This window comes from Caloranaerobacter ferrireducens (assembly GCF_001730685.1).
GTDB classification, from domain to species: Bacteria; Bacillota; Clostridia; order Tissierellales; family Thermohalobacteraceae; genus Caloranaerobacter; species Caloranaerobacter ferrireducens.
Window position 1 is genome coordinate 634385 of the sequence record NZ_MDJR01000001.1, and the last position, 57671, is coordinate 692055.

The following is a 57671-nucleotide window of genomic DNA, read 5'->3' on the forward strand; positions in this document are numbered from 1 at the left end:
TTAGTTGGAGCAGGAAGTATTGTAACACCAGGTAAGAAAATTCCATCAGGAACTTTAGTGTTAGGTTCACCAGCAAAGGTTATAAGAAAATTAACTGATGAAGAGATAAAGCATTTAAAACAGTCAGCTATAGATTATGTTGAATATGCAAAGAAACACAAAAAATAATTTGAATAAAGCTAAAATATAAATGAAGGTATAATATTACAAAGTTATATATTATTGACTCATTTTTACAGTAGTTATATAATAAATATAATGATGATTTGAAGGGGGCATAACAAATGAACTTCAAAAGTATTACTATTTTTCTATTGATTGTTGCATTAGTCGGATTTATTAGTTATTCAGCAATTTTTGGGGTCAATTTAGGCAAGTATGAAATTACACCTGCAAAAGAAAACATGAAACTTGGTTTGGATTTAGAAGGTGGAGTGTTTGTTGTATTGGAAGCTCAAACAGATGCACAAGGTGTAGAATTAGAGAAGAAAATGGAACAGGCAAAAGCGATTATAAGACAAAGAGTAGATGGATTGGGTGTAGCAGAACCTAATATAGTATTAGAAGGTAAAAAAAGAATTAGGGTTGAGTTGCCAGGTGTAAAAAATGCACAGGATGCTATTGATATTATTGGTAAAACGGCACAATTACAGTTTATTGATCCTAAAGGTAATGTTGTTGTAACAGGTAAAAATATAAAGAGATCAGAAGTTACTTATCAGTTAAATAGAGAAAAAGGAAGAGAAGAGCCTGTTGTTGCATTAGAGTTTGATAAGGAAGGTACACAAAAGTTTGCAGAAGCAACTCGTGAACTAATTAAGAATGCTGCTGCTAAGGATAGAATCATATATATAGTTTTAGATGACGAAGTGATTTCAAGTCCTGTAGTTAGTAGTGCCATTACAGATGGAAAAGCTGTAATAACTGGTAGTTTTGCAGTTGAAAAAGCGAGTAAATTAGCAACCTTAATAAGAGCAGGTGCACTACCTGTTGAAATGAAAGAAATACAAACTTCGGTTATTGGACCGACATTGGGATTAGCATCATTGGACAAGAGTATTTATGCTGCGAAAATAGGACTAATTTTGATATTTTTATTTATGTTAATTTACTATAGAATACCGGGATTAATTGCTGACTTAGGTCTTACTATATATATATTATTAGTTTTAGGTGCTATGATTTATTTAGACGCTACTTTAACTTTACCAGGTATTGCAGGTTTAATTTTATCAATTGGTATGGCTGTAGATGCTAATGTTGTAATTTTTGAAAGGATTAAAGAAGAAATCAGAGCAGGTAAGACTTTAAGAGCTGCTGTTGATTCAGGGTTCAAAAGAGCTTTACGTACTGTTATAGATGCTAATGTAACTACTTTCATAGCAGGAATTGTATTATTTAAGTTTGGGACAGGTCCTATTAAAGGATTTGCAGTAACATTATTAATTGGTCTTGTTGCTTCAATGATTACAGCAGTATTTATTACAAAGTATTTACTAAAACTTACTATTAAAATGAACATAACTAAAAACACAAAACTTTATGGAGCATAAAAGAGGGGGATTTGACGTGAATATTATAAGAAATAGAAACAAATTTTTCCTTATTTCTTTAGCTATAATTGTGGTAGGTTTAGTAATGGCAATTGTAAGTGGTTTGAACTTTGGTATTGATTTTACTGGAGGAACTTTACTACAGATTGATTTTGGTAAAAAAATACCAGTTAATGAAATAAGAGAAATTACAGATGAATTTGATAAGAATGCAAGCATTCTTCATGCTGGAGATAATAAAGAGCAAGTTATAATAAAGACAACTTTAGACTTAGATAATAAAGATAGATTAGAAATATTTAATAAGTTTAAAGAAAAATATAATCTTAATGACGAAGCTTTTATTCAGTCACAAAAATTTGGACCTTCTATAGGAGGGGAAATAAGAACTAAAGCATTATTATCAGTAATAATAGCTACTATTGGTATGCTTATATATATCACATTTAGATTTGAGTTTAAGTTTGGTATTTCAGCTATTATTGCTTTAATTCATGATGTTTTAATTGCTCTTAGTGTATATGCAATTTTTAAAGTGCCTGTTAATAGTTCTTTTGTTGCAGCTATGTTAACTATAGTAGGTTATTCAATAAATGATACAATTGTAGTTTTTGATAGAATTAGAGAAAATATAAAGATTATGAAAAAGGATAAATATGAAGATATTGTAAACAAAAGTATCTCTCAAACTATTGTAAGATCTATTAATACTTCATTTACAACATTATTAGCTATAGTAGTTTTATATATTTTCGGTGTTGAGGCTATAAAAGATTTTGCATTGCCACTAATTGTTGGTATAATAGCTGGTACTTATTCATCAATATTTATAGCTAGTCCTATATGGTATCTATTAAAAACAAGAGTTACAGATAGAAATAATTATAATCCTAATAGAGTATAAAATATTAAACTGCCGCAAGGCAGTTTTTTTTCTAAAAAGAAGACTTTCTGTAATATATATTTAACTTAAGACAATAATAATGGATATATATACCACTAATAAAGGAGTGGTAAGATTGAAATTATTTTTTTCTAAAAAGAGGAATAAATTAAAAAGATATAGAGAAATAGCTAAAATTCTAACAAAATATGGATTTGGTATGATTGCAGAAAAAATTGATAACAGAAGTATTATTTCAAAAGTATTTATAAAGAAAAGTAAAAAATATAGTCAAAAATATACTAGAGGCGAAAGAATTAGATTTACATTAGAAGAATTAGGACCGACTTTCATTAAGTTTGGACAAATTCTTAGTACAAGATATGATATTTTACCTAATGATATAGTAGATGAGTTATCAAAATTACAGGATGAAATTACTCCTTTTGATTTAGATACTGCAAAAAATATTATTAAAAGTGAGTTAGGTAAAGAGTTAGAAGATATTTTTATAGAGTTTCAAGAAAAACCTGTAGCAACTGCATCTATTGGTCAAGTTTATCGTGGTGTTTTAAAAAATGGCAATAAAGTTGTGATTAAGATACAGAGACCTAATATAAATGAAGTAATAAAACAAGACATAGATATCCTATATACTTTAGCTAAAATGTTTGATGAACTTTTAAAGAAAAAAATAGTTATTAGTGCAAGGGATATTGTAGAAGAGTTTTCTTATTTTATAAAAAAGGAGTTAGACTATACTTATGAAGCTCAAAATTGTGAAAGATTTAGAATGTATTTCAAAAATGATAAAAGAGTAGTAATTCCTAAAATATATTGGGAATATACAACAAAAAAAGTATTAGTAATGGAAGAAATAAAAGGAACTAAAGTAAGTAATATTGATGAGATAGATAAAATAGGATTTAATAAGGAAAAATTATCAGAACTAGGTGCGAAAATTTTTTTAGAGCAGATATTTATACATGGATTTTTTCATGGTGATCCACATCCAGGTAACATTTTAATATTATCAGAAAATAAAATAAGTTTTATAGATTTTGGAGTTGTTGGATATTTAGATAATTTAACATTTGAATTTATAACTACTTTGCTAAAAGCGAGTCTTAGTAGAGATATAGATAAGATAGTAGAAAGTCTTAATAAAATGAATGCAATATCTGATGAAACTGATGAAATTGGTTTAAAGAAAGAATTATTTTTTATTGTAAATCATTATTTTAATTTACCAATTAATAAAATTAACTTTGGAGAAGTTCTTAATGAAATTATGGCAATAGCATATAAATATAAGCTAAGAATGCCTTCACAATTGATATTACTAATTAAATCAATTATAACGATTGAAGGTACAGGAAAAAAATTAAATCCTCAGTTTAATTTATCAAAAGTTTCTAAGGAGATTGTAAAAGAAATAACAAAAAGAAAATTGAATCCTAAATCTATAACAAAAAAAATTATAGATACTACAACCGAAAACATAGAGAATATTCTTGAAATTACTAATAAAGTTAATAATATACTATATAAAATAGATAAAGATAAACTAAAAATTAAAATGGAAATAGAAGGATTAAATAGGTTGGAAAAAGAAATATATATATTAACCAATAAGTTATCTTTAAGTTTAATAATCTCATCAATTATTGTAGGATCATCTATAATAATACAAGCTAATACAGGTCCTCAAATATTAGGGATGTCAGCTTTTGGTTTAATAGGTTTTGTAGCAGCTGGGATTTTAGGAGTAACATTAATTATTTCTATCTTATTAAATAAGAGGAATTATAAATAACTAGGGGGTATTATAATGGAAATAGGTTTTATATTTTCACTTATTTTTGCAATACTAGTAGCAGTGTTTGCCTTAAAAAATGCAGACAGTGTTATGATTGATTTCTTTTTTGCTAAGGTTCAAGTTTCTCAGGCTATAGTTATATTTGTGTCAGCAGCATTGGGGGCAGTAATAGTTACTATATTAGGACTTGTAAGGCAGTTAAAATTAACTTTGAAAATAAAAGAACAGGTAAGAAAAATTAAGAAATTAGAAGAAGAAAAAACTCTATTAGAAAGTAGAATTGAAGAGATTATTTCGGAAAAAGATTTAAAATTAGAAACTGATTCTGAAGTGAGTAATAAAGAAAATGAAATAGAAAAGATAAATTCAGAAGAAAATAATGATAAAAATGAAATAATCGATAATGAATAATAAGATATTATGAATACATATTCTATAGGTTTTAGCATATATAGACTTTGATGTAGTAGGTGAATTGTATGATTAGGTATGATAAATTTGTGAAACTATACAATGAAGATTACAGTAGTATAAGTGAAATTACCAATGCTTTTGATATATCTAGTATAACTGCGAAAGTTCTTATAAATAGAGGTATTAAAACTGTAGAAGAATGTGAAAACTTTATTAATGTAAGTCTGAAAAATTTATACAATCCTTTCTTGCTTAAAGATATGGAGATAGCAGTTGAAAGAATAATTAAGGCAATTCATAGAAAAGAACAGATATGGATTTATGGAGATTATGATGTAGATGGAATTACTAGCACAACAATTTTAAAGCTGTATTTAGAAAAGGTAGGTTGTAATGTTAAATATTATATACCTGATAGAATAACAGAAGGATATGGCATTAATAAAGAGGCTATTGACTATATAGCCTATAAAGGTGGACAACTTATTATTACTGTTGATTGTGGTATTACGGCAATTGATGAAGTTGAATATTGCAATGAAAAAGGTATTGAGATTATAATTACAGATCATCACTTGTGTGAAGGCGAAATCCCTAATGCTCTTGCAGTAATAAATCCTAATAGAAAAGATAGTGATTATCCTTTTAAGAAACTTGCTGGAGTAGGCGTTGCCTTTAAGTTGATTCAAGCAATATCGACTAAGTTGAATTTTGAAATACCTTTAGAAGAAATATTACCTATTGTTGCAATAGGAACGGTAGCAGATGTTGTTTCACTAACAAGTGAAAATAGAATTTTAGTAAAAGAAGGTTTAGCATTAATTAATCAAACTGAAAATATAGGAGTTCAGGCATTATTAGAAGTAACTGGACTGAAAGATAAGGAGATAACAGTTGGACATGTAGGTTTTGTAATAGGTCCAAGAATTAATGCAGCTGGAAGATTGGGTTCTGCTAAAACAGGTGTTAAGCTTTTGACATCTAAATCAATGGAAGAAGCTTTATTGTTAGCTAAAGAGTTAGATAAAGTAAATAAAGAACGTCAAGAAATTGAAATGAAGATACTGAAAGAGGCAGAAGAAATTATTAAAAACGACGATAGATATGAAAAAGAAAAAGTACTTGTAATCGCAAGTGAAAATTGGCATCATGGTGTAATTGGTATTGTAGCATCACGAATATGTGAAAAGTACTTTAAACCATGCATTTTAATAGCAATTGAAGGTAATGAAGGAAGAGGGTCAGCTAGAAGTATACCAACTTTTGATATATATGAAGGATTAAGTAAAGTAAGTAAGTTTTTTAATAAGTTTGGTGGACATAAACAAGCTGCAGGTTTATCAATCGATAGAGAAAAAATTGATAGTTTTAGAAAAGAAATAAATAAAATTGCTGAAAATTTACTTATGGAAGAAGATATGATTGACGAGATAAAAGTTGATGACATATTAAAAATGAAAGATATAGATTATAAAATTATAGAAGAATTAAAGTTGTTAAAACCATATGGAATTGGCAATCCATCTCCATTATTTGTTAGTAAAGATGTGAAGGTTATTAATATTAAAGCAGTCGGCTCTGACGGAAAGCATTTAAAACTTAGTATTGAAGACGATGAATATGTTATGGATTGCATAGGCTTTAATTTAGGTCACAAAGCGCAATATATTAATGAAGGTGATAGAGTAGATATTATATTTGTTCCTGATGTGAATATGTATATGAATGAAAAAAAACTTCAATTAAATATTAAAGAGATATTTATTAAAAATAATATTAGTATTGATATTGAAGAAGAGTATTATTTAAACTTTATTTGTAATTTAAGAAAGAAAAAAGATAATACTATTTCTGATTTAAGTAACAAAATAATTATTAAAAAAGTTGATGATAGGATAGGATATTTAATTGAATTTTTATATAATAACGATAATGTTCTAGTTATAATAAATAATTTGTTAAATGCGAAAAGAATAATTGATGAGTTATATTTTCAAGGAAGAGAGTTTAATAAAAGAATATCCATTAATGTTGGAGATAAATTTAATATTAGGACAAATACGTTATTAATCAATCCATTATATCAAGAATATGATTTAAGTATGTTTAATAAAATAATTTTTTTTGATATTTGTTTTGATGAAAACAATTTTTTTGATATAATAAAAAGGTTGATAGATAAGGAAGTATATTTATTATTTAATGAAAAAGATTTTAAAATGAATCAAGTTTTTCTAGATAACTTTGTTCCCAAATTAAATGAACTAAGAGTTGTTTATAAAACATTTATTTTAAATAAGCAAGATATATTTAAAATCGATATTGTGAGTTACTTTAATTACTTAAGTAAAAGTTATAAAATTAAAATTAATAAAAGTAAATTTATCTTTTTACTTGAAATACTAAAAGATTGTAATTTGATTGATTATAAAGTTAATCAGAATAATTACTATATAAAATTAAAGCAAAAGCCAAGAGATAGCATCGAAATATTAGAAATACCTATATATAAGAGTGCTAATCTGCTATTAAATAATCAAAGTAAAATGAAGAATACATTTCTAAATTTATTTGAAATAAAAAAGGAGGAAATGGTATGGATTTAAAAAGCAAAATCAGAAACATTAAGGACTTTCCAAAGGAAGGAATAAATTTCAAAGACATAACAACTGTTTTGAAAGACAAGGAAGCTTTCCGCTACTTAATAAATCAAATGGCTGAGAAATTAAGAGATAAGGATATAGACATAATTGTTGGACCTGAAGCAAGAGGCTTTTTGATAGGCGCTCCTCTAGCTTATGAATTAGGCGCTGGATTTGTACCAGTACGTAAACCTGGCAAATTACCAGCAGAGACAGTAAGCGTAGAATATGAATTGGAATATGGTACAGATAAATTAGAAATGCATAAAGATGCAATTAAACCAGGACAAAAAGTTGTTGTAGTTGATGATTTATTAGCAACAGGTGGAACAGTACATTCTACAGTAAAATTAATTGAAGAACTTGGTGGAGAGGTAGTTGCAATTAGTTTCTTTATAGAATTAGAATTCCTAAATGGTAGAGAATTACTTAAAGATTATGAAGTTAATTCATTAATTAAGTTCTAAAAGACTCAAATTATATTAATTCAAAAAATCCCACTTCTGTGGGGTTTTTTTAACATAAGTGGTTTAGTTAATAATATTATTATGTTATACTATATCTATATAATTTATTGGAATCACTAGAGTTTACATAATAGAGTTATGAAAACTAAAAAACAAGTAAGAGGGTGAATAGATTTGTTAAACAGTCTTATAGATAAAATAAAGCAGTATAACCCTCATGGTGATATAGATATTGTAAAAAAAGCTTATTACTTTGCAGAAACTTCACATGAAGGGCAGTATAGAGTATCGGGAGAAGAATATTTTATACATCCTTATAATGTTGCTTTAATATTAGCAGAACTTAATATGGATACAACTACTATAGCTGCAGGCTTATTACATGATGTGGTTGAAGATACAGAAGTAACATTTGATGATATTGAAAGAGAGTTTGGTTTAGAAATTAGAAACCTGGTTGATGGAGTTACAAAACTAAGAAAATTGAAATTCAGTTCAAAACAGGAAAGACAAGCAGAAAATTTAAGAAAAATGATTATTGCAATGTCTAAAGATATCAGGGTTATTATAATTAAGTTAGCAGATAGACTTCATAATATGAGAACTCTAAATTATATGTCTGAGACAAAAAAGAAAGAAAAAGCTTTAGAAACCCTTGAAATATATGCTCCTATTGCTCATAGGTTAGGTATTTCAAAAATTAAATGGGAGTTAGAAGATTTAGCATTAAGGTATCTTGACCCTGAAGGATATTATGACTTAGTTGAAAAAGTATCCATGAAGAGAAGAGAAAGAGAAAAGTATATTAATACTGTTATAGAAATATTATCTGAAAAATTAGAAGAAATGGGTATTAAGAGTGAAATTAATGGTAGACCAAAGCATTTTTACAGTATTTATAGGAAAATGGTTTACCAGAATAAGACTTTTGAACAAATATACGATTTAACTGCTATTAGGGTTATAGTAGATACTGTCAAAGATTGTTATGGTGTATTAGGTATAGTGCATACAATGTGGAAGCCAATACCTGGTAGATTTAAAGATTATATTGCTATGCCGAAACCCAATATGTATCAATCTCTACACACTACAGTTATTGGACCACAAGGAGAACCTTTAGAGATACAGATTAGAACATGGGAAATGCATAGAACAGCAGAATATGGTATAGCAGCACATTGGAAATATAAAGAAGGTGTAAGTAAGAGTGATGATTTTGACAAAAAATTAAGTTGGTTAAGGCAGTTACTAGAATGGCAGAAAGAACTAAAAGATCCAAAAGAATTTATGGAGTCATTAAAAATAGATTTATTTACAAATGAAGTTTTTGTTTTTACACCAAAAGGTGATGTAATTAGTCTGCCAGCTGACTCAACTCCGATTGACTTCGCATATAGAGTTCATACTGCAGTTGGGAATAATTGTATAGGAGCTAAAGTAGATGGTAGAATAGTACCTCTTGATTACAAATTAAAAAATGGTAATATTGTAGAAATACTTACTTCTGCGAATAGTAATGGTCCAAGCAGGGACTGGTTAAAAATTGTAAAAAGTAGCCACGCAAAGAGTAAGATTAGGCAATGGTTTAAGAAAGAAGAAAGAACACAAAATATTAATAGAGGTAAAGAACAAATTGAAAAGGAAGTAAAAAGACAGGGCTTCAAATTGACTGAAATTTTGAAAGAAGATTGGTTAGAAGAAGTAGCTTCTAAATTAAGTTTAAGTAGTGTCGATGATTTATATGCTGCAGTTGGTTATGGGAGTATTACATTATCACAGGTAGTTCATAAATTAAAAGAACTTTATAAAGAGTATTATAAAGAAGATAAGAGAGATGAAGAAATAGTAAAACAAACAAGAAATAATAAAGAGTACAGACCAGCTCAAGGAGTAAAGATTAAAGGTATAGATAATATTATGGTCAGATTTTCAAAATGTTGCAATCCAGTACCGGGAGATGAAATAATAGGTTATATTACTAGAGGAAGAGGGGTCTCAATTCATAGAAAGGATTGCCCCAATATAGCTGATTTAAGTATACAAGATAGATTTATAGAAGTAGAATGGGATGATGCTAAAAAAGTTTCTTATTTAGCAGAGATACAAATTAAAGCTACTGATAGATCAGGATTGTTGTCTGAAATTACTCAATTATTAACAGAGAAGAATTTAACAGTTACTTCATTAAATGCTAGAACAAATAGAGAAAAAATAGCTCTTATAAATTTAGTTCTAGAAATTAAAAGTGTTGAACAATTAAACGAGCTAATGAGAAGGATAAGAAGCATTAATGGAGTTATTGATGTATATAGAGTTATAACTTAGAAAGGATGAGAAAATGCGAGCTGTTGTACAGAGAGTTTCTAAGGCTAGTGTTAGTGTGGAAGGTACTGTAGTGGGTAGTATAAACAGAGGGTTACTTGTACTTTTAGGAGTAGGACAAGATGACGATGAAAAAGATTTAGATTATTTATGCGATAAAATTGCAAATTTGAGAATATTTGAAGATGAAAATGGTAAAATGAATAAATCATTAGTTGATATTAAGGGAGAATTATTGGTTGTATCACAGTTTACACTATATGGGGATGTAAGGAAAGGTAGAAGACCGAATTTCATGAATGCAGCTGAGCCAGAAAAAGCAGAGAGTATGTATTTAGAATTTGTTAATAAAATTAGAAAAACAGGTATTAAAGTTGAAACTGGCAAGTTTGGGGAACATATGCATGTAGAATTAATAAATGATGGACCTGTTACTATTTTGCTAGATAGTAAAAAGATATTCTAGGAGGGAGAATAATGATTTTTGAAAGACTACCTGTTGGAGTATATTCTGCAAATTGCTATATTATTGGATGTGAGAAAACGGGCGAAGCTGTAGTTGTTGATCCAGGTGGAGATGTTGATGTTATATTAGAAAAAATAGAAGAGTTGGGATTAAAAGTCAAATATATAGTATTAACTCATGGACATGGTGATCATATAGGTGGAATAATTGAATTAAAAGAAAAAACAAATGCTAAAATATTGATACATGCTGATGATGAATATATGTTAAAAGATAGTGATATTAATTTATCAAGTAAAATGAGTATAAAAAACGTTGAAGTAAATCCAGATGATGTACTTCAAGACAAAGATGTGATTAAAATTGGAAAATATGATGCTTATATTATTCATACTCCTGGTCATACAAAGGGGAGTATTTGTATAAAATTAGAGAATAATATATTAACAGGAGATACATTGTTTGCTGGTTCAATAGGTAGAACAGATCTACCAGGTGGTTCACATGATAGTATTATAAAATCAATAAAAGAAAAATTACTAATTTATGATGATGATGTTAAAATTTTCCCAGGACATGGTCCTGCAACAACTATAGGAATTGAAAAGATAACAAATCCGTTTATAGTATAGAAAAATACTTAAAAAGTATACTCTCAAAGATAGGTGGAAAACTAATAATAAACTATCTTTTGGGGGGTGTTTTATTGAAAATATCTGAATATATTTACGGAAAGAAAAATCTATATGATGATATTAGTTTAAATGATATAATTGAATTTAGTTTATTAAATGTGAGTAAGAATGACATAGTTGATAAGTTTTATTTATCAAATAAATCATTAAATAAATTATTAACAGAAATAGAAAAGGATTATTAAGGAGAATCGGAATGATTAGTGTAATTTTAAAAGGGCATGATTTTGTTTATGAAGTGTTTGAATTACTAAGAATATTTTTTGTTAATGATGAAATAAGATTTATAGATGAAAAGGCTTTGGTTGATGACCAAAGCCTTTTGATAGAAAGTATATTATATAAAAATAATCATTCTTATGTTGTTGAGACTAATATCAAAAAAGGTGATAAACTTTTAAGCTCATCAGTTATTAATGAAGCAGAAAAAATTGGAGTAAAAGATTTTAGTGAAAAGAAGAAATTGAAAATTGCAGTTAAAATGTCGATTTATGAAGCAGTTACAAAAGTTGTTGAAATGAAAGCGCCTTGGGGAATATTAACAGGAGTAAGGCCTACAAAAGTAGTACATGAATTGATTGATAAAGGGTACAATGATGAATCTATTTTAGAAATACTATTAAATAATTATAAAATATTTAAAGAAAAAGCTAAATTAATTTTGAATATCGCTAAACTGCAGAGAAAGTATATATATCCTGTTTTAAAGACAAATTTTAGTTTGTATGTTAGTATTCCATTTTGTCCGACAAGGTGTGTATATTGTTCTTTTCCTTCTAATCCTTTAGATAAATCTAAAAATTATGTAAGCGAGTATGTTGAGAAGCTAATATATGAAATAGATAAAGTTGGAGAGTTAACAGAAAATATGAAGATAAATACCGTTTATATTGGTGGTGGTACGCCTACATCAATTTCTATTTCATATTTAGAAAAAATAATTGACAGAATCCAAAACGTATTTGGGACAGATAATATAGCAGAATTTACTGTTGAAGCAGGGCGTCCAGATACGATATCAAGAGATGTACTTATAAAACTAAAAAAACTAGGAATTGATAGAATAAGTATAAATCCACAGACTATGAATGAAAACACATTAAAACTGATTGGTAGAAAACATAGCTCTAAAGATATTTTAGAAGCTTTCAGTTTAGCTAGAGAAATAGGTTTTAGGAATATAAATATGGATTTAATTGTTGGCTTACCTAATGAAGGTGTTGAAGATATTATAAAGACAATGGAATTTATAGAAAAATTAAAACCTGATAATTTAACTGTTCATACTATGGCAATTAAAAGAGCTTCAAAACTGAATGAGAGTTTGAATGATTTTAAGCTATCAAAGCAAAAAGAAATTGAGAAAATGATTGATATTACGAGAAAATTTGCATATGAAATGGGTATGTATCCATACTATTTATATAGACAAAAGCAGATTTTGGGTAATATGGAGAACGTAGGCTATACAGTACAAGATAAAGAATGTTTATATAATATTTTAATTATGGAGGAAAAGCAAACAATTTTGGCCGTTGGAGCAGGAGGAGTATCGAAAATTTTCTTTCCAGACGAAAATAGGATTGAACGTGTTCCAAATGTAAAAAATCTTAATGAATATTTAAAACGTGTTGATGAAATGATTGAAAGAAAGAAAAAGTTCATTAAATTATTGACATAAAATAATATTTTAATTATAATGATTTAAAATATTATAAATACTATGAAGGAGAGGAGTAGTTAGATCACTGAGCTAAAGAGAGCCGGTGATGGTGGGAATCCGGTGCTTACATCTAACGAAGACACTCTGGAGTAGATAGCTTGAAAGTTAGTAGAGCTATTCGTAGACCAGCGTTAATGGTAGTAAAGTGGGGTATTATTTACCCAATAAGGGTGGCACCGCGGGATTAACCTCTCGTCCCTGTCATATAGTTTAGACAGTGATGAGAGGTTTTTTTCTAACACATTATAACATATTCTAAGGAGGGGTAACGATGACTATGAAAGCACCAAGAGGTACAAAAGATGTATTGCCTGTAGACTCATATAAATGGCAGTATTTAGAAAATTTATTCAGAGAAACATGTAAGGAGTTTGGATATAAAGAAATTAGAACACCAATTTTTGAGCATACAGAGCTATTTGAAAGAGGTGTTGGAGAAACAACTGACGTAGTTCAAAAGGAAATGTATACTTTTGAAGATAGAGGTGGTAGAAGTATAACATTAAAACCTGAAGGGACAGCTTCTGTTGTACGAGCGTATGTAGAAAATAAGTTATTTGCAGAACCACAACCTATTAAGGTTTTTTACATAACTCCAGTTTTGAGATATGAAAGACCACAAAAGGGAAGATTAAGAGAACATCACCAATTTGGAGTAGAAGTTTTTGGGTCAAATAGTGCATCTGTAGATGCAGAAGTTATAAGTTTAGTATGGACAGTTTACAGAAAATTAGGAGTTGAGGATATAGAACTTAATATAAATAGTGTAGGCTGTCCAAAATGTAGAAAAGAATATAATGAAATACTTAAAAACTATTTATCAAATAAGTTGGAAAACTTATGTCAAACATGTCAAGTGAGATATGAAAAAAACCCAATGAGAATTATTGACTGTAAAAATGAAAAATGTCAATCTGAACTAAAAGATGTACCATTGATGATTGATTATTTATGTGATGAGTGCAAAAGTCATTTTGAACAGGTTAAAGATTATTTATCTACTCTTAATATTAACTTTATTGTAAATCCAAAAATAGTGAGAGGATTAGATTACTATACGAAAACAGCTTTTGAATTTATTTCGACTGAAATAGGGGCAAAATCGACCGTTTGTGGTGGCGGAAGATATGATGGACTAGTTGAAGAAATCGGAGGTCCATCAACACCAGGTGTTGGGTTTGGTATGGGTATTGAAAGATTACTATTAACTCTTGAAAATAAAGGCATTGAAATTCCTAAGCCTGAGAGGTTAGAGGTTTTTCTTGTTACAATAGGTGAAAATGTGGAAAAAGAAGCTTTCAAGATACTTTATAATTTAAGGAAAGAAGGAATATCAGCAGAGAAAGATCATTTAGGAAGAAGTATAAAAGCACAATTTAAATATGCAAATAAACTAGATGCTAAATTTACATTAGTGTTAGGAGAAGATGAACTAAATAAAGGATTAGTAAAAATTAAGAATATGGATACTGGTCAGCAAATTGATATTAAGATAGAAGAGATATCTAAATTTATTAAAGAGCAAGGAGGTAATAGATAATGGGAGAGACAATGGGCAAACTAAGACGTACTACTATGTGTGGTAATTTAAGAGTTGAAGATATTGGTAAAGAAGTTGTGCTAATGGGTTGGGTTCAAAAAAGAAGAAATTTAGGTGGTCTAATTTTTGTGGATTTAAGAGATACAACAGGAATTGTTCAAATAGTTTTTGATAAAGATGTATCAGAAAAGGCTTTTACAAAAGCAGATCAGATTAGAAGTGAATATGTAATCGCAGTAAAAGGAAAGGTCTATAAAAGACAATCTATAAATGAGAATTTACCAACAGGGGAGATAGAAGTATTTGCAGAGGAACTAAAAATATTAGATGAAGCAGAGACTCCACCTATTTATATAAAAGATAATGATGATGTTTCAGAAGCTATGAGATTAAAGTATAGATATCTTGATTTAAGAAAACCATCAATGCAGCAAAAGTTAAAAATTAGGCATAAAACAGCAAAAATTGTAAGAGATTTTTTAGATGAAAATAATTTTACTGAAGTTGAAACTCCTATGCTTACAAAAACAACACCAGAAGGTGCGAGAGATTACCTTGTACCTAGTAGGGTTAATCCGGGCAAATTTTATGCTTTACCTCAGTCACCACAGTTATTTAAACAATTATTAATGGTATCAGGTATGGATAGATATTATCAAATAGTAAAATGTTTTAGAGATGAAGATTTAAGAGCTAATAGGCAGCCTGAATTTACACAAATAGATATTGAAATGTCATTTGTAGATGTAGATGATGTGATTAGTATTAATGAAAAGTTACTATACAGGATTTTTAAAGAAATAAAAGGAATTGAAATAGAATTACCTATAAAAAGAATGAGCTATAACGAAGCAATGGAGAGATATGGTTCTGATAAACCTGATTTAAGATTTGGATTTGAATTAAAAAATATATCTGACATTGTTGAGAATTCAAATTTTAAGGTGTTTTCAGGAACTATCAGTAATGGGGGCAATGTTAGAGGAATTAATTTTAATGGATGTGCTGAAAAATTTAGTAGAAAAGAAATTTCTAAACTAGAAGATTTTGTAAAAACATATGGTGCTAAAGGTCTTGCTTGGATAAAAGTGACTGAAGATGGTGTAACATCTCCAATAAGTAAGTTTTTAAGTGAAGATGAAATTGAAGCTATTTTAGAAAGAATGGAAGCAAAGACAGGCGACTTACTTATGTTCGTTGCAGATAAACCTTCAGTAGTATTTGATGCATTAGGACATTTAAGAGTAGAAGTTGCTAAAAGATTAGATATAATAGATAAAAATGAGTTTAAATTAGTATGGATAACTGATTTCCCACTTTTTGAATATGATGAGGAAGAGGGTAGATATGTAGCTAAACACCATCCATTTACACATCCAGTAGATGAAGATATAGAATTTTTGGAAACTGCACCTGAAAAAGTAAGAGCAAAGGCTTATGATATTGTTATTAATGGAGATGAAATTGGTGGTGGAAGTATAAGAATCAATAATTCTCAGTTACAAGAAAGAATGTTTAAAGCATTAGGTTTTACTTTAGAAGAAGCATGGAATAAATTTGGATTTTTACTTGAAGCATTTAAATATGGTACTCCTCCTCATGGAGGTATTGCATATGGATTTGATAGATTAATAATGTTGCTTACAGATAGTGACAACATAAGGGATGTAATTGCATTCCCTAAAACACAAAATGCAACTTGTTTATTAACAAATGCACCATCTGAAGCTTCAAATGAACAGTTAAAAGAACTACACATAAATGTTGAACCTGATAATGAAAAATAAGCTGGGAAAATACCCCAGCTTATTTTAGCTTAATTCAATTATTTTCTTCTCTGTATTTGGAGTGTTAGCATGTTCAACAAGTAATGAAACTAAATAAGACATACATAAAATTGAAATTATAGTTAGAATCCATCTTAAAAACATAAATTTAATTCCTAAAAACTTTGCTTCGTTTAACAACATAGGAACTTTGATAACAGCCCATGAGCTTAGTATTATTACTATGTTTGAAATACTAGCTCCTTTTTTAATTAAAGTTTTGCATATAGGAAATGCAGCATATATAGGTCCTGCTGAAAAACTCCCAAGAATAAATGAGAGTACAATACCTTTAATTCCTGAATTTTTTCCTAGATTATTTAATATAACATTTTTAGGAACATTTTTTTCGATTAGAGCTGTTATAACAAAAATTGCAGGCATTATTTCTAACATTTCTTTTACATAGTACATACTATTTTTTACTGATAAGATAGCTTTATCTGTATTTACTAAAAATAGTACTAAATAGGTTAAGCTGACAAGAGTTAATAGTTTATTTTTTTTGATTTTTACTAAAATGTTATTCATATTAGTACCCCCATTAAGAAAGAAATAAATAGAGCAAATATAAAGCTTAAAGTATTTCTTATTACTGCAAATTTTGTACCAAAGTTTTTCTTTTCTAAAGGAAACGTAACGATTCCAACCATTGTTAAAGTAGTTAAAAAAGATGCTATAGGAATTATACTTGCGCCTCTGTCAACTAAAGAGCCAACTAGAGGAAAAGCAACAAAAGCTGGAATTAATGTTATACTACCTATTAAAGCAGAAACAATAGTAGATAATACTACTTTTGAACTTCCCATAAAGTCTTTTATAATATGTGGGGGAATAAATGTTAAAATTAACCCAATTAGAAATAGAACTGCTATGATTTCACCTATCATATTTTTCATTAGCTTTTTAGCCATTTTTACTGAACTAATAGTTTTTTTCTTATCTTTACCTAAAAAAACTATAAAAAGTACAATAGTAATGATCCATAAAAGTATAGTAAAAAGATCCATTTTTTATCTCTCCATATCTTTTGGATTTGGTGCCTTTACTACAAAAAATTCAAGAATTTCATCATTAAAGTTGTTTACATTCATTTTAGTTTTAAAAGGGATATTTAATATACTACCTTTACTATATTCTTGAGGTGGACTATCATTTAGACTAATAGACATTGTACCTCTCACAATTATCATGTAAACATTAGAATTTGAATAATGTTCAGGTAACCCTGTGTTTTTAGGAAGTATCATGTGATTTAACACAACATTATCGTCATCAATTATTTTTTCAATTAGCCTTTCATTAGTATCATTATAGTTAAAGACTTTTTCTATCATAGCAAATCCTCCTTTCATTATTTTTACTTATATATTATAATTTCAGTATAAATATAATTCTGTAACTTATGTTACGAATCTAATTGTAAGAGGGGTAATATATGAAATTGCTAAAGTACATTCCAGTATTAAGGAAGACAAAATTCTTTAGGAATTTTTCAGATAAAGATATTATTACTTTATTTAATGAAAATAATTACAAAATTAAAGATTATCCAAAAAGAACAATAATATATTTACAGAATCAAAAGTGTAAAAGTTTTGATATGATTCTTAAGGGAATTGTGACTATAAAAACGATAGATGAAAATGGAAAAGTATTGACTGTCTCAGAGTTTAAAACTGGAGATACTATAGGTGGAAATCTACTGTTTGCTGATTGTAATAACTACCCAATGATGGTTGAAGCAAAAACAGAAACAACATTATTACATATGGATAAAGAATTAGTATTAAGATTTTGTCATACGGATATGAATTTTTCAAATGAGTTATTAAGGTCAATATCTAATAAAATCTTAATAATTGGAACAAAATTAAAATCTGTAACTATGAAGACTATAAGGCAGCAAATAATAGAGTTTTTGGTTAATCAGTATTATATACAGAATACGCTTGAAATCAAATTGAATATGAGTAAGAAAGAATGGGCTGAAAAACTAGGAGTTCAAAGACCATCACTTTCTAGAGAGTTGTCTAAAATGAAAAAAGAAGGGTTGATAGATTATAATAGGAAAATAATATATATTAAGAACTTGGATATAATTAAGAATTATTTAAACGATTAATATATACATTTTAAGAAAGTATAAGAGATAAAGAATCGAAGATTCTTTTATTGATGAAGATATTGAACTATGCTATTATTTAATAAGATAAATTTAATTAATGCAATTATTTATTTTAGGGTTTAGTGCTTATTAAATTAACATTAATAATTTAAAATTTAGAATTATTTTAAAGAGGTGTTACAAGATATGTTGCATGCATTTTCAAGAACAGAGATGTTAATAGGTACAGAAGGGTTAGAAAAACTTAAAAAAAGTACTGTTGCAGTTTTTGGTATTGGAGGAGTTGGTACCTTTGTAGTCGAAGGTTTAGTTAGAGCTGGTGTAGGTAAATTTGTATTGGTAGATGATGATGATATATGTTTGACTAATATAAATAGACAGATTCATGCTACAAGAAAAACTATAGGAAAACCTAAGGTAGAAGTAATGAGGAATAGGGTGTTAGAGATAAATCCTGATGCAGAAGTTATAACTTTCAAGGAATTATATAATGCTGAGAGTGCCAAAATGTTACTTTCAGACTCATATTCTTATGTTGTTGATGCTATAGATATGGTTTCTTCTAAATTAGATTTAATAGAGAGATGTAAAAAAAGAGGAATACCTATAATAAGTAGTATGGGAGCAGGGAATAAGCTAAATCCTACCATGCTAGAGGTTGATGATATATACAATACGTCTGTTTGCCCGTTGGCTAAGGTAATGAGAAGAGAATTGAGAAGAAGAGGTATAAAAAGTTTAAAGGTAGTATACTCGAAAGAAAAACCTATAAAACCAAAATTAGTTGGTGGCAACTGTAAGACAGATTGTATTTGTCCAAATAAAGATAGAACTTGTGCAGAAAGGAGACAAATACCAGGAAGTATTTCTTTTGTTCCATCAGTTGCAGGTTTGATTATTGCTTCTGAGGTTGTGAAAGATTTAATAGGATATAAAGAGTAATGAAACTAAAATAAAATATTTAGGAGGTTTAATAAGTGGATCAAATAGGTTTAGTAAGTAGGGTTGATGGGGATAAAGCTGAAGTTATAGTAAGAAGAGTTTCTTCTTGTGGTGATAAATGTACTAGTTGTAAAGGTGGATGTAGTGTACCTGGAATAAAGATGACCATTAAGAATACATTAGGGGCAAAACCAGGGGATTATGTAGAAATTAGAATGAATACGAATATAGTATTAAAGTCTGCATTTTTGGTGTATGTATTACCACTTGTTTTAATGGTGTTGGGAATAAGTTTAAGTATATATTTATTTAAAAATTTAGGGTATAGTAATTATGAGAACTTAGGTTTTATAACAGGATTATTACTTTTAGGTTTTTCGTTTATAATTTTAAAATTGTATGATAAAAAAATTAAGAAGAATGAAAATTATAAATTTGAGATGGTAAAAATTCTAAAGTAATAGAAATACAAATAAGGAGGTAAAAATGGAAGTTATAAAGAATACTAATGATATTATAGTTAGGTTAAGAAGAATAGAAGGCCAGATAAAAGGTATTCAGCGTATGGTTAATGAAGATAAATGTTGTGGCGATATTTTGATACAAATAGCAGCAGCTAGATCTGCACTTAATAAAGTTGGAGGATTAATTTTAGAGAATTATATGAAGGATTGTATTAAAGGTTATCTAGATAAAAATAAAGGTGATGAAGTAATAGAAGAATTAATTGATACTATGCTTAAGTATACAAAGTAGATTATATTTAAAAAAACTGCTAAAAAATTAGCAGTTTTTTTTCAAACTAAATATAGTTTTATTTAAAGTAGTAGAAATAATAATTCCACTTGATATAGATGCTGCTATAAATAGTGTTTCACTACCAAAATTAGCAGCTTCGATAAAATTTTTCTCTATAATTGATAGCATCGTATAATACATACCTGCTCCTGGTACAAGTGGGACTATTCCAGGTATTATATATACAGTTGCAGGTTTCTTGAATAATCTAGCCATTATTTCTCCTATCATACCAACAGCTATAGCTCCTAAGAATGCACCTGCAACTTTTGAGGAGTAGTTGATGTTTATAAAAAGATAGATTACCCAGCCTAATGCACCAGTTAATCCTGATTTTATAATAGAATCTTTTGGTATATTAAAAATAATTGAAAAACCCAATGTTGATAAGAAAGCGTAAATGAATTCTTTTATATATATCAATTTACATACCTCCAAACAATATAAAAAATAATTTTAAAGTAGCACCAACGCCAAAGGCTATTGCTGATGCAACTATTATAGCTTCTAAACCTCTTGAAACACCAGAAAGAAAGTCTCCACCAATTGAGTCTCTGATTGCATTAGTTATTGCAACACCTGGCACTAAAGTCATTATAGAACCGATAATAATTTTATCCATATTTGTACCAAAACCTGAAGTAACAGATATAATAGATAGTATTGTTGCTATACAACCACCTATAATATTAGAAAGAAAGAAAGTAAAATTTTTTTTGTTTAAGTACTCCATAACTAAAACTACAGTAGAACTTATAACAAAAGCTGAAATAAAATCTGTAAAACTTCCTTTAAATAATAAAGTGAAAAAGCTACCTGCAAATCCACCGAATACAAGTCTTATACTTTTACGATAGGTTTTAATGTTATCAATATCATTTAGTATTTCAAAACCTTTATCGATAGACATATTAGAATTAACAAATTGTCTTGAAAATTCGTTAACTAGTGCGATTTTATTAAGATCAAATTTAATATTTTTAATTCTTTTTATATAAGTTAATACTTCTCCTTTATATTCTACAGACAGAAATATACCAGTAGGAGTAACAAAAGCTTCTGCAAAATCTATATTTCGTGATTTACAGATTCTTTTTATAGTATCTTCAACTCTGTAAGTTTCTGCACCATTTTTGAGCATGACTTTGCCGGCTAGAATAGCCATAACTAGTAGTTTTTTGATATCGTTTAATGATTCCATAATAACACTTACCTTTCTTTCAGTTTATTTTATAATTCATAGGGAATTATATATCTTATTAAATTTTGGATAATTAAAATATAATTTCTGTAATGGATTTCATCAAAATCTTCCTTAGTTTATTTAAATCAAAGATTTTGTTCAAAGTTAAAAATTTGTTGAAAAATTTCCTATTTTGAAAATATTTTAGTATAATATATTTGTTAGACTTTTTAAATAACATACTGCACTATATATTTACAAAGGTATATTATATAAGAAAAAATAAAAATATCAATACTTTATTTAAATTTATTATAGAAAGGGGAAGTAATATGGATTTTAGTAATTTAAGAAATTTTGATCCTGAAGTGATGCAAGCTATTGAACAGGAAATTGGCAGACAACGTAGCAAAATAGAACTAATAGCTTCAGAAAATTTTGTTTCTCCACAAGTTATGGAGGCTATGGGCAGCCAACTAACAAATAAGTATGCAGAAGGTTATCCTGGCAAAAGATATTATGGAGGGTGCGAGTTTGTAGATATCGTTGAGGATTTGGCAAGAGAAAGATTAAAGAAGCTATTTGGTGCTGAACATGCTAATGTACAGCCTCATTCTGGAGCAAATGCAAATTTAGGAGTTTATTTTGCAGTACTAGAACCTGGCGATAAAGTTTTAGGTATGAGTTTATCTCATGGTGGCCACTTAACTCATGGAAGTCCTGTTAATATATCAGGTACATATTTTAACTTTATTTCCTATGGAGTAAATAAAGATACAGAAATGATAGATTATGATGAAGTAATGGAAATTGCTAAAAGAGAAAGACCAAAACTAATTGTTGCAGGTGCTAGTGCATATCCAAGAGTAATAGATTTTAAAAAGTTTAGAGAAATAGCAGATGCAGTTGGAGCTTATCTAATGGTAGATATGGCTCATATTGCAGGTTTAGTAGCAGCTGGATTACATCCAAATCCAGTTCCTTATGCTGATTTTGTAACAACTACTACACATAAGACCTTAAGAGGTCCAAGAGGTGGGGTAATACTTTGCAAAAAAGAGTATGCAAAGAAAATTGATAAGGCTATATTCCCAGGACTACAAGGTGGTCCGTTAATGCATGTAATTGCAGCAAAAGCAGTGAGTTTCAAGGAAGCTCTTGAAGATGATTTCAAAGAATATCAAAAACAGATAATTAAAAATGCAAGTGTATTAGCTGAAAGTTTAAAAGAAAGAGATTTCAGATTAGTTTCTGGTGGTACAGATAATCACTTAATTTTAATAGATTTAAGAAACAAAGGGTTAACTGGTAAAAAAGCTGAAGCGTTGTTAGATGAAGTAGGAGTAACTACTAATAAGAATACTATACCTTTTGATCCAGAAAGTCCTTTTGTTACTAGTGGTTTAAGAATAGGTACACCTGCGGTTACTACAAGAGGAATGAAAGAGGAGCAAATGGTAGAAATTGCTGAAATAATCAATTTAACATTAGATGAATCAAATTCTAGAGACATGATTAAAGAAAGAGTTAAAAAGTTATGTGATAGTTTTCCATTATATTAGGGAATATTAGCAAAAAGATACTGCATATTATAATGCAGTATCTTTTTGCTAATTCATAGAAAATTATGAACCTTATTGAATTGTGTATAATTTAAATATAATTTTCGAAATGAATTTCAATAAAATCTTCCTCAATTTATTTTAATTGAAGATTTTATTCTTAATCTTATGAAGGGTTGATAGTATGATAAGAGAAAAAATATTACAATTAGTACTGCAAAATATTTTGCACTATATAGATGAAGGTATCCATGTTATAGATAATCAGGGTAATACAATCTTATATAATGATGCAATGGCTAGATTAGAAGGTTTGGACAAAGAATCAGTATTAGATAAAAATATACTAGATATATTTCCTAGTCTTGATGAAAATTCAAGTACTTTACTTACAGTTATGAATACAGGAAGGCCAATAGTTAATAGAAATCAGACATATTTAAATTATAAAGGGAATAAGATTACAACAATGAATACTACTATTCCACTATTTATTAATGACGAAAAGGTCGGCGCTTTAGAAATAGCTAAAGATATCACTAAAATTAAGGCATTGTCTGAACAGGTAATCGATCTGCAGCAGGAATTATTTAAGAAAGATAGAGAAAATGTGAAGCCAAGCATAAAAAGATATACTTTTGAAAATATTATAGGCAACAGTAGTGAAATAAAGAAGGCAATTGATATAGCTAGAAAAGCTTCAATGTCAGATTCAACAGTGTTAATATATGGAGAAACAGGAACAGGTAAGGAACTATTTTCTCAAAGTATACATTATTGTGGGAAAAGAAAAAATAAGCCTTTTATAGCGCAGAATTGTGCAGCGTTACCAGAATCTTTACTTGAAAGTATTTTATTTGGTACTGTAAAAGGTAGCTTTACAGGAGCACTTGACAGACCAGGTCTATTTGAACAAGCTAATGGAGGAACTTTATTATTAGATGAGATCAATTCAATGGGCTTGACATTGCAATCTAAACTATTAAGAGTATTACAAGAAGGGTACATTAGAAGGGTAGGTGGTCTTAAAGATATTCCGATAGATGTAAGGATAATTGCGACTACTAATGAAGATCCGATAATTGCTATAGAGAAAGGTACTTTAAGAAAGGATTTATACTATCGTTTGAATGTTATATCAATAAAAGTTCCATCCTTAAGAGAACGAAAAGAAGATCTAAAATTACTATGCGATTATTTTATTAGAAAATATAATAAGAAACTTAATAAAGATGTTTGGATGATATCAGAGCACGTTTACGAACATTTTTTAAATTATACATGGCCTGGGAATGTAAGAGAACTAGAAAATCTAATCGAAGGAGCTATAAATTTTATATCTAAGGACGAACATGTACTTAAGAAAGAACATTTTCCTTCATATATTATTGAAGAAAGTACAGAAATTATTGATATTAAAGATAAAATAAATTTAGAAAATTCATTACCAGAAATTATCTCAGAAATTGAAAAAAAACTAATAATATTCGCATTAAAATCAGCTGGTAATAACATTACTAAAGCAGCAAACAAATTGAATATTAAACGACAGACCCTGCAGCATAAAATTAAAAAATATAAGATAAAATTATAAACGCAAATAAATTTGCATCTAGATGCAAATTTATTTGCGTTTTTTGTTATTTATAGTTTTATAATATGAAGAAAATTTTGATTTAACAAAAAAATATGTTGAAAAATAGCGAAAATAAAATTTCTTTAAAATAAAAGAAAATTGGCAGGTTAATTGCATAATACTAATGTTGATAAATTAAAAATAAAATTCGGAGGTGTTTTTATGGAAAATGTAAAAGTTATAATTTGGGGTTTTGGTGCTATGGGAAGTGGAATGGCTGAAATGTTACTTAAGAAGAAAGGTGTTGAGATAGTAGGAGTTTGTGATAGAAATGAAGCAAGAGTAAATAAGAGTATGTATGAAGTTTTAGGAGTAGAAAGAGGAGATAGACCAGAAGTTATTATTAAAGAAAATATAGAAGATGTAATTACTGAAAAATGTGCTGATGTAGTTCTTCTAGCGACAGATTCATTTACGAAAAATGCTTTTGATAAAATAAAATTCTGTTTAGAGAAGAAGATTAACGTGATTTCAACAGCAGAAGAAATGGCGTATCCAATGGCACAGTCACCAGAATTATCCAAAGAGATGGATAAAATTGCAAAGGAAAACGGTGTCACAGTTTTAGGTACAGGAATAAATCCTGGATTTATTATGGATTTATTAGTTATAGCATTAACAGGTGCATGTGAAGAAGTTAAACATATAAAGGCATCAAGAATTAATGATTTATCACCTTTTGGTCCAGCAGTTATGACAGAGCAAGGGGTTGGAACTACAGTAGACGAATTTAATAAGGGTGTTGAAGATGGTACATTAGCTGGTCATGTTGGTTTCCCAGAATCCATAAATATGATAGCTGATGCTATAGGTTGGGAAGTTAGCAAAATTGAACAAACTAAAGAACCAATAATTTCAAATGTATATAGAAAAACTAAATATGCAGAAGTACAGCCTGGAAACGTAGCAGGATGTAGACAAATGGGATATGGCTATATAGGTGATGAATTGAAGATTGAGATGGAACATCCACAGCAAATATTACCAGAAAAAGAAGGGGTAGAAACTGGCGATTATATTTGGATAAAAGGTACACCTAACATTAGTATGCAAATCAAACCTGAAATTCCAGGAGGTATTGGTACAATAGCTATGTGTGTTAATATGATACCTCATGTTATTAATGCTGATCCTGGATTGAAAACTATGTTAGATTTACCAGTTCCAAGAGCAATTATGGGAGATATGAGAGAACTTATAAAAAGGTAGGGATGTTATATGAATAAGGCTAAAAAAGGAGATTGGGTAAGAATTTATAATGTAGTTCTTAAGCCTGAAGAAAGAGCTCCACAAGTTCCTGACGATACTAAGAAAGTTCCTTTAGAAATGTGGGTTAAAGGTTTTTTATTAAATGAGGAAGCTAAAATTGGTGATGAAGTAGAAATAGAAACTTATATTGGCAGAAAAATTAAAGGTAAGTTAGTAGAAATAAATCCATACTATAACCACGATTATGGAAAATGTATACCTGAATTAATGTTTATCGGTAGACAATTGCGTGGTATCCTTGAGGACGGTGAAGATAATGAATAGAGATATGAGTTATCAAGGTGTTATGTCTAGAAAAAATGAAATAATGAAAAAAGCTGTTGGTATTGATTATGAACGTTTCGAAAGCAAAGGCATAGCGTTCGATTATGAAAGAATGATGAGAGAAACTGGTTATAGTCTACAAGAAATACAAAGAATACAAAGTGAAACAGGAGTAGGAAATACCCCTATATATGAATTGAAAAATTTAACAGCATTAGCTAGAAAATTAGCACCTAAGGGTAAGGGAGCTAGAATATTTATTAAAGATGAAGCATGTAATCCTTCTGGTAGTTTCAAAGCTAGAAGAGCTGCAACAAGTATTTATCATGCTAAAAGGAAAGGCTATAAAGGTGTTATAGCAGCTACAAGTGGTAATTACGGTGCAGCAGTTGCGAGTCAAGCAGCAATGAAGGGCCTTAAATGTATAATAGTTCAGGAGTGCTATGATTCAAGAGGTATTGGTCAACCTGAAATAATAGAAAAAGCAAGAAAATGTGAAGCATATGGTGCTGAAGTAGTACAGTTGACAGTAGGACCAGAATTATTCTACACATTTTTAAAATTACTAGAGGAAACAGGTTATTTTAATGCATCATTGTATACACCTTTTGGGATTGCAGGAGTAGAAACTTTAGGTTATGAATTAGCAATGCAATTTAGAGAGTTAGTGGGTAGAGATCCAGATGTTGTTGTTGCAACAAATGCAGGAGGCGGTAACTTAACAGGTACTGCTAGAGGACTTATAAAAGCTGGAGCTTATGATGTAAAAATAGTAGGAGCAAGCGTAAACTTAAAAGGACTTCATATGGCTAGTGATACACAATTTAATAGAAAATCATTTACTACTGGACATACAGGATTTGGTATACCTTTTGCTACATGGCCTGATAGGTCAGATGTACCTAGATCTGCAGCGAGACCTTTAAGATATATGGATAGATATGTGACTGTAAATCAAGGAGAAGTGTTTTATATTACTGAAGCATTGGCACAATTGGAAGGATTAGAAAGGGGTCCTGCTGGGAACACATCTTTAGCTGCTGCTTTTGCATTAGCTCAAGAGTTAGATGAAGACCAAATTATAGTTGCACAAGAAACTGAATATACAGGCGCTGGAAAACATATTCAGCCTCAATTGACATTTGCCAAGGAGAATGGTGTAGATATTATTATTGGCAATCCAGATGAGGAAGTACCTGGAAAAAATATTATTTTACCAAGTCATCCAAGTCAAATAAAGGCTAGGGATTTAGATCTTGATAAAATTAAGAAATCGTATATTAAAAATTGTATTGAAACAACAAAAATTGATTATCTAACTAAAGAAGATATAGATTTTCTTGTAGAAGATACAAAATCAAATGAGGAATTTGTAAAACAAATTTTAGATGAATTGGGAGTTAAATACTAATTATTGGAGGTGCATTTATGAAAAGACCAGATGATTTTGAAACTAGAAGACAGCATTTAAAAGATTTAACAGAAGAAGAATTAGAAAAAAGATTTTGGGAATTAGCAGAGAAAATAGTTGATCCTTTAATAGAGTTAGCATACAAGCATACTTCTCCTTCAATTGAAAGATCTGTACTATTAAGAATGGGCTTTTCAAGTTTAGAAGCTAAAGCTATTGTTGAAGGAGCGGTTGATAGAGGATTATTAGGTAAAGGTGCAGGACACTTAGTATATAGACTTGCTAAAGAAAAAGGTATGGATATCCGTGAAGCTGGTTTGAAACTTGCTGAAGGAGAAATGTGGGATGAAGTTGTTAGCATTTTTAGAGGAGGTGAGTGTTAATGCAGTTAAAACCAAATGAAAAATTAAATATTGAAAATATCTTAAAAGATTTAGATAAATATAGACCTAAGAGAAGAGGTTGGACTTGGAGAAAGGGAACAGGACAAAAAAGAAAAATAGGTGAATTTGAGTATTATGATACTTCAGAACCTTTAAAGCAGAGTCAACCACTGCCTGCTGCAAAAAGTTTTGATGACATAGATCCACAGCCTGATAGTATTATAACAACAGAAATTGCATCTGGAAGATTTGAAGATGATATTAGACGTATGAGAATGGCAGCTTGGCATGGTGCTGATCATATAATGGTAATAAGGACTGCAGGACAGAGTCACTTTGATGGTCTTATTGAGGGTACTCCACAAGGTATTGGTGGTATACCTGTTACAAGAAAACAGGTTAGAGCGCAAAGGAAAGCTCTTGATATAATCGAAGAAGAAGTAGGAAGACCTATAAATTACCATTCATATGTAAGTGGAGTAGCAGGGCCTGAAATAGCTGTTATGTTTGCTGAAGAAGGAGTAAATGGTGCACATCAAGACCCTCAGTATAATGTCCTTTACAGAAATATTAATATGATTAGATCTTTTGTTGATGCAGCAGTTGCAAAACGAGTAATGGTTTGGGCAGATATGGCACAGATAGATGGTGCACATAATGCTAATGCAACAGCTATTAAAGCTTGGAAAGTTATGCCAGAACTTATGGTTCAACATGCTATTAACTCAATGTTTTCAGTAAAAGTAGGAATGAAAAAAGAAAATATTTGTCTTTCAACAGTACCACCAACAGCACCACCAGCTCCTTGTATGAGATTGGATTTACCTTATGCAGTTGCTTTAAGAGAGTTATTTAAAGAGTATAAAATGAGAGCACAAATGAATACAAAATATATGGAATCATCAACTAGAGAGGCAACTGTAACACATGTTCTAAACTTACTTATTTCTAAATTAACAAGAGCTGATATACAATCAACTATTACACCTGATGAAGGTAGAAATGTGCCATGGCATATTTATAATATGGAAGCTTGTGATACAGCTAAACAAGCTCTTATTGGTATGGATGGTCTTAAGGAAATGGTACAGCTTAGAAGACATGAAGGAGAGCTAGCTCGTAAGGTTAGAGAATTAAAAGAGAGAGCAGTATTATTTATGGAAGAGATTTTAGAAGTTGGTGGATATTTTAAAGCTGTTGAATTAGGTTTCTTTGTAGATTCAGGATATTATCCAGAAAGAAACGGTGATGGTATAGTAAGAAAAATTGATGGAGGTATAGGTGCTGGTACAGTAGTTGAAAGAGAAGAAGATTATATGGCACCTGTAACAGCACATTTTGGATATAATAATATAGCTCAATATGATGAAAGTGCTGTAGATAATCCTTCAAAACTTATTGGTGGATGTACATTTGAAAATCCAGACAAAATCATTTTTATAGATGAGTTGGATGAAAATGATAATGTATATAAGAGACTAGAAGAAACAAGAGAACTTAGAGAAACTAGTAAAATAAAACCTGAAATGGAATGGCAAGGTGATGGAATTATACAGATTACTCTATTCTTGCCAACTGAGGAGAGGGTTGCAGAAGTTGCTGCTGTCGAAATAGGAAAACGAATGGGACTAGAAGATGTTGAAGTTATTCATAAAGAAATCATGCAGTTAGCGGAAGGTACAAGAATAGAATTAAAAGGTAGAGTTCCATTTACAATCGATACTAGCAAATTAGTTATTCCACCAAAACCAGAAGTAATGTCTGATGAAGAAATAAGAGCTGAAATTGAAGCAAAGCCAATGAGAATTGTTGCAGCTACAGTAGGCCAAGATGAACATTCAGTAGGATTAAGAGAAATAATAGATATTAAGCATGGTGGAATTGAAAAGTATGGTATTGAGTGTCATTACTTAGGAACATCTGTGCCTGTTGAGAAATTAGTAGATGCTGCTATAGAATTAGATGCAGATGCAATTTTAGCTTCAACAATTATCAGTCATGATGACGTGCATTATAAAAATATGAAAAAATTACATGAACTTTGTATTGAAAAAGGTATTAGAGATAAAGTTATAATAGCTTGTGGTGGAACTCAGGTTTCAAATGAACTAGCAGTAGAACAAGGTGTTGATGCAGGATTTGGTAGAGGAACTAAAGGTGTACATGTAGCTACTTTCTTAGTAAAGAAACGTAGGGAAATGAAGGAGAAATTGAGAAATGAGAATTAATGTTTTAGTAGCAGAAATTGGTAGTACTACAACTGTAGTAAATGCATTTGATGGAATATATAGCTCCTGTCCAACTTTTGTTGGGCAGGGGCAAGCTCCAACAACTGTGCTTGAAGGTGATGTTAACATTGGTTTAAAAGGAGCTATTGAAAGTTTAAGAAAAAATATTGGGGCTAGTAAAATTGAATATGATGAATTGCTTGCTACAAGTAGTGCTGCAGGCGGTTTGAGAATGACTGTGCATGGACTTGTTTATGACATGACAGTTAGAGCAGCTAAGGAAGCAGCTTTAGGAGCAGGTGCTAATATTCATCAGATTACAGCTGGTAAATTAAGAAAAAGTGATTTAAAGAAGTTAGTTGCTATAAGACCTAATATTATTCTTATAGCAGGTGGAGTAGATTATGGAGAGAGAGATACAGCTTTATATAATGCAGAGTTGATTGCAGAATTAGGCTTGAAAATACCTATTATTTATGCAGGTAATATAGAAAACCATGACGATATTAGAGATATTTTCGAAGATACAAACACAAGACTATATATTGTTGAAAATGTATACCCCAAAATTGACCAACTGAATATAGAGCCGACTAGAAGAGTTATTCAGGAAGTGTTTGAAGAACATATAACTAACGCTCCAGGAATGAAAAAAGTACGTGAAATGGTAACAGGTAATATTATACCAACACCAGGCGCAGTGATGGTAGCTTCAAAGTTACTATATAATGAGATAGGAGATTTAATAACTATTGATGTGGGTGGTGCTACAACTGATGTACATTCAGTAACAGAAGGTAGTGATGAAATAAATAGGATGTTAATAAGCCCAGAACCTTTAGCTAAGAGAACAGTTGAAGGAGATTTAGGTGTATATGTAAATATGAATAATGTTGTAGAAAGATTAGGTATCGATAAACTGTGTGAAAAGCTTAAGGTAGATGAAGAAACTATTACAGATTTGATGAGGAATTATAAGCCTATACCAGAAAGTGAATTAGAAAAGAGACTAGTTGAAGAACTTACATTAGAGGCTGTTATAACAGCTGTAAAGAGACATTGTGGGCGTTTTAGACATTTATATGGCCCGAATGGTAAAAAAACTATTGCTGAAGGAAAAGATTTAACAAATGTGAAATACATTATTGGTACTGGAGGAGCATTAACGAGGCTACCAAATAGAGTTGAGATTTTAAGAAAGATTGCACTTAGCAATAAAGGTAATGAATTATTACCTACAAAAGAGGCTAAGATTTTAATAGATAATAATTATATTATGGCTTCACTTGGTGTACTGTCTAAAAAATACCCTGATGCTGCAATTAAGTTATTAAAAGAAAGTCTAAAAATAAACTAGAGGGCTATTGCCCTCGTTTTATAATCCATAGGAAATTATATTCCATATAAAATTTTGGATAATTTCAAATATAATTTTCATTTACGGATTTCAACAAAATCTACCTTGATTTATCCAAACGAAGATTTTGTTTATTTGAAAGGAGGATTAAAATGCGATATCCATGTGTAGAGATTTCATTAGATAAAATCAAGCACAATACTGAAAAGCTTGTTGAATTATGTAAAAAAAATAAGATAAATGTGGCTGGTGTGACAAAAGTATTTTGTGGTGAACCAAAAATAGCTAAAACAATGGTAGATGGTGGAGTACAAATATTAGCTGATTCAAGAATAGAAAATTTGATTAAATTAAGAGAAATTGAAATTCCTAAGATGCTACTTAGACTTCCTATGATAAGTCAAGTAGATGATGTTGTAAGATATTCTGATATATCTTTGAACTCTGAGCTAAAAACAATAAAAGAACTATCTAAAAAAGCTGTAGAGTTAAATAAAAAGCATAAAATAATTTTAATGGTTGATTTAGGAGATTTAAGAGAAGGGATATTTGATGAAGAAGAAATTTTTTTAGTAGTATCGGAGATATTAAAATTAGATGGTATAGAACTAATAGGTATTGGTACAAATCTTACTTGTTATGGAGGAGTAATACCAAAATATGAGAATTTAAGTAGGTTAGTTAAAATAAAAATGAATATTGAAAAGAAGTTTAATATAAAACTAGATATTATTTCAGGCGGGAATTCAAGTAGTTTATATTTGTTAGAAAATGGTGAAATACCAGAAGAGATAAATCAGTTAAGGTTAGGAGAATCAATAGTTTTGGGTAGAGAAACAGCATATGGCAAAAATATTGAAGATACATATGATGATTGTTTCAAACTCATTGTGGAAATTATTGAGGTTAAAGAAAAACCTTCAGTTCCAATAGGAGAAATAGGTATGGATGCTTTTGGCAATACACCTACATTTGTTGATAAAGGTATTGTGAAAAGAGCTATTTGTGCTATAGGGAAGCAAGATATTGATTTAGGTGATATTATACCTTATGACAAAGATATTGAAATATTAGGCGCAAGTAGTGATCATTTGATTTTAGATATTACGAAATGTAAGAATGATTATGGGATTGGAGATAATATAGAGTTTAAGTTAACTTATGGTGGCATATTAAAAGTTATGACATCTGAATATGTAGAGAAAAATTTTAGATACTAAATATAGTATATGATATATAACTTATAGTTGAACTTCTTAATGTATTGTGATAAATTAGTAATGTGATAGGAAACTATGGTTTTTTGTAATATTTTAATGATGTTAGTAGGCTGCTGTTAATAAGTAGCCTTTTATTATTCCTGATTTTATTTATTTATTGAGGGAATACTTTGAATAGAACTCATTTAGTTAAACACTAATTTGCATAATGTAATAATTGATATGAAAGGAGAAATCTGATGAATAGAACAATAGATATAACAAAAATATTTACTTTTGATAGTGCACATAAATTAGAAGATTATGATGGAGAATGTAAATTTTTACATGGGCATACTTATAAACTTGAAATTACAATAAGAGGAGAAATTGATAACAGAGGTATTGTAATTGATTTTAATGAATTAAAGGAAATAGTCAAAGAGAAAGTTATTGATGTTCTAGATCACAAATATTTAAATGAAGTATTTGATTTCAATCCAACTTGCGAAAACATTTTGCTATGGATATTTAATGAAATCGATAATGCAATAAAAAAAGATAAATGTTGGCTTAAAAAAGTTGTTCTTTGGGAGACGCCAACAAGTTACGCAACTTTAGAAAGGTAGTTGTATATGTTAAGAGTAAATGAGATATTTTTAAGTATACAAGGGGAAGGTATTTCAACTGGGTTGCCTACCATTTTTATAAGATTAACTGGATGCAACTTAAGATGTAGTTACTGTGATACAACTTATTCTTATAATTATGGTAATCTGATGACTATTGAGCAAATAATTGATAAAGTCAAAATTTTTGGTTACAAAAGAATATGTATAACTGGCGGAGAACCTCTTTTACAAAACGATATCATGAAGTTGCTAGACAAATTGACAGATTATGAAGTAAATATAGAAACAAATGGTTCAGTAGATATAAGTAAATACAAGCTTACTAAAAAACATAGATTTACTATGGATATTAAAACTCCTACTTCAAATGAACATAAGAAAATGAGATTAAGCAATTTTAACTATCTAAGAGATAATGACGAGATAAAGTTTGTAATAGGGACTCGAGAGGATTATAATTGGTCTAAAGAAATTATAAAAAAATACTATAATAAAGGTATTATTACCTTTTCGCCAATTTATAATATGATTGAACCAAAAGAAATTGTTAGTTGGATATTGAAAGACAAATTAGATGTTAGGTTTCAACTTCAATTGCACAAAATTATATGGAATCCAGATGAAAGAGGAGTATAGAAATAAGGAGGATGTGAATATGAAAAAAGCAGTTATCTTGCTTTCAGGAGGTTTAGACAGTACTACTTGTATGGGTATTGCTCAAAATGAAGGGTATGAATTGTATCCTATTTCTTTTGATTATGGACAAAGACATAGAAGAGAATTAGAAGCTGCAAAAAAAATAGCAGAGTATTATAAAGTGAAAGAACACAAGATTATTTCATTAGATAATGTAGGTGGTAGTGCTCTTACAGATAAAAATATAGATGTACCTGAATATAAAGGTGATGGAGAAATTCCAGTTACTTATGTACCAGCTAGAAATATTTTATTTTTAAGTTATGCTTTAGGTTATGCTGAAGTAATTGGGGCAGAAGCGATTTTCATAGGCGTGAGTTCTGTTGATTACAGTGGATATCCTGATTGTAGGCCAGAATTTATAAAGGCATTTCAAAAAGTAGTTGATGTGGGAACAGCTGCAGGGGTTAAAGGTAAATCTATAAAGATAATTGCTCCTCTTATTAATTTATCGAAAGCAGAAACAATAAAACTTGGTACTAAGTATGGTGTTCCATATCATCTTACAACTAGTTGTTATAATGGAAAAGAAAAAGCTTGTGGAGTATGTGATAGCTGCACATTAAGATTAAAAGGATTTGCAGAAGCTGGAATAGAAGATCCAATAGAATATATTTAGCATGTATAAAATGCAATTCATAAATGTTGCTATAGATAAAAACATATTATAACAACTGTACCCCTTTTATCATATATTGAATTATATAATGATGAAAGGGGTTTTTTACATGATTTTAGTTACTGGTGCAGCGGGCTTTATAGGTAGTAATTTATGCGAATTACTATTAAATAAAGGATATAAGGTAATAGGCATCGACAATTTTTATAATAATTATGAAAGATGGATTAAAGAATATCATTTAAAATATTGCCTAGGAAATCCAAATTTTATTTTTTTAGAGTATAATATTTTAGAACCAAATATAATTAAGCTAATCGAAGGGTTAAAAATTGACTGTATTATTCATCTTGCTGATATACCAGGTGTAACTGCATGTAGTGAAGTTAATTTTGATGAATATATAAAATATAATATTACTGCAACACAAAGAATGTTAGATGCAATTAAAAATAAAGGAGTTAAAAAATTGATTTATGCTTCTTCTTCAACAGTATACGGAGATAATGATAGCTTGCCAATGTCAGAATTGCAAAACCCAAAACCTATTTCCTTGTATGGTGTTACTAAGTTAGCTGGTGAGACTTTATGTCATTATTATGGTAAGGTATATGATATTGATGTATCTATATTAAGATTTTTTACAGTTTATGGACCTAGACAAAGACCCGATATGGCATTTCATAATTTTATAAAAAAAATTATAAAAGAAGAAGAAATTTGTATATATGGAGATGGTGAACAGAGGCGTGACTTTATTTATGTAGAGGATATTTGTGAAATAATATTAAATTTATTAGATTTAGATCTAAAAAATGAGGTAATAAATGTTGGTGGTGGTATTACTTTAAGCGTAAATGAATCTATTAAAATTATTGAAAAGCTACTTAATAAAAAGGCTATAGTTAAATATATTGAGCCTATAATAGAAGAGCAAATTATTACTTATGCTTCAGTTGAAAAACTACAAGATATTATTACGCTAGATAAAAGAACGGATATATATGAGGGTTTGAAAAAGGAAATAAGTTATATTAGAAGTTTATATAACTTAAAAAAATAAAGATTATGTTATATACTATTATTAAATGGCTTTATTTAGATAAAGTTTATTAAAATACCGATAGAAGACGATTTTGGGGGGAATATATATGAAAATAATTGACTTTAGAAGTGACACAATTACAAAACCTACAGAAGAAATGAGAAAAGCAATGTATTTAGCCGAAGTTGGAGATGATGTATATGAAGAAGACCCAACTGTTAAGAAATTAGAGGAATTGGGAGCTAACTTAGTAGGGAAAGAAGATGCATTATTTGTGCCATCAGGAACAATGGGAAATCAGTTAGCTTTATTAGCACATACGGAAAGAGGACAAGAAATTATACTTGAAGAAGAGTCTCATATTTTTATGTTTGAAGTTGGAGCGTTAGCTTTTATTTCAGGGTTGCAATCAAAAACTATTAAAGGGTACAAAGGTATTATGTGTACTTCAGATATAGAAAGAGCTATTAGAGTTAATAATATACATTTTCCGCAGACTGGCTTGATTTGCTTAGAAAATACTCATAATATGGCAGGAGGAGTTATAACACCAATAGAATTGATGAAAGAGGTTTATGAAATCGGACTTAATTATAAAATACCAATTCATTTAGATGGTGCAAGAGTTTTTAATGCAGCTGTCGGTTTGGGTGTTAATGTTAAAGAAATAACTAAATACAGTAATAGTGTTATGTTTTGTTTATCTAAGGGGTTATGTGCTCCTGTAGGCTCTCTATTAGCAGGCGATAAGAAGTTTATTGAAAAAGCGAGAAAGTATAGAAAAATGCTAGGTGGAGGTATGAGGCAGGTAGGTATTATAGCTGCAGCAGGTATTATAGCATTAGAGAAGATGATAGATAGACTTGAGGAAGATCATTACAACAATAGATTATTAGCTGAAAAACTTGCTAATATAAAAGGGATTGGAATTGACATAGATACAGTACAGACTAATATACTTATGGTTAATATCGAAAATAAAAATTACAAGGCGGATATTGTAATCAATTTATTAAGAGAAAATGGTATTTTTGTTACGAAAATTTCAGATTATAGAATACGTTTTGTGACTCATATGTATATTTCAAAAGAAGATGTTCTTTATACAGCTAAAATAATGAAAGATATTTTTGAATAAGAGGTGATAAATTGGATTTATTCACTTTAAATGCAGAGAACTCGTTGAAAAAGCAAAGTCCTCTTGCAGAGAGAATGAGGCCAAAAACTTTAGAAGAATTTGTTGGACAAGAACATATTGTTGGAAAAGGAAGATTATTGTATAGAGCTATTCAGGCTGACAAGTTAACTTCTTTAATTTTATACGGACCACCAGGTACTGGTAAAACAACACTTGCAAAAATCATAGCAAATACAACTAAATTATATTTTGAGCAGCTTAATGCAGTAACTTCAGGTATTAAGGAAATAAGAGAAATAATTGAAATTTCAAAAGAAAGATTAGGTTTCTATAATAAAAGGACAATTTTATTTATTGATGAGATACATAGATTTAATAAATCACAACAAGATGCATTATTACCGTATGTTGAAAATGGGACAATCATTTTAATAGGTGCTACTACAGAAAATCCATATTTTGAAGTTAATAAAGCTTTAATATCTAGATCAATGGTATTTAAACTAGAACCTTTAACTAAGGAACAAATAAAAACTATTTTATTAAGGGCATTAAAAGATAAAGAAAGAGGATTAGGAAATTTTAATGTTGAAATAAAAAAGGATGCATTAAATCATATAGTAAATGTAGCTAATGGTGATTCAAGAATTGCACTTAATGCACTGGAATTAGCAGTTTTAACTACTCCTCCAGAAAAAGATGGAATAATACATATTACATTAGATATAGTTGAAGATTGTATTCAAAAAAAAGCTGTTAAGTATGATAAAAATGGTGATGAACATTATGATACAATATCAGCTTTTATTAAAAGTATGAGAGGGTCAGATCCAGATGCAGCACTTTACTGGCTAGCTAAGATGTTATATGCTGGGGAAGATCCAAAATTTATTGCGAGAAGAATTATAATTTGTGCTTCAGAGGATGTAGGAAATGCTGATCCAAATGCGTTAAGTGTAGCTGTAGCTGCTTTTAAGGCATTAGATTTCATAGGAATGCCAGAAGGTAGGATACCTTTAGCACAAGCTGTAACTTATATAGCTACAGCTCCAAAAAGCAATGCAAGCTATGTTGGAATTAAAAAAGCTATAGAAGATGTAGAAATGATAGAAGGACAAGTTCCATATCATCTAAGAGACTCTACATCTAAAAATCTAGAAAACGAAAAGATTAATAAAAATAATCAATACAAATATCCTCATGATTATAAAAACTCATATGTAAAACAACAGTATTTACCAAGCAATTTAACAGGTAAAAAATATTATAATCCTACTAAAAATGGATATGAAAAAGTAATTAAAGAAAGATTAGAACTTCTTCAAAGGAATAAATAATTTAAACGAGTATTATTATGGGGTGTGTGCAGAATATGGAATATACAGCAATTACAAATAAAAGAAAGTTGACTGTACTTTTAATAGTTTTGCTTGTATTTTTTATAATTATACCTATTTTTTTAAATATTTTTATTGTTTATAAACATACGTTAAATGTAATTAAGAAAGAAAAATTAAAATCCATGGAACAGCTAATTATAAAGACATTTGAATCTTTACAATTGACTATAGATGATATTGAAAATAGTGTAGCTGAATTTGCTAATTCTATGGGATTAAGGAAATCATTGCAGGAATATTATAAGTTAAAACCAAAATATCAGCATAGTATTGACATGTTTATTGAGAGAAAACTTAATGAAATTTTAGATAATAATCCCTATATTAGTAGAATTATCTGTATTACAGAGAACGGTAGAATATATACAAATGGCATCAGTAGATTAGATATAAGCAATTTTAAATCAAGTCAAGTTTATTCTGAAATAAATTTAAATATAGATGATATATTATGGGGTTATGATTTTACAGGTGAAAAACTTAATTCTAATCTGCAAAATATTTTTTATGTTGTACATAAAATAAAAGATATAGATAACGAATTAGTATTAGGATATTTGATAGCATATATTGATTTAGATAAATTTAAAAATAAGTATAGGAACATAAAGATAGCAGAGTCAGGTGAAGTTTATATAATAAATAGTGATTTAAAGCCTATTATCAGTAAATCTAATTATGAAATACCTAAAGAAAATTTGAAAAATATAAAAACAACTGAAACATTAATAATGAATACTATAAAGATAAAAAATGAAGATTTTGTAATTAGTTTGATGCCAATAAAAGAGTTTAGAGGATATTTAGTTGGAATTGTACCCTTAGAAGAATTATATTATTCGACTAAAAAAGCATTAAGAAGAAATAATATATTTTTGAGTGTTATAGGAATTGTAGTATCTGTATGGATACTTATTGTTATTTATATTATATCTAAATTAGTTTCAGAAAAAGAAATGACAAAATATCGACTTTATTTAACAGAAGAAATGAATGAAAAATTGAGAATGTATAAACATGATTTTACGAATCACTTACAAATTATTCAGGGGCTATTAGAATTAAAAAAACCTGATAGAGCTTATAAATATTTAAATAATGTAGCAAAGGAAGGTAAACTTATTAAACAAAATTATACAATTGGGATTCCAGAGTTAGAGGCAGCTATATTTACAACAATTTCAAAAGCAAGAGAATATAATATAGATGTAAAAGTCGAATCTGAAGAACTTCCAGAAGAGTTACCTGTAAATTTATATGATTTAATAAAAATTCTAGTTAATTTAATAAAGAATGCTGTATATGCTCTTAAGAATTCGCAAGGCAATTATAAAGAACTTGTTATTAGGATATCTAGCGAGCTAGATGAATTGGTTTTTGAAGTAAGTAATAATACTCCTATAATTCCTGTAGAAATCAGAGATAAAATATTTGAAAAAGGTTTTTCAAGTGACAATAAAGAAGAGAAAGGATTAGGATTGTATATAGTTAAGCAATTAGTTAAGAAAAATAGTGGGCGTATAGAATTGAAGGTAGATGAGAAAGGTAATCACTTTTTTGTTTATTTCCCTATGCTAACAAAAAGTTAGGTGGTGTTAAATTGAAAACTATTAGCCATGGTTGTACATTAGATTGCTGGGATTGTTGTAAATTTAACGTGATAGTAAATGATAATAGGGTAATTATGATTGAAGGAGATAAAAAACATCCTTACACAAAAGGTATAATATGTAAAAAAGGGAGAAAACATTTAGAGAGATTATATCACAAAGAAAGAGTTTATAACCCTCTATTTAAGAAAGGTAATAAATGGATAGAAATAGATTATGATGAAGCGCTAGAAATAGTAAGTGAAAGACTTAGATTTTATATTGAAAAATACGGCTCTAATTGTATATTACATTATTTTGAATCAGGTTCTGGAGGGGTATTAAAATCAATTGAAAATGTTTTTTTCAACTTCCTTGGAGGTATAACATTAACATCTGGAAGTACTTGTTGGGGTGCTGGAATACAAGCTCAAATTTTTGATTTTGGTGATGTTAAAGGACATTCATTAGAAGATATGTTCAATGCAAAAAACATAGTATTATGGGGTAGAAATCCAGCTAATACTTCAATACATTTATTTCATACTCTTAAGGAAGCAAAGAAAAAAGGTATTAAGATTATTGTTATAGATCCTATTTATACAGATACAGCTAAGATATCAGATATGTTTATTAGAGTAAATCCATCAACTGATGGGGCATTAGCAATAGCAATAACCAAAATAGCTATAGAAAAAGGATATATAGATTTAGATTTTATAAAAAAACATGTAAAAGGATTTGATGAATATAAGAAATACATAGAAAAATTAAGTTTAGATTATTTAATAAAAGAGTGTGGTGTAAAAAAAGAAATAATTGAGAATTTAGCATACATATATGGTATTGAAAAACCAGTAACAACCTATCCTGGGTATGGATTGCAGAAATACCATAATGGAGGTAATACAATTAGAGCAATAGACGCATTAGCGGCTATAACTGGCAATATTGGGAAGAAAGGTAATGGCGTCAATTATGCGAATAGAGTATATCCTGATGTATTAAATTTAGATCCATTTGATAGTATAAAATTTGGTAAGAACACTAGATATGTTGATATTTCGGAATTATATGACTTTATATTAAATGAAAATAATCCACCAATTAAAGTTTTATTTGTGAGTAAAGCTAATCCACTTGCTCAATTACCTAATTTAAATAAAGCTAAATTAGCGTTTAATAATATAGAATTTAAAATATGTATAGATATGTTTATGACTGATACAGCTAAAAATTGCGATCTTTTTTTACCATGTACAAATACTTTAGAGAGTGAAGATATTGTATTTTCTTCAATGAATAATCCATATATTATCTATAATGAAAAAGCAGTTGAACCAAAAAATAAATTGATGGATGAATATTATTTTTTTAAAGAACTTGCTAGAAAAATGGGTATTGAAAAATATCCAAATGTATCTAAACTTGAATATATACAAAAAATCGTGGAACCTTTGTTGAGGAAGAATATAACTTTAGAGGATATAAAGAAAGGTTATGTAACAATTCAGAATGAAGATGTTGCTTGGCATGATTTAATATTTAAAACACCGTCAGGGAAAATTGAAATTTATTCAGAAAAAGCGGCTGAATATGGACTAAGTCCATTTCCTATTTATCAGAATAGAAATAGTAAAATAAATAAAATTAGACTAATAACAAGTCATGCTAAAGATTCAATTTTTAGTCAACATTTTATTGATGTAAAAGGTATTTCAGAAGCTTTTATTAACTATAATACGGCAAGAAAGTACAATATAAAAGATAGAGAAAAGGTTATTTTAAAATCAAAAAATGGAAGAATAAATGTAGAAGTAGTAATAAATGAAAATATACCTGATAATGTTGTACATATGTATACAGGTTGGTGGGAAAAGCATGGGAATCCAAACTTTTTAACAGATAATATAGATTCAGATATGGGAGGACAGATTGCATATTATGATACTTTTGTTGAAATAGTAAAAAAATGATTTATAAATACTTTTCGATTAAGAACAAAATCTTCGATTTAAATAAATTTAGGAAGATTTTGTTGAAATCCATAAACGGAAATTATATTAAAAATTATCTACAATTTAATTTGGTATATAATTTCCTATGGATTATAAAAAAGCTGAGGGATTTTAAATTCCCCAGCTTTTTTATTAGTTATTCAATTTTCTCAATATAAGATTTGTAATCTTCAATTTTTCCAATTTTAATACATAGCTTCATAAAATACTCGTCTGTGATTTTCCACGTATGAGAGCTGGTTTTACCATGTCTTATATAAACATAATTATATTTATCATGAGAGTAAATTTTGAAACCTTTTTTAATACAATCCTTACAAAAATTAACATCTTCTCCTAAAGTAATGTTCCTAAATTTTACTTTCTTAAAAACATCCTTTTTTATTATCATAGTTGGGCCTTCGATTCTTGTTAGATAGCGATTTTCTTTTTTAGGGTTTCTAACAGCTAATGTTTTACTAGCTTCAAAATAGACAAAAGTTGTGGATTTTCCAACTATGTCTGCATTGGTATTTAATAAAGCTTTAATTGAGCTAGTTAGGTAATAAGGAGAATAATAGTCATCATCATCAAATTTTGCTATAATTTCATGTTTACTTTTATTAACTGCAAAGTTTAAACATTCTCCTAGACTTATATTTTCATCAATTTGATAGATACTTATGTTTTGAAAACTAGAAGCTTTTAGTTTCCATTTATTAATATCCATTATATTTTTATTTAAAATTATAATTAATTCTTTTATTTTGTAAAATTGTCTATTAAAGTTTTCAAAAATATTATTCATATAGTTTGGCCTATTAGTGCATGTTATAACAGATATACCAATATTAGTTGATTTGTTGGAAGCAGATGAGTTTTTATTATAACTCATAAAATACACCTCATTTAGTTTAATTTACTATAGGCTTATCTGTAGCATTATTCTACAGAAAGTAGTAACATAATCCATAACTTTAAATATACTAGTACTATAAATATAAAGGGGGGATAATTACGAAGAAAAAATACTTTAAAGATGATAAATACTATATAGCAGTCTTTGATACAAAGAATAATGCAATTCAATTGTATTATATTCTAGAAAAGAAAGGTGTTAATAAGTTTCAGTTGATTTCGACTCCTTGTCAACTCAGTTTTGGTTGTAGTTATTCAATTAAATTCAATGATATAGAAGATTTTCAAATACTTAAGAGAGAAGCAAGTAAGTATAATAAACATGTACGTAGAGTATATAGAGTAGAAAGAATTAATGGTAAAAAGCAAATTAAACAGATCAACGACATTATTTAAAGAATTCTTTTAATTTAGTAATCAAATTTTTCTTAGGTGTATTTTCAATTATGTTTTTTAAATTATTTATTTGAGATTCTAAATTTTCAATATATAGTAGATTTTTTTCATATTTTTCTTTTATCGATTTTATGATTTGTGATATGTCTTGATTTTCTTTTTTATATTCGTCTACTAAATCGTTCAAACTATCTAATTTACTTAAAATTGAATTTAAGTCATATTTATCTGACTTTATCTTATTTTCTAAATCCTTTGTATTATTTAGTAATAGTTTCTCTATTTCTCTTTTTATCAAATTAATATTATATGTTTTAGAAAAAATATTTTTTATCTGACGATTTGTATTGTCAACAAATTCTTTTATATTGTTATCTTCAAAAATAAGAGGTTCATTTTTAGCATTAACTATATTTGTGTTGTTGGACTTATTTGTAATTTTATTTTTCTGATTTATTGTTGCTGTATCTAAGTTTAACTTAGAAATTTTCATATTATTGTCTGTAGAATTTTTTGTGTCTGATATGTTTGTGTTGAGATATTTACAATATAATTCTATGGTATCAGTAATCTTTGCATATATATGGTTAATTTTTATTTTATTTTTTTCCTTAGGATTATTAGATATATATCTGAAATATTTCCAGTTTTGATTTTCAAGATTGCTTAGAGTGATGTCATCTGTCCATGAAAATCCAAAATCTTTAGAAATTAAACCTCTAATTGAGTTATTTTGCTTATATAATATACGTAAAACTCCAAAATCTTCATAGATTACAGGGTGTGTGTAAGTGCTATGAGATAAAGGTAATTCAATGGATTTCCATTTACCTTTTTGGTTAGTAATTACTGGACGTTGTTTATAAATGAAGCGCAGATCGCTATTATCGAGTTTAGACCAAACTAAATGTATTACATTTCTGTTATCGACGAATATATAAGGGTGTAGGTTATCAACTGATGTATCAGATACTCTTATAGGATATTTTGACCAATTTTTTAAAAATGAACTGTAATGTGTGTAATATATTTGCTGGGTTCTATTTTCTATATTTTTATATATTAAATGAATATTACCAAGTTTATCAAAATCTAAGTAATAAGGACTCATATATTTTCCAGGTGTAATACTAATTACATTTTTCTTTTCCCAAGTTTGTTTATTTCCGACAATATGTTGAATAGTCCAAACTGTAGAATTAATAATATTACTAAATGCATAGAAAATATGTATTTCATCTTTTATTACTTTTAAATAAAAATAATCATATCTATTGGACTTTATATCAAGTGTTGTAAGATGTTTTTCTGATAATGTATCTTTAAAGTAAACGTAGTATATAATTTCTCCTGTTTTTGTAATGCAAAGTATGTGTATTTTATCATTAATATCGATGTCTACAGAATAATCTATGATGTCTAAGCTTATAAGTTCTTTAGATTTTAAAATTTTTCTATTTTCATCATATACATTACTAAAAATGATATTGTTTTTATAAAAAATATTGTAGTAAATACCAGTTGAAGTTCTAATTATAAAACTTTCTTTAGAATGTAAACTCATAACATTCACCCCACAAAAAATTTATAAAAATATGCACCAAAGTTGCTATATTTCATAATATGAAAGTAAAGATGAATTTATTAAATTAATTATTTAGAGGGGTGAAAATATATGACAAATGGATTTGATCCAAGTCCTGGTGATCCAATAATGGAAAATGATTTGAGTTATATTACAGAAACAGTGTGTATAATAGCAGATAAAGTATATGCTCATTGTCAACAAAGAGAATGTTTTCCTGAAGTAGAAGTAGATTTAGAAGGTGGAACATTTAAGAGTATCAGATTTAAACCAGGATTTATTGTAGATGGGACTTTAGTTGTTACTGATTTACCAAACAGACCTAATTTTAAAAGAGTAAGATTTACTTTAAGAATACCATATGAAATAACAAGAACTGACGGAACTGTAATAGAAGGATTCTTACCTGATATACTTAAAGATATAGTAATGTTTATTCCACCTGCAAGAGATGAATTTGAATTTAGAATTGTAGTTGAAACTAGGTCACAAGTATTAGATACACCAACTGAAATTGACGGATTATTGAAGTTCGCTGTTGGTACTTTCTTGATTGTCAAAGTAGTTGGTAGAGTACAGTTGTTAATACCAGCATTTGGTTTCTGTCCTGAACCACCAGAATGTGAAGAATTTAGTCCAGAAGAAGATATTTGTAGACAATTTGATTATGAACCATTCCCTGATTTCTTCCCACCACAATTTGAAGATTTATTCCCAGGAACAGAGTAATGTAGTTAAAAAAGAGGTGCAAGTAGCACCTTCTTTTTTTCTGTAGTTAAAATTAACAATAAACTAAAAAAAACATAAAGTGTTAATGAAAGGAGGAAGAGGATGAAAGGTATAATATTATCTGCTGGTAAAGCTACAAGATTATATCCATTAACTAAAAATATTCCAAAAACAACATTGAAAGTTTTAAACAAGTCAATTTTAGAACGAATCATAGATTCATTTATTAAGGCAAATATTAAGGAAATAGGAATAGTAATAAATGGAAAAGAGGAAAAATATGTTGATATTTTAAAGAGTTTTCATCATGAAAATGTTAATATTCGGTTTTTCTATCAAAGAGAACCTTTAGGGATAGCACATAGTGTACTACAAGTTGAGGATTTTATCGATAAAGATTTTGTTTTAATATTAGGTGACAATATTTATGATATAGATTTAAAAGAAAATATAAGAATATTTTATAAAGAAAAAAGTAACAGTCATTTAATAGTGAAAAAAGTAAAACAACCTGAAAGATTTGGTATAATTAAAGTATTAGACGATAAAATCATAGATATTAAAGAAAAACCTAAAATAGCGACAAGTAATATGGCAATAACAGGCCTTTATATATTTGATAAAAGTATCTTTAAAGCGTGTAGAAGTATAAAACCATCGAAAAGAGGAGAATATGAGATAACTGATGCTATAAAGTATCTTATAGATAATAATTATAAGGTAACGTTTAGTGAAACAGAAAAATGGTGGATGGATATAGGTACACCTGATGATATTTTTGAAGCTAATAAATATTTTTTAAATAAAATAAATATATCTATTGAAGGTTACGTGGATGATAATTGTAAAATATATGGGAAAGTTAAAATCGGAAAAAATACAAAATTAATAAATTCTTATATTAAAGGACCTGTTTTTATTGGAAAAGACTCTTTTATAAGTAATTGTATAATAGAACCATATACTATAATTGGTGATAATGTAAATATAGAAAATATTAAAGTAGAAGAATCTTCTATTTACGATACTATTTTATTAAAAGATAGTAAAATTCATATTGTTAAAAGTATAGTTGTTGATAATACAGTGTATTATAAAACTAAAAATAATATATTTAACTATTATTACATTGAATAGTTATGTTTGTTTAAGGGATAAAAGTCCCTTATTATTTTTGTTAAGTTTTTTTAACAAAATCTTCGATTTAAATAAAAATTAAGGAAGATTTTGTTGAAATCCATTACGAAAATTATATTTTAAATTATTTATTATTTAAAAATGTATATAATTTTCTATGGTTTATAAAAATATTTGAATGTTGACAGATTTAGTAGGTTATAATATACTTAATGTAGAATTCCAAGTGATTCACTAGGGATTATAAAGAGGTGATAGTATGAAGTTATCTACAAAAGGAAGGTATGGTTTAAAAGCAATGTTTGAATTAGCAAAAAGATATGGAGAAGGTCCGATACCCCTGAAAAGCATTGCTGATAGCCAGGATATATCAGAGAATTATTTGGAACAGCTTATTTCTGTTTTGAAAAAGGAAGGCATTGTAAATAGTGTACGTGGAGCACAAGGAGGATATTTATTAGCATGCCCTCCTAAAGATATAACAGTTGGTAGAATTTTAAGAGCTTTAGAAGGTGATTTAGCTCCTACTGATTGTGTTATTAAAGATGAAGCTTTTAAATGTGATAGAGAGGATTTTTGTGTAACAAAAACTATTTGGATTAAGATAAGAGACAGTATAAATGATGTAATTGATTCAGTAACTTTACAAGATATGGTTGATGAGCATTATAAAATGAATAAAAATAAAGGTTATATGTATTATATATAGCAAAATCTTCGAATTAAACAAAAATTGAGGAAGATTTTGCTGAAATCCATAAACGGAAATTATATCTATAATTATACACTATTTAAAAAGATATATAATTTCCTATGGATTATAAAAAGCCTTTTATTGTGTTAAAATAAAATGAAATTTAACTGTTATATAGGAGGTTTTCTTATGAGGAAATATGTATATATGGATTATGCTGCTACAACTCCTGTTAAAAAGGAAGTTTTAGAAGAGATGATACCATATTTTACAGATAAATATGGTAATCCATCAAGTATATATAGAATAGGCAGAGAATCTAGAGCAGCAATTGATGAAGCTAGAGAAAAGGTTGCTAAAATAATAGGCGCTAAATCTAAAGAAATTTATTTTACAAGTGGAGGTTCAGAATCTGATAACTGGGCTATTAAAGGAGTTGCATTTGCAAATAGAGATAAAGGTAATCATATTATAACTAGTAAGATTGAACATCACGCAGTATTACATGCTTGTGAATATTTAGAAAAACATGGTTTTGAAGTTACTTATTTAGATGTAGACGAATATGGTATAGTTGATTTAGAGCAGCTTAGAAATGCTATAACTGATAAAACTATTTTAATTACCATTATGTTTGCTAATAATGAGATAGGAACTATACAGCCTATTGAAGAAATAGGTAAAATAGCAAGAGAAAAAGGAGTTTATTTCCACACTGATGCAGTTCAGGCTATAGGTAATATTGAGATTGATGTTAATGAACTTAACGTAGATTTACTTTCTATGTCAGCACATAAATTCTATGGTCCTAAGGGTGTTGGTGTATTGTATATCAGAGAAGGTGTTAAAATCCATCCTTTTGTACATGGTGGTGCTCAAGAAAAAAATAGAAGAGCTGGAACTGAAAATGTTGCAGGAATAGTAGGATTAGCAAAAGCATTAGAATTAGCTTATGAAAACTTAGAAGAGCATAATAAAAAGCTAATTTATTTAAGAAACAAACTTATTAAAGAGGTTACTAGTAAAATTGACTATGTAAGATTGAATGGACATCCAGAAAAAAGGTTACCAGGAAATGTGAATTTTTCAATAGAATTTATTGAAGGTGAAGCTTTACTATTGAGTTTAGACATGATGGGAATAGCTGCATCTAGTGGATCTGCTTGTACTTCTGGTTCACTAGATCCATCGCATGTATTACTTGCAATAGGGTTGCCTCATGAAATAGCACATGGTTCACTAAGATTTACATTAGGAGATTTCAATACAGAAGAAGATGTGGACTATGTAGTTGAGAATTTAGTTAAGATTGTAGAAAGATTAAGAGAAATGTCACCATTGTATGAGAGTGTAAGGGAGGGTAAATAATGTATTCAGAAAAGGTAATGGATCATTTTATGAATCCTAGAAATGTAGGTGAAATTGAAGATGCAGACGGAGTTGGCCAAGTAGGGAATCCTAAATGTGGAGATATAATGAAAATATATTTAAAAATAGAAGATGGTATTATAGTAGATGTTAAATTCAAAACATTTGGATGTGGTTCTGCAATTGCCTCTTCAAGTATGGCTACTGAATTAATCAAAGGAAAGAGTATTGAGGAAGCAGTTAAATTGACTAATAAAGCTGTAGCTGAGGCTTTAGATGGACTTCCTCCTGTTAAAATGCATTGTTCAGTTTTAGCTGAACAAGCAATTAAAGCAGCTCTTTTAGATTATGCTAAGAAAAATAATATTGTAATAGAGGGTTTAGAGGATTTTAATCCTGATGAAGACCCACATGGACATGAATAAAATCTTCATTTTTAACAATTTATAAGGAAGACTTTATTGAAATCCATTACGGAAATTATATTTAAAATTATCTATTATATTAATAATGTATATAATTTCCTATGGATTATAAAAAAAAAGCTACTGACAAACAGTAGCTTTTTTCAAAGTCAAGTAATTAGTATACTTTAAAAAATTGAGGCAAAACATATTATTAAACAAAATAGAAGATAGATAGAGGTGGATTATGGAAAAAAAGAAAGTTGTAATAGGAATGAGTGGTGGTGTTGATAGTTCTGTTGCAGCATATTTACTTAAAGAAATGGGCTATGAAGTAATAGGAGTTACAATGCAGATTTGGCAAGAAAAAGACTCATATGTTACAGAAAAAGAAGGAGGATGTTGTTCACTTTCAGCAGTTGAAGATGCAAGAAGAGTTGCTAATTATTTAGGCATACCTTACTATGTTATGAACTTTAAAGACGTTTTTAAAGAAAAAGTTATAAATTATTTTATAGATGAATATGGCAAAGGGAGAACTCCAAATCCTTGTATAGCTTGTAACAGATTTGTTAAATTTGAAGAATTATTAAGAAGAGCTAAATCACTTGGAGCAGATTATGTTGCAACTGGTCATTATGCTAAAATTGTATATGATGAAGAAATAGGCAGATATTTATTAAAGCGATCTGAAGCAGTAGGCAAAGATCAAACTTACGTACTATATAATTTAACGCAGGAGCAATTAAAACATATACTAATGCCTTTGGGTAATATTGGAAATAAAGAAAAGGTTAGAAAAATAGCAAGAGAATTAGGTTTAATTGTGGCTGAAAAGCCAGAAAGTCAAGAAATTTGCTTCATTGAGGATAATGATTATGGTAAGTTTATAAGAGAAAATGCTAAATATAAAATTAAACCTGGATATTTTGTAGATACTGATGGAAATGTTTTAGGAAAACATAAAGGAATAACACATTATACAATTGGACAAAGAAAAGGTTTAGGTTTAGCACTTGGAAAACCGGTCTATGTTGTACACATTGATCCTGAAAAAAATATAGTAGTTGTTGGTGATGCTGAAAAAGTATTTGGTACTGAACTTATTGCAGATGATTTGAATTTTATACCATTTGAAAAACTAACAAAACCATTAAAAGTTAAGGCTAAAATTCGATATACTGCAAAAGAAACAGATGCTACTATATATCCTATTGAAGAAGATAAAGTTAAAGTTGTGTTTGATGCTCCTGTTAGAGCTATAACGCCAGGGCAATCTGTTGTATTTTACGATGAAGATATTGTTATTGGCGGTGGAACAATTTTAAAGAAAATATTATAAATGAATTGTGGAATAATAATTATATAAGAAATAAATTTATGAAGTGAGGTCTTTTTTGTGAAAAAAGCCAGCGAATTTATTGGGTTACCTGTAATGAGCAAAGTTTCTGGAAAGAAAATAGCTGTAATAAAAGATCTAGTTTTTTCAAGAAATAAGTTTAGAATTCTGGCTTTGGTGACATATGAAGGTAGTGTTTTTAAAGAAGCGAAAATAATAAGATATAAAAATGTAATAAGTGTTGGAAAAGATGCTATTATAGTTAATAAAGAAAATGTTATTGAATCCGCAGCAAATATACCTGAGATTTTTCAATTAATAAAAGAAAAGAAAAAAATAATAGGTGAGGATGTAATAACAGAAACTGGAGAAAACATAGGGATAATAAAAGATATATTAATAGACGAAGACAATGGAAAAGTATTAGGGTTTATTTTATCTGATGGTTTGATTCAAGATATTATGGATGGTAGGAATGTACTACCTTATATATATGGTATTACATTTGGTAAAGATGCCTTGATGATTTCAAATGAGATTAAAACAGAGTTTGATAAAAATAAGGAATATTTCAAAAAACTGCTAGAATTAGAACAGTAAAAGAGTAATAAACTAACTATAAATAGTTAAAGGAGTGTGTAAAATGAAAGGTAGATTTGTGAAAGGAGTTATCACTGGTAGTATAATTGGTGCTACAGCAGGAATGTATGCTGCAAGCAGAATGACTCCTAGACAAAGAAAAAGACTAATGAAAACAGGCAAAAAAATGCTTTTTACTATGATGGATAATATGGGGTGGTTTTAAATAAGGCAGCTTTGCTGCCTTTATATATATGAGGAGGTTATTATGCAAAATTTAGCTAATTTTATCATTTATTTAAAAGAAATTTTTATTGTATGTTTATTAGGACTTATAATTTACTTTTTAGTTAATATCGGGAATAAATATGTAGAATCAACTAAACGGATCTCAATCTCAAAAAGAAAAATTATTAAACTTATAACTACTTTATTAATAATTACTCTTATTTACATAATTTATAAAATCGCCAAAGATGTAACTGGATTGTTTATGCCATTTATTTTAGCAATAGGGTTTTCATATCTTTTGAATCCTTTAGTCAATAGCCTGGAGAAAAGAAGGATACCACGAACTTTAGGAGTACTTCTAGTATATTTAATTTTAATAGGATTTATACTTGTTATTTCTTTTTCTATATTTCCTAAACTTACAAGTGAATTTAAGAAATTAATTGATATTTTGCCTAACTTTTTTAATAATGCTTATAGATTTTTTAATGAACTTTATATAAAATATTCAAGGAATATCGAAAATTTACCACCTGAATTACAAAGTATAAACGAGGTAGTTAAGTCAAATCTTGATAGAATACAAATTACTATAATAAATTCTTTGAAAAGCTTTACAAATTCTATTATGCAGGTTTTTTCAAAGGCATTTAGTTTAATTTTAATTCCAATTTTAACTTTTTATTTTTTAAAAGATAAAGATTACTTTAAGAAAAAAATAATTTTACTTATTCCAAAGGTGTATAGGCATGATGTTTTATGTGTATTTAGAGAGATTGATGTGATATTAGGAAAGTTTATTAGAGGGCAACTCATTGTTGCGGCTTTTGTTGGAGTAGCTACAACAATTGGACTATTAATTTTAGGAATTGATTTTGCATTGATAATAGGAATAATAGCTGGTATAGCTAATATTATACCTTATTTTGGGCCTATAATAGGGATAATACCTGCACTTATATTTGCACTAATGGAAAGCCCTCTAAAAGCTTTATGGGTCATTGTTTTGTTTGTTATAATTCAACAAGTTGAAAGTGGAATAATTTCTCCTAAGATTGTAGGTGAAAGTGTTGGACTACATCCTGTGATAGTAATCTTTTCATTATTACTTGGAGGTAGTTATTTTGGAATATGGGGACTTTTATTAGCTGTTCCTGTTGCAGCAGTATTTAAGATAGTAATAAACTTTATAATTAATAAACTTATTAGATTATAGATGATATTGACAAGAATAAATATTTTATTTATAATCCTTATTAAAGAAAATATTGTTAACAGCGATGATAGGGAGTAGTAAGTATTACGAGTCTTATAGAGAGAATACCCATGGCTGGAAGGTATTTAGACGAGTGTACTGAAGCAGCCCTTAAGTTGAGACTTTGAAACTATAGTAGAGGTCTACGGTTATGCCGTTATCATACATGAGTGACTTTATAGTAAGTAGGGTGGTACCGCGGGTTCTTCTCTCGTCCCTAATTTAAGGGGCGAGTTTTTTTATAATCCATAAACGGAAATTATATTATTAATTAGTAATATAATTTCCGTTTATGGATTTCAACAAAATCATTCTTATAATTTATTTAAATCAAAATTTTGTTCTAATACATAAGGAGATTATAGTAAATAATATAAAATTTAAAGAAAGGGTGAATTAAATGAAAAAATTAGGTTTGCATGAAATACGTAGTGAGTTTTTAGATTTTTTTAAAGAAAAAGAACATCTTGTAGTACCAAGTTATTCATTAATTCCTAAAAATGATAAAAGTTTACTGCTTATAAACGCTGGAATGGCACCTTTAAAACCATATTTTGTGGGTAAGGAAGAACCACCAAGAAAAAGAATGTCAACTTGTCAAAAATGTGTTAGAACTGGTGATATAGAAAATGTTGGTAAAACAGATAGACATGCAACTTTCTTTGAAATGTTAGGAAACTTCTCATTTGGAGATTATTTCAAAGAAGAAGCAATTAAATGGGCATGGGAATTTATAACTGAGAGACTACAAATACCTAAAGACAAATTGTGGGTATCAGTTTACTATAAAGATGATGAAGCTTTTGAAATATGGAATAAAATAATAGGTATTGACAGTAATAGAATAGTTAGATTAGGTAAAGAAGATAATTTTTGGGAATTAGAGGTTGGACCTTGTGGTCCTTGTTCTGAAATCTATATAGATAGAGGAGAAAAGTATGGTTGTGGTAAAGATGATTGTAAACCTGGATGCGATTGTGATAGATATGTAGAAGTTTGGAATTTAGTGTTTTCACAATTTGATAAAGACGAGAATGGTAATTACAACGATTTACCAAACCCTAACATAGATACTGGTATGGGTCTTGAAAGAATAACAGCAGTAATTCAAGAAGCAAATAATATTTTTGAAATTGAACCAATCAAAAGTATATTAAATAAAGTAGAAGAAATAAGTGGAGTGGTTTACGGAAAGGATTATAAGAATGATACATCAATAAGGGTAATTACTGACCATATAAGAGCTATTACTTTCTTGGTAGGAGATGGTGTATTACCAAGTAATGAAGGAAGAGGCTATGTTTTAAGAAGATTAATTAGAAGAGCTGCTCGTCATGGAAAATTATTAGGAATAAATGAAAAGTTCTTGAGTAGATTATCTAGTGTGGTCATCGAAAATTGGAAAGTGGTTTATCCGGAATTAAAAGAAAGACAGGTTCAGATTAAGAATGTAATTGATATAGAAGAAGATAAGTTTAATGAAACGATTGATCAAGGTATTAATATTTTAAGAGAATATATTGAAAAGATTAAAAATAGAGGAGAAACTAAATTAGATGGAGAAAGTGCATTTAAATTATATGACACATATGGTTTTCCATTAGATTTAACTAAGGAAATATTGGCAGAAGAAGGTTTAACAGTAGATGAAATAGGATTTAACAGAGAAATGGATAAACAACGAGAAAGAGCGAGAAAGGCAAGAGCTGAGAAGGATAGTCAAGCTTGGGATATAGATATAGAAGGATTTGATATTAATAAAGATAAAACTGTTTTTAAAGGATACAGTAATCTTAGATTAGAAACAGAAATTTTAAGCATTATTAAAGATAATAAGGTAGTCAAAAAACTTGAAAAAGGGCAAGAAGGTATTTTAGTTTTAAAAGAAACACCTTTTTATCCTGAAAGTGGAGGACAGGTTGGAGATAAAGGTAAATTATTAAGTAATAATTTTAAATGTGAGGTTTTTGACACCAAGAAAGGTAGCAAAGGTGTTATTCTTCATAAAGTTATTGTAAAAGATGGCGAAGTTTTTGAGGGAGATAAAGTAGAAGCTATTGTAAATGAGAAAGAGAGATTAGATGCTGCAAGAAATCATTCAGCTACACATCTTTTACACAGAGCACTAAAAGATATTATAGGTGAACATGTAAATCAAGCTGGGTCCTTAGTACAATCTGATAGATTAAGATTTGACTTTACACATTTTGAAGGTTTAAATAAAAATACACTTGAAGAAATAGAAAAATTAGTTAATGAGAAGATATTGCAGTCATTAAATGTAGAAACTTTTGAGGTTTCTTTAGATGAAGCTATAAAAATGGGAGCAGTAGCTTTATTTGATGAAAAATATGGTGAAAAAGTTAGAGTTGTGAAAATGGGTGATTATTCTCTGGAATTATGTGGTGGTACTCATATTAATAATACAAGCCAAATTGGTATGTTTAAAATTGTAAGTGAAAGTGGAGTAGCATCTGGTATAAGAAGAATAGAAGCAATAACAGGTATAAAAGTTTTTGAATATCTAAATAATATGGAAAAGAAAATGAATTCATTAACAGAGGTGCTTAAAACAAATAAAAAAGAAATTATAGATAAAGCAAAAGCTTTAATTGAAGAAAACAAATTATTGGAAAAAGAAATTAATAATCTTAAATCAAAAATAGCAAGTTCAAAAGTAAATGACATCATTAATGAAAAAATTGAAGTTAATGGACAGAATTTGATAGTTAAAAGAATAGACGATATGGGTATAAATGAATTAAGACAATTAGGTGATAGAATTAAAGATAAAATGAACTCCGTTTTAGTTGTTTTAGGTTCAGTTAAAAATGGTAAAATTTCATTTGTTGCTATGGCTACAAAGGATTTAGTTTCAAAAGGAATACATGCAGGAAATATAATTAGAGAAGTGGCAAAAGAAACTGGTGGAGGCGGAGGTGGTAGACCAGATATGGCTCAAGCAGGCGGAAAGGATATATCTAAAATAGATATTGCTTTATCAAAGGTGGTAGATATAGTAAAAGAACAATTATAACATTTTTTAGGTATGTACTCCTGACCCTTTATGGGTCAGGTTTTCACCCTAGTAATTATAAATTTAAAGGAATATGTATATAATTGTAGAATATATGATATAAATAAAAGGGAGGTGCTGTTGTGAAAGAAATAATAAATCATACTGTAAAGTTTAACGTAGAAAAGGAGAATATTACTGAAGCTAGAAAAATAATTGTAAGTGTATACAATGCCCTAAAAGAGAAGGGATATAATCCAATAAATCAAATGGTAGGTTATATTCTTTCTGGTGATCCAACTTATATTACAAGTCATAAAAATGCAAGAACTTTAATTAGAAAGCTAGAAAGAGATGAACTGTTAGAAGAATTATTAAGAAACTATTTAGAAAACTAAAATGGAGCGATTGCTTTGTTAGAAACACTAAGGAAGAACTTTTTTATAATTTTGATTATAGTTATTATATTAATAATATGTGAAAAAAGTTTTTCTATTTATGAGCCTAATGAAAGAAAAAAAGTGATTATGGTAATTTTAAATAGACTGACATTTGAAGATTTGAAATATATGGACAACCTGAATGCTTTAATTAAAGATGGAAGTATAGGTATAATGAATACAAAAGGTTTGTATGGATATAAAGGGGCAGAATCTTATGCAACTATTAATGCCTCTGGAAGAGTTAGTGCAACATATTCATATTCAAAAAGTTATAATTTGAATAATAATATATCAAAAATTTATAAGAGAAGATTAGGAATTATACCTAAGGAATATCAAATTATTAATACTGAAATTATAAAACTTACTGAATTAAATAATAAGAATAAATTTAATGCTAAAATTGGAGCGTTAGGTTACGCTTTACATAAAAAAGGCTTAAAAACAGCAGTATTTGGAAATTCAGATACTGCTGATACTATTATTAGGACAAATTGTTTAATTGCTATTGATTTTAGAGGGCTTATAGATTATGGGAATGTAGATAATATTTTAATAAAAGATGATTTATATCCATATGGAATACGTACTGACTATAGAAAAATATTGACAGAATTAAAAGATTTGAATAATAAAGCTTCACTAATAATTATTGAAACAGGAGACTTAGATAGGTTATATTTTTATAGAGATAATTTAACAGATATAATGTATTCTTTACATAGAGAAAAAATATTGAAAAAAGCTGATGAGTTTATAGGGGATTTAGTAAATAGTATTGATAGAAATTCAACAAGACTTATAATAATAAGTCCCAATATGGGAGATGATAAGATAAAAAATGCTAGTGAGCTAACACCTCTAATATTTTGGGGGGATGGAATACCTAAAGGGGTTTTGTTTTCAAAAACTACAAAAAGAAAAGGTATTGTATCTAATATAGATATTGCTCCTTCGATTACAAAATATTTAGGTGTTAATTACAAAGATTTTACTGGGACTGATATTGAATTTAAAGAACATAGTGATAATTTAGCATTTGTTAAACAGCTAAGTTATAAAATTAGATTTGTTTCAAATATTAGAAAACAGTCTTTGAAATTCTATGTAATTAGTGAAATAATTTTTATTATAATTGTAATTTTTATTTTGCTATTTAAAGGGCTGCTAACAAAAAAACTATTACGAATTATTCAATTAATACTTATGTTAATAATTATTATGCCTCTTGTCTTTTTAATTGTATCAAGTTACAATATAATGGATACTTGGAAATATATAAAATACATAAGCATAATATCTTTTTCTATATTAATATTAGTTTTAGCTTTTAATTCTAAACATAGGCTGCAGTTAGTTGGGGTTTTAACTTATATAACAATTCTAGTAGACCTTTTTACAAATTGTGAATTAGCTAAGATGTCTATTATTGGGTATGATCCAATAATAGGTGCTAGATATTACGGAATAGGTAATGAGTTGGTGGGTATTCTAATTTTCTCACTATTTACTGCGATTGCTTCTATATTTAAAAATAAACCAAACAAATTATTTATATCTGTACTACTTATCTTTAATATATATTTGTTAATAAGCTCAAATTATGGAGCAAATTTAGGAGGAAGTTTAACCTTAGTACTTATATTAGTTTATATAATACTTAATGATTTTTTAAAAGCTAAAAAGAATTATTTTAATATAGTAAAAGTATTATTGATGGTATTATCTATTATTTCTATTATTATAGT

General features: G+C 28.5%; 55 protein-coding genes and 2 other annotated features (2 of these 57 running past the window's edge). Of the genes, 48 read left to right on the forward strand and 7 right to left on the reverse strand.

Going from position 1 to position 57671, the window contains the following annotated elements; all coding sequences use genetic code 11:
- The 14 genes from BFN48_RS03075 to aspS all read left to right on the forward strand — a co-directional run.
- Positions 1-168 carry the final stretch of a gamma carbonic anhydrase family protein gene (locus BFN48_RS03075; protein WP_069649392.1) on the forward strand. Its footprint begins 336 nt before the window's first position, so the window shows 168 of its 504 coding nt (coding positions 337-504); its start codon lies beyond the left edge, outside the window; its stop codon occupies positions 166-168.
- Positions 169-284: 116 nt separating this feature from the next.
- Complete coding sequence (secD, locus tag BFN48_RS03080; RefSeq protein WP_069649393.1) at positions 285-1553, forward strand: protein translocase subunit SecD; 1269 nt, start codon at positions 285-287, stop codon at positions 1551-1553.
- Positions 1554-1569: 16 nt separating this feature from the next.
- The gene (gene secF / locus BFN48_RS03085; protein ID WP_069649394.1) at positions 1570-2457 is read left to right on the forward strand and encodes a protein translocase subunit SecF; all 888 of its coding nucleotides are present in this window, start codon (positions 1570-1572) and stop codon (positions 2455-2457) included.
- Between the two features lie 115 nt (positions 2458-2572).
- The gene (locus tag BFN48_RS03090) at positions 2573-4252 is read left to right on the forward strand and encodes an ABC1 kinase family protein (RefSeq protein ID WP_069649395.1); all 1680 of its coding nucleotides are present in this window, start codon (positions 2573-2575) and stop codon (positions 4250-4252) included.
- 15 nt (positions 4253-4267) lie between these two features.
- On the forward strand, positions 4268-4666 hold the full coding sequence (locus BFN48_RS03095) for a LapA family protein (protein ID WP_069649396.1): 399 nt from the start codon (positions 4268-4270) through the stop codon (positions 4664-4666).
- 68 nt (positions 4667-4734) lie between these two features.
- Complete coding sequence (gene recJ, locus BFN48_RS03100; RefSeq protein WP_069649397.1) at positions 4735-7275, forward strand: single-stranded-DNA-specific exonuclease RecJ; 2541 nt, start codon at positions 4735-4737, stop codon at positions 7273-7275.
- The gene (locus tag BFN48_RS03105; protein WP_069649398.1) at positions 7266-7778 is read left to right on the forward strand and encodes an adenine phosphoribosyltransferase; all 513 of its coding nucleotides are present in this window, start codon (positions 7266-7268) and stop codon (positions 7776-7778) included. The genes recJ and BFN48_RS03105 overlap by 10 nt, the downstream gene beginning before the upstream one ends.
- A 174-nt stretch (positions 7779-7952) precedes the next feature.
- Positions 7953-10106 carry a RelA/SpoT family protein gene (locus BFN48_RS03110; protein WP_069649399.1) on the forward strand — a complete coding sequence of 718 codons (2154 nt, stop codon included), beginning with the start codon at positions 7953-7955 and terminating at the stop codon, positions 10104-10106.
- Positions 10107-10119: 13 nt separating this feature from the next.
- Positions 10120-10569: a D-aminoacyl-tRNA deacylase gene (dtd, locus tag BFN48_RS03115; RefSeq protein WP_069649400.1), complete on the forward strand. Its 450-nt coding sequence runs from the start codon at positions 10120-10122 to the stop codon at positions 10567-10569.
- An 11-nt stretch (positions 10570-10580) separates the two neighbouring features.
- Positions 10581-11201 (forward strand): MBL fold metallo-hydrolase, encoded by a 621-nt coding sequence (locus BFN48_RS03120; protein WP_069649401.1) that lies wholly within the window; start codon positions 10581-10583, stop codon positions 11199-11201.
- A 74-nt stretch (positions 11202-11275) separates the two neighbouring features.
- Positions 11276-11449, forward strand: a complete 174-nt coding sequence (locus BFN48_RS12370) for a hypothetical protein (protein WP_176718804.1) — start codon at positions 11276-11278, stop codon at positions 11447-11449.
- Between the two features lie 11 nt (positions 11450-11460).
- A complete protein-coding gene (gene hemZ, locus BFN48_RS03125) occupies positions 11461-12945 on the forward strand; it encodes a coproporphyrinogen dehydrogenase HemZ (RefSeq protein ID WP_069649402.1) in 1485 nt (494 codons plus the stop codon).
- A 33-nt stretch (positions 12946-12978) separates the two neighbouring features.
- Positions 12979-13190 (forward strand) — a binding site (T-box leader).
- Between the two features lie 68 nt (positions 13191-13258).
- Entirely contained in the window at positions 13259-14527 is a 1269-nt protein-coding gene (gene hisS, locus BFN48_RS03130) for a histidine--tRNA ligase (protein WP_069649403.1), read from the forward strand.
- Entirely contained in the window at positions 14527-16314 is a 1788-nt protein-coding gene (gene aspS, locus BFN48_RS03135; protein ID WP_069649404.1) for an aspartate--tRNA ligase, read from the forward strand. Before hisS ends, aspS begins: the two co-directional genes overlap by 1 nt.
- A gap of 24 nt (positions 16315-16338) precedes the next feature.
- Here aspS and BFN48_RS03140 read toward each other — a convergent pair whose 3' ends face one another.
- Genes BFN48_RS03140 through BFN48_RS03150 form a run of 3 tightly spaced genes read right to left on the reverse strand, consistent with a single transcriptional unit; the run spans position 16339 to position 17690 of the window.
- Positions 16339-16884 (reverse strand): permease, encoded by a 546-nt coding sequence (locus tag BFN48_RS03140; RefSeq protein WP_069649405.1) that lies wholly within the window; start codon positions 16882-16884, stop codon positions 16339-16341.
- Positions 16881-17363: a permease gene (locus BFN48_RS03145; RefSeq protein ID WP_069649406.1), complete on the reverse strand. Its 483-nt coding sequence runs from the start codon at positions 17361-17363 to the stop codon at positions 16881-16883. The genes BFN48_RS03140 and BFN48_RS03145 overlap by 4 nt, the downstream gene beginning before the upstream one ends.
- Before the next feature lie 3 nt (positions 17364-17366).
- Positions 17367-17690: a cupin domain-containing protein gene (locus BFN48_RS03150; RefSeq protein ID WP_069649407.1), complete on the reverse strand. Its 324-nt coding sequence runs from the start codon at positions 17688-17690 to the stop codon at positions 17367-17369.
- Positions 17691-17791: 101 nt separating this feature from the next.
- On the opposite strand from BFN48_RS03150, the gene BFN48_RS03155 reads away from it, so the two are divergent.
- The 4 genes from BFN48_RS03155 (at position 17792) to BFN48_RS03170 (ending at position 20179) form a co-directional block, all read left to right on the forward strand.
- Positions 17792-18478, forward strand: a complete 687-nt coding sequence (locus tag BFN48_RS03155) for a Crp/Fnr family transcriptional regulator (protein WP_069649408.1) — start codon at positions 17792-17794, stop codon at positions 18476-18478.
- A 189-nt stretch (positions 18479-18667) separates the two neighbouring features.
- Positions 18668-19423, forward strand: coding sequence for a tRNA threonylcarbamoyladenosine dehydratase (locus BFN48_RS03160; RefSeq protein WP_069649409.1), 756 nt, complete (start codon positions 18668-18670; stop codon positions 19421-19423).
- 35 nt (positions 19424-19458) lie between these two features.
- Positions 19459-19884, forward strand: coding sequence for a SoxR reducing system RseC family protein (locus BFN48_RS03165; RefSeq protein ID WP_069649410.1), 426 nt, complete (start codon positions 19459-19461; stop codon positions 19882-19884).
- A gap of 25 nt (positions 19885-19909) precedes the next feature.
- Complete coding sequence (locus BFN48_RS03170; protein ID WP_069649411.1) at positions 19910-20179, forward strand: metal-sensitive transcriptional regulator; 270 nt, start codon at positions 19910-19912, stop codon at positions 20177-20179.
- Between the two features lie 27 nt (positions 20180-20206).
- Here the strand turns inward: BFN48_RS03170 and BFN48_RS03175 are convergent, their stop codons facing one another.
- Together BFN48_RS03175 and BFN48_RS03180 are read right to left on the reverse strand one after the other, a co-directional pair.
- Positions 20207-20644 carry a threonine/serine exporter family protein gene (locus BFN48_RS03175; RefSeq protein WP_069649412.1) on the reverse strand — a complete coding sequence of 146 codons (438 nt, stop codon included), beginning with the start codon at positions 20642-20644 and terminating at the stop codon, positions 20207-20209.
- Position 20645: 1 nt separating this feature from the next.
- Positions 20646-21422 carry a threonine/serine exporter family protein gene (locus BFN48_RS03180; protein WP_069649413.1) on the reverse strand — a complete coding sequence of 259 codons (777 nt, stop codon included), beginning with the start codon at positions 21420-21422 and terminating at the stop codon, positions 20646-20648.
- Positions 21423-21736: 314 nt separating this feature from the next.
- On the opposite strand from BFN48_RS03180, the gene BFN48_RS03185 reads away from it, so the two are divergent.
- From BFN48_RS03185 to BFN48_RS03265, 17 genes are all read left to right on the forward strand, one after another.
- Positions 21737-22966, forward strand: a complete 1230-nt coding sequence (locus BFN48_RS03185; RefSeq protein WP_069649414.1) for a serine hydroxymethyltransferase — start codon at positions 21737-21739, stop codon at positions 22964-22966.
- 184 nt (positions 22967-23150) lie between these two features.
- Entirely contained in the window at positions 23151-24560 is a 1410-nt protein-coding gene (locus BFN48_RS03190) for a sigma-54 interaction domain-containing protein (RefSeq protein ID WP_069649415.1), read from the forward strand.
- A 204-nt stretch (positions 24561-24764) separates the two neighbouring features.
- Complete coding sequence (gene ord, locus BFN48_RS03195; protein ID WP_069649416.1) at positions 24765-25811, forward strand: 2,4-diaminopentanoate dehydrogenase; 1047 nt, start codon at positions 24765-24767, stop codon at positions 25809-25811.
- A gap of 9 nt (positions 25812-25820) precedes the next feature.
- Positions 25821-26135 carry a 2-amino-4-oxopentanoate thiolase subunit OrtA gene (gene ortA / locus BFN48_RS03200; RefSeq protein WP_069649417.1) on the forward strand — a complete coding sequence of 105 codons (315 nt, stop codon included), beginning with the start codon at positions 25821-25823 and terminating at the stop codon, positions 26133-26135.
- Positions 26128-27546 (forward strand): 2-amino-4-oxopentanoate thiolase subunit OrtB, encoded by a 1419-nt coding sequence (ortB, locus tag BFN48_RS03205; protein ID WP_069649418.1) that lies wholly within the window; start codon positions 26128-26130, stop codon positions 27544-27546. The genes ortA and ortB overlap by 8 nt, the downstream gene beginning before the upstream one ends.
- Positions 27547-27563: 17 nt before the next feature.
- Entirely contained in the window at positions 27564-27929 is a 366-nt protein-coding gene (locus BFN48_RS03210; RefSeq protein ID WP_069649419.1) for an ornithine aminomutase subunit alpha, read from the forward strand.
- On the forward strand, positions 27929-30157 hold the full coding sequence (gene oraE, locus BFN48_RS03215; protein WP_069649420.1) for a D-ornithine 4,5-aminomutase subunit OraE: 2229 nt from the start codon (positions 27929-27931) through the stop codon (positions 30155-30157). Before BFN48_RS03210 ends, oraE begins: the two co-directional genes overlap by 1 nt.
- Positions 30147-31514, forward strand: a complete 1368-nt coding sequence (locus tag BFN48_RS03220) for a GlmL-related ornithine degradation protein (protein WP_069649421.1) — start codon at positions 30147-30149, stop codon at positions 31512-31514. Before oraE ends, BFN48_RS03220 begins: the two co-directional genes overlap by 11 nt.
- A gap of 152 nt (positions 31515-31666) precedes the next feature.
- Entirely contained in the window at positions 31667-32734 is a 1068-nt protein-coding gene (orr, locus tag BFN48_RS03225) for an ornithine racemase Orr (RefSeq protein WP_069649422.1), read from the forward strand.
- A 239-nt stretch (positions 32735-32973) separates the two neighbouring features.
- Positions 32974-33342 (forward strand): 6-carboxytetrahydropterin synthase QueD, encoded by a 369-nt coding sequence (gene queD, locus BFN48_RS03230; protein WP_242863197.1) that lies wholly within the window; start codon positions 32974-32976, stop codon positions 33340-33342.
- 6 nt (positions 33343-33348) lie between these two features.
- Positions 33349-33981: a radical SAM protein gene (locus tag BFN48_RS03235; protein WP_069649423.1), complete on the forward strand. Its 633-nt coding sequence runs from the start codon at positions 33349-33351 to the stop codon at positions 33979-33981.
- Between the two features lie 19 nt (positions 33982-34000).
- Positions 34001-34660: a 7-cyano-7-deazaguanine synthase QueC gene (gene queC, locus BFN48_RS03240; RefSeq protein ID WP_069649424.1), complete on the forward strand. Its 660-nt coding sequence runs from the start codon at positions 34001-34003 to the stop codon at positions 34658-34660.
- Between the two features lie 109 nt (positions 34661-34769).
- Positions 34770-35723 (forward strand): NAD-dependent epimerase/dehydratase family protein, encoded by a 954-nt coding sequence (locus tag BFN48_RS03245; RefSeq protein WP_069649425.1) that lies wholly within the window; start codon positions 34770-34772, stop codon positions 35721-35723.
- Between the two features lie 88 nt (positions 35724-35811).
- On the forward strand, positions 35812-36843 hold the full coding sequence (gene ltaE, locus BFN48_RS03250) for a low-specificity L-threonine aldolase (RefSeq protein ID WP_069649426.1): 1032 nt from the start codon (positions 35812-35814) through the stop codon (positions 36841-36843).
- Between the two features lie 11 nt (positions 36844-36854).
- Positions 36855-38180, forward strand: a complete 1326-nt coding sequence (locus BFN48_RS03255; RefSeq protein ID WP_069649427.1) for an AAA family ATPase — start codon at positions 36855-36857, stop codon at positions 38178-38180.
- A 35-nt stretch (positions 38181-38215) separates the two neighbouring features.
- Positions 38216-39832: a Spo0B domain-containing protein gene (locus BFN48_RS03260; RefSeq protein WP_069649428.1), complete on the forward strand. Its 1617-nt coding sequence runs from the start codon at positions 38216-38218 to the stop codon at positions 39830-39832.
- A gap of 11 nt (positions 39833-39843) precedes the next feature.
- A complete protein-coding gene (locus BFN48_RS03265) occupies positions 39844-41808 on the forward strand; it encodes a molybdopterin-dependent oxidoreductase (RefSeq protein ID WP_069649429.1) in 1965 nt (654 codons plus the stop codon).
- 178 nt (positions 41809-41986) lie between these two features.
- On the opposite strand, the gene BFN48_RS03270 is transcribed toward BFN48_RS03265, so the two are convergent.
- Positions 41987-42724 carry a glycosyltransferase gene (locus BFN48_RS03270; RefSeq protein ID WP_069649430.1) on the reverse strand — a complete coding sequence of 246 codons (738 nt, stop codon included), beginning with the start codon at positions 42722-42724 and terminating at the stop codon, positions 41987-41989.
- A 158-nt stretch (positions 42725-42882) separates the two neighbouring features.
- On the opposite strand from BFN48_RS03270, the gene BFN48_RS12070 reads away from it, so the two are divergent.
- Positions 42883-43143, forward strand: coding sequence for a putative Se/S carrier protein (locus BFN48_RS12070; RefSeq protein WP_278287302.1), 261 nt, complete (start codon positions 42883-42885; stop codon positions 43141-43143).
- Here the strand turns inward: BFN48_RS12070 and BFN48_RS03280 are convergent.
- The gene (locus BFN48_RS03280) at positions 43136-44707 is read right to left on the reverse strand and encodes a coiled-coil domain-containing protein (protein WP_069649432.1); all 1572 of its coding nucleotides are present in this window, start codon (positions 44705-44707) and stop codon (positions 43136-43138) included. The genes BFN48_RS12070 and BFN48_RS03280 overlap by 8 nt on opposite strands.
- Before the next feature lie 111 nt (positions 44708-44818).
- Between BFN48_RS03280 and BFN48_RS03285 the strand changes: the two genes are divergently transcribed.
- The 12 genes from BFN48_RS03285 to BFN48_RS03335 form a co-directional block, all read left to right on the forward strand.
- On the forward strand, positions 44819-45457 hold the full coding sequence (locus BFN48_RS03285) for a hypothetical protein (protein WP_069649433.1): 639 nt from the start codon (positions 44819-44821) through the stop codon (positions 45455-45457).
- A gap of 102 nt (positions 45458-45559) precedes the next feature.
- Positions 45560-46594 (forward strand): glucose-1-phosphate thymidylyltransferase, encoded by a 1035-nt coding sequence (locus BFN48_RS03290; protein WP_069649434.1) that lies wholly within the window; start codon positions 45560-45562, stop codon positions 46592-46594.
- A 259-nt stretch (positions 46595-46853) separates the two neighbouring features.
- The gene (locus tag BFN48_RS03295) at positions 46854-47303 is read left to right on the forward strand and encodes an RrF2 family transcriptional regulator (RefSeq protein ID WP_069649435.1); all 450 of its coding nucleotides are present in this window, start codon (positions 46854-46856) and stop codon (positions 47301-47303) included.
- Between the two features lie 174 nt (positions 47304-47477).
- Entirely contained in the window at positions 47478-48656 is a 1179-nt protein-coding gene (gene nifS / locus BFN48_RS03300; RefSeq protein ID WP_069649436.1) for a cysteine desulfurase NifS, read from the forward strand.
- Positions 48656-49081 carry a Fe-S cluster assembly scaffold protein NifU gene (gene nifU / locus BFN48_RS03305; protein ID WP_069649437.1) on the forward strand — a complete coding sequence of 142 codons (426 nt, stop codon included), beginning with the start codon at positions 48656-48658 and terminating at the stop codon, positions 49079-49081. The genes nifS and nifU overlap by 1 nt, the downstream gene beginning before the upstream one ends.
- A 226-nt stretch (positions 49082-49307) precedes the next feature.
- Positions 49308-50402 carry a tRNA 2-thiouridine(34) synthase MnmA gene (gene mnmA, locus BFN48_RS03310; protein WP_069649438.1) on the forward strand — a complete coding sequence of 365 codons (1095 nt, stop codon included), beginning with the start codon at positions 49308-49310 and terminating at the stop codon, positions 50400-50402.
- A gap of 57 nt (positions 50403-50459) precedes the next feature.
- Complete coding sequence (locus BFN48_RS03315; RefSeq protein ID WP_069649439.1) at positions 50460-50999, forward strand: PRC-barrel domain-containing protein; 540 nt, start codon at positions 50460-50462, stop codon at positions 50997-50999.
- Positions 51000-51042: 43 nt separating this feature from the next.
- Positions 51043-51204: a YtxH domain-containing protein gene (locus tag BFN48_RS12210; protein ID WP_141706104.1), complete on the forward strand. Its 162-nt coding sequence runs from the start codon at positions 51043-51045 to the stop codon at positions 51202-51204.
- A gap of 42 nt (positions 51205-51246) precedes the next feature.
- On the forward strand, positions 51247-52425 hold the full coding sequence (locus tag BFN48_RS03320) for an AI-2E family transporter (protein ID WP_083238761.1): 1179 nt from the start codon (positions 51247-51249) through the stop codon (positions 52423-52425).
- A gap of 55 nt (positions 52426-52480) precedes the next feature.
- Positions 52481-52686, forward strand: a binding site (T-box leader).
- 178 nt (positions 52687-52864) lie between these two features.
- On the forward strand, positions 52865-55501 hold the full coding sequence (gene alaS, locus BFN48_RS03325) for an alanine--tRNA ligase (RefSeq protein WP_069649440.1): 2637 nt from the start codon (positions 52865-52867) through the stop codon (positions 55499-55501).
- 122 nt (positions 55502-55623) lie between these two features.
- Positions 55624-55878 carry an IreB family regulatory phosphoprotein gene (locus BFN48_RS03330; RefSeq protein WP_479722809.1) on the forward strand — a complete coding sequence of 85 codons (255 nt, stop codon included), beginning with the start codon at positions 55624-55626 and terminating at the stop codon, positions 55876-55878.
- Between the two features lie 15 nt (positions 55879-55893).
- Positions 55894-57671, forward strand: partial view of an alkaline phosphatase family protein gene (locus BFN48_RS03335; RefSeq protein ID WP_069649441.1) — the 5' portion only. The gene runs 391 nt beyond the window's last position; only the first 1778 of its 2169 coding nucleotides appear in the window; its start codon is at positions 55894-55896; its stop codon lies beyond the right edge, outside the window.

Coding starts and splice junctions, on each gene's coding strand:
- ltaE (WP_069649426.1), top strand. CDS start 35,812: ATGAAAATAATTGACTTTAGAAGTGACACAATTACAAAACCTACAGAA.
- BFN48_RS03320 (WP_083238761.1), top strand. CDS start 51,247: ATGCAAAATTTAGCTAATTTTATCATTTATTTAAAAGAAATTTTTATT.
- BFN48_RS03210 (WP_069649419.1), top strand. CDS start 27,564: ATGAAAAGACCAGATGATTTTGAAACTAGAAGACAGCATTTAAAAGAT.
- BFN48_RS03285 (WP_069649433.1), top strand. CDS start 44,819: ATGACAAATGGATTTGATCCAAGTCCTGGTGATCCAATAATGGAAAAT.
- recJ (WP_069649397.1), top strand. CDS start 4,735: ATGATTAGGTATGATAAATTTGTGAAACTATACAATGAAGATTACAGT.
- BFN48_RS03295 (WP_069649435.1), top strand. CDS start 46,854: ATGAAGTTATCTACAAAAGGAAGGTATGGTTTAAAAGCAATGTTTGAA.
- ortB (WP_069649418.1), top strand. CDS start 26,128: ATGAATAGAGATATGAGTTATCAAGGTGTTATGTCTAGAAAAAATGAA.
- BFN48_RS03220 (WP_069649421.1), top strand. CDS start 30,147: ATGAGAATTAATGTTTTAGTAGCAGAAATTGGTAGTACTACAACTGTA.
- BFN48_RS03120 (WP_069649401.1), top strand. CDS start 10,581: ATGATTTTTGAAAGACTACCTGTTGGAGTATATTCTGCAAATTGCTAT.
- alaS (WP_069649440.1), top strand. CDS start 52,865: ATGAAAAAATTAGGTTTGCATGAAATACGTAGTGAGTTTTTAGATTTT.
- BFN48_RS03155 (WP_069649408.1), top strand. CDS start 17,792: ATGAAATTGCTAAAGTACATTCCAGTATTAAGGAAGACAAAATTCTTT.
- BFN48_RS03270 (WP_069649430.1), bottom strand. CDS start 42,724: ATGAGTTATAATAAAAACTCATCTGCTTCCAACAAATCAACTAATATT.
- BFN48_RS03145 (WP_069649406.1), bottom strand. CDS start 17,363: ATGGATCTTTTTACTATACTTTTATGGATCATTACTATTGTACTTTTT.
- mnmA (WP_069649438.1), top strand. CDS start 49,308: ATGGAAAAAAAGAAAGTTGTAATAGGAATGAGTGGTGGTGTTGATAGT.
- BFN48_RS03160 (WP_069649409.1), top strand. CDS start 18,668: ATGTTGCATGCATTTTCAAGAACAGAGATGTTAATAGGTACAGAAGGG.
- BFN48_RS03235 (WP_069649423.1), top strand. CDS start 33,349: ATGTTAAGAGTAAATGAGATATTTTTAAGTATACAAGGGGAAGGTATT.
- BFN48_RS03190 (WP_069649415.1), top strand. CDS start 23,151: ATGATAAGAGAAAAAATATTACAATTAGTACTGCAAAATATTTTGCAC.
- ord (WP_069649416.1), top strand. CDS start 24,765: ATGGAAAATGTAAAAGTTATAATTTGGGGTTTTGGTGCTATGGGAAGT.
- nifU (WP_069649437.1), top strand. CDS start 48,656: ATGTATTCAGAAAAGGTAATGGATCATTTTATGAATCCTAGAAATGTA.
- BFN48_RS03180 (WP_069649413.1), bottom strand. CDS start 21,422: ATGGAATCATTAAACGATATCAAAAAACTACTAGTTATGGCTATTCTA.
- BFN48_RS03140 (WP_069649405.1), bottom strand. CDS start 16,884: ATGAATAACATTTTAGTAAAAATCAAAAAAAATAAACTATTAACTCTT.
- hisS (WP_069649403.1), top strand. CDS start 13,259: ATGACTATGAAAGCACCAAGAGGTACAAAAGATGTATTGCCTGTAGAC.
- BFN48_RS03105 (WP_069649398.1), top strand. CDS start 7,266: ATGGATTTAAAAAGCAAAATCAGAAACATTAAGGACTTTCCAAAGGAA.
- BFN48_RS03245 (WP_069649425.1), top strand. CDS start 34,770: ATGATTTTAGTTACTGGTGCAGCGGGCTTTATAGGTAGTAATTTATGC.
- nifS (WP_069649436.1), top strand. CDS start 47,478: ATGAGGAAATATGTATATATGGATTATGCTGCTACAACTCCTGTTAAA.
- oraE (WP_069649420.1), top strand. CDS start 27,929: ATGCAGTTAAAACCAAATGAAAAATTAAATATTGAAAATATCTTAAAA.
- ortA (WP_069649417.1), top strand. CDS start 25,821: ATGAATAAGGCTAAAAAAGGAGATTGGGTAAGAATTTATAATGTAGTT.
- BFN48_RS03170 (WP_069649411.1), top strand. CDS start 19,910: ATGGAAGTTATAAAGAATACTAATGATATTATAGTTAGGTTAAGAAGA.
- queC (WP_069649424.1), top strand. CDS start 34,001: ATGAAAAAAGCAGTTATCTTGCTTTCAGGAGGTTTAGACAGTACTACT.
- queD (WP_242863197.1), top strand. CDS start 32,974: ATGAATAGAACAATAGATATAACAAAAATATTTACTTTTGATAGTGCA.
- orr (WP_069649422.1), top strand. CDS start 31,667: ATGCGATATCCATGTGTAGAGATTTCATTAGATAAAATCAAGCACAAT.
- BFN48_RS03150 (WP_069649407.1), bottom strand. CDS start 17,690: ATGATAGAAAAAGTCTTTAACTATAATGATACTAATGAAAGGCTAATT.
- aspS (WP_069649404.1), top strand. CDS start 14,527: ATGGGAGAGACAATGGGCAAACTAAGACGTACTACTATGTGTGGTAAT.
- BFN48_RS12210 (WP_141706104.1), top strand. CDS start 51,043: ATGAAAGGTAGATTTGTGAAAGGAGTTATCACTGGTAGTATAATTGGT.
- BFN48_RS03280 (WP_069649432.1), bottom strand. CDS start 44,707: ATGAGTTTACATTCTAAAGAAAGTTTTATAATTAGAACTTCAACTGGT.
- BFN48_RS03290 (WP_069649434.1), top strand. CDS start 45,560: ATGAAAGGTATAATATTATCTGCTGGTAAAGCTACAAGATTATATCCA.
- secD (WP_069649393.1), top strand. CDS start 285: ATGAACTTCAAAAGTATTACTATTTTTCTATTGATTGTTGCATTAGTC.
- BFN48_RS03185 (WP_069649414.1), top strand. CDS start 21,737: ATGGATTTTAGTAATTTAAGAAATTTTGATCCTGAAGTGATGCAAGCT.
- BFN48_RS03095 (WP_069649396.1), top strand. CDS start 4,268: ATGGAAATAGGTTTTATATTTTCACTTATTTTTGCAATACTAGTAGCA.
- dtd (WP_069649400.1), top strand. CDS start 10,120: ATGCGAGCTGTTGTACAGAGAGTTTCTAAGGCTAGTGTTAGTGTGGAA.
- BFN48_RS03260 (WP_069649428.1), top strand. CDS start 38,216: ATGGAATATACAGCAATTACAAATAAAAGAAAGTTGACTGTACTTTTA.
- hemZ (WP_069649402.1), top strand. CDS start 11,461: ATGATTAGTGTAATTTTAAAAGGGCATGATTTTGTTTATGAAGTGTTT.